Source organism: Lacticaseibacillus manihotivorans DSM 13343 = JCM 12514 (assembly GCF_001435035.1).
In the GTDB taxonomy this organism is placed as follows: Bacteria; Bacillota; Bacilli; order Lactobacillales; family Lactobacillaceae; genus Lacticaseibacillus; species Lacticaseibacillus manihotivorans.
In genome coordinates this window covers 1-41,685 of sequence record NZ_AZEU01000202.1, presented here as the reverse complement: position 1 = coordinate 41,685, position 41,685 = coordinate 1, and the positions used below count along the sequence as shown (strand labels likewise).

The following is a 41,685-nucleotide window of genomic DNA, read 5'->3' as shown; positions in this document are numbered from 1 at the left end:
GTTCATCTCACGGTGTCGTGCCATGGGGTGGCTAACTTGTTCTTGCAATTTGCGTTTACAAGAAAATTGCGGTTGGCTCAAATCACAACAAAAAAGAGGCCAGGACATAATTCCAAGTTTCAGCATAGTCGCGTCCATAAAGCAACGCCCAGAAACACAAACACCTCTACACCGCGATTAAAGAGCGAATCGTGATGTAGAGGCGCTTGTATTATGGGCTAAGACCGCTTTATGTCTCAGCCTCAATTCCTTAAGCTTCCGCCGCATTTTTCCGGCGCAAGGCATCTTTTAATAAGAACGGCGCGATCAACGTGGTCAAAATGATCACAATAATCACAGAAGAATAAAAGTCTTCATGCAATAACTTGGCTTCAAAACCGATTTGGGCGACAATCAGCGCCATCTCACCACGCGATACCATCCCGGCGCCGACCACATTGGCATCATGCCAAGATTGCCCGGCTAACTTTGACCCGAAACCACAGCCAATCCACTTGGCCAACAAAGCCAAAACCGTCATGATCACGATAAACAGCAAATCGCGCCCTAATCCGTCTAAGCGCATGTTCAAGCCGATGGACACGAAGAACACGGGAATAAAAATGCCGTAGCCAATCGAGGTCAGACTCGCATCGACTTCATGCCGATAAGGGGTGGTGGATACCGCAACGCCAGCAAAAAACGCCCCGATTACTGCCGACATGCCGATCACATCAGCGAGATATGCCATCCCCAAGCACAGCAACAACGACATGATCATCACAGCAGAACTTGGATACAGGCGCTCAGCCAAGTGCATCAAATACGGTGCCACAAATTTGACCACCAAGTAGATCACGCCAAAGTACAACACTTGTCCGATCAAACTCAACCACAACGGCAAGCTGGTGGTCGATTGGCCTTCACCAAACACCCCGACTGCCACACTTAAAATAATCACCGTCAAGATATCATCAACCACGGCAGCGCCTAAAATCGTGGCGCCACTTTTAGTATCTAAGGCTTTGAGTTCTTTGAGCACTTCCACAGAAATCGAAACCGACGTCGCCGCATACGTAATGCCTAAGAAACTGGCGGCGACAAAGTTAAAGCCCCAAGCTCGCGCAAAGATGAAGATGGTGATGACCGGCACAATGACACCGATCACTGCGACGAGTACCCCTGGGCGGAAATATTTTTTCAGCATGGTTAAATCAGATTCAAGCCCGGCGATAAACATCAGAAAAATCACGCCGATTTCCGCAAAATCTGATACCAAGTTCGTTGGCTGCACCCAATTTAAAATCGCAGGTCCCAACAAGACCCCAGCCAATAACTCCCCGATGACGGCGGGGATGCCCAATTTCAAACTGAAATGGGCAAACATCATGGTCGTGAGCAAAATCAAAGCCAGTGTACCTAAATAACCCATAGTGCCTCCCTCTTTATAACGCGTTAATCTAACAACAATTGATAAGCATTGCGTTCCGGTACGGGTTCGTCGAGATAGACGATACCACGGAATTGATAACCTGCCGCTTTGATCACGTGTTGCATGATCTGGTTTTGCGCGTGGGTGTCGATCCGTAAATCCCGATAGCCCAACGAATAAGCTTCAGTGGTCAAGTTGCTCATGAAGAACTTGCTGAGTTGTTGGCCGCGCACCTTACCATCCAAAGCAAAGCGGTGGATCATCATATACTTGCGATCACCGATCCAACCATCGCCATCGATGCGCTTGTAAAAAGGATCAGGACCATCGATCAAACTACCGGTACCAGCCACTTTGCCATCAACAATCAACACGCGGTTGGTTTCATCATCAATATCTTTTTGCACGGCGGCGCGATCTGGATAAGTGCCTTGCCATTGATCAATGCCTTGTTGCGCGAGAAATTCCCGCGCTGATTGAATGATCGACAAAATTGCGTCGATATCTTTTTGAGTCCCTGGACGAACAAAAATAGCAGCCATGTGGACAACCTCCAAAATGTGATTGCTTCCATTGTCTGCTATTTCAGATGAGAATTCAATTATATCCTTTGTGGCTTTTGGTACAAAGTGGCGGAATGGTTTTGAATTTGGGCCTCCAGCAGGTCGTTGCACCATAGTGAGAGTCCTCAGGAAAGCTAACTTTGTTTATACGCTACGCTCATGAACAAAGTGGATCTTTCCCTGCGGTTTTCTGTAAGCGACCAGTCGCTAACAGGCTTCTCACTATGGCGCAGCGACCTGCTTCCGGCCCAAATTCAAAACGCGACCAAGTGATACCCACCACGACACGACCGATACAGAAAATTGTTAGCTTAACACGCTACTTGAAATTTTCTAACCCAAAACGTCACTTATTCCCCGTCGTCATGTTGGGCTAACATGCGGGGATTGTGGTGATGCATCCCCGGTTTGCCATGATGACCATGGCGGCAGCGTGGATGATGTTTGCCATGAAATTCAAGCATCGCCTTCATGCGGATCTGCTTGGTTTGCTCTTTGGCGATGCGCACTTCTTGATGGCCGCGGATCACTGCGACTGCCCCAGCGATGGACAACGCCACAATGCTCGCATGCAAAGCAGCTAATGGCATGATCAAGTCAGGATTTTCCGAAACTGTTTGATCAAAAGTATTCAAGGGACCAGTTGTGGCATCAACAATTTTATTGGCGATTTGTTTGGCATCTTTAAACATGGTAAGCCCTCCTTAGTTGTCAGCTTAAGCTTGTTGGCCTTGCAACCATTCGCCTAAGTGTTTGAAGTAATCATCTGGATTGTCTAACATTTGGCCATGACCAGCATCAGGTGTAATGTGCAAGGTGCTGTCAGGAATTTCGTCAGCCATTCTCCGCGCCGCATCCAGTGGCATGGTTTCATGCCCGCCAAACGTCAAATAGGCAGGTACTGAAATATCTTTCATCGACCCGCGACGATCCCAATCTTTCAACGCACCGACCATGACAAATTCATTGTCGCCTTGGAAGTAGTTGTAAACTGCCGTCCCCATCGTTGAAATCAAATGGCGTGGTTGCGCGTCGGCTTGATGATGCAAGTAGTGTTCACCAAGCGCTGATACCAAAGCTTCATAGCGTGGTTCGTCAAACGTATGCCGCGCTTCAACGTCGTGCATATAAGCCAAGTCGTCTGCATTGAACATGCTGTCGCGAATCGCGTTGACGTTTTGCAAGTATTCGGCTAAGTTGTCGATCATCGAGGATAAAATGACGCCAGCTAAATGTTCTGGATAGCGCAACGCGTATTCGATGGCGAGCACCCCGCCCCATGATTGGCCGAGCAAGTAGAAGTGATCGAGGCCGAGTTTTTGGCGGACTTCCTCAACTTCTTGGACATAGTAATCGATGTTAAGAAACTTTTTGCGATTTTCAGGATCGGAAAAATCTGGTTGATCTGAGAAGAATGACCCTAATTGATCATAGCGGGTGACGGTGACCCCATATGGCGCCAAGCGTTCGCCGAAGTTTTCAAAGACTTCGTTGGTGCCGCCAGGGCCGCCGTGCAAGGTCATCAAGTGAATGTCACCAGATCCAGTGGTTTGCGTCCACAAGTGATACCCATTGTCTAACGTGATGAAGCGTGTGCCGTTTGCTTTGTATTTTGCCAAAAAATCAACTCCCATCTGCTTCCTATTATATGCGAATGGAAACGGTTTTGCCAAAAATGTCTTAACTTGTGCGTTTGGCTACCCTGTTTTGGCTAGCATTGGTTAAAATAGACCTAGGAGGTGGCTTATGTCTGAAAAATTAACGGGATTAACCTCAGCGCAAGTGGCAAAGCGCAAACCTAACACCGCACAAAAGCCTTTATCTGCGAGCGTTTCAACCATCATCGCCCAAAACACGCTGACGTTATTTAACTTTGTCAACGTGGCCCTTGGTGCGTTGATCTTTACCACTGGCTCGTATAAAAACCTCCTATTCTTAGGTGTGGCGATCATCAACACCGCCATTGGGACCTTCCAAGAATTGCGCGCCAAGAAAAAAATCGACGCCATGCGGATACTTGCCAGCACACCGGTCACCGTCAGACGTAATGGTGAAGACGTGCAGATTCCGCAAGATGAAATCGTTGAAGGCGATTTGTTACTCCTTCATCGCGGCGACCAAGTCCCAGTCGACGGCACCGTTTCGCAAACGGATGGCATTGAAGCCGATGAGTCGCCGTTGACTGGCGAAAGTGATCCGATCACCAAAACTGTCGGCGATCAATTATTATCCGGTAGCTTCATTGTAGCCGGCACTGCTTGTATGACCGTCACTGCGGTTGCCGGGGACACTTTTGCCGCCAAGCTTTCCGCTGAAGCGAAAAAAGGCGAGGATACTAAAAGTCAACTGTTAGCCACAATCAATCGCATCATCAAAGTCTTGACTTATGTGTTGATCCCATTGGGTATCGCTTTGTTCACCGTTTCTTTGGTACGCCGCGGGAACTACAACCGCGCGGTATTATCCACTTCGGCGGCGGTGATTGGCATGATCCCTGAAGGTTTGGTGTTATTGACCAATGTTGCGCTAGCCGTATCCGCCCGCAACTTGGCAGTGAAACGCGTGTTAGTTCGGGCGTTGTCTGCGTTGGAATCTTTAGCGCGGGTTGATACGATTTGCTTGGATAAAACTGGGACCATCACCTCCGGCCGATTAAAAGTGGCCCAAATCCTGCCGTTGGCTGATTTTGTTGAAGCTGACGTGCAACACGCTGCCGCCTCAGTGGTTTATGCATTAAATGATGACAATGAAACCGCCATGGCGATCAAAGAAGTCGCCGATGATCCGCATCCCCAAATCGCCAAAACCATACCTTTTTCCAGTGCGCGGAAGTATTCTGGCGCAACGTTGGCGGATGGTCGCAGCTTGATCATGGGCGCACCTGAATTTGTTTTTCCTGATGGCTTACCTGAAAAAATCTCGCAGCAAATCAATCAAGCCGCCGAAAATGGTCTGCGGGTGCTGGTGGTCGCGCAAACGGATCAGGACTTGACCACACCGTTAAGCGGCATGACCTTGATGGGCCTGATTGAAATCGAAGATGAACTGCGCGAAACAGCCCAAAGCACCTTCGCCTTTTTCAAAAAACAAGACGTCGATCTTAAAGTCATTTCGGGTGATAACCCAGTCACTGTGGCCAACATCGCCAAGCGCGCCGGCATGGCCAAAACCGAGGCTTTCGTGGACATGAGCCAAATCCCTGACGATGATGATTATGAAACCTTAGCCGCCACCCATACCGTGTTTGGCCGGGTGACGCCACCGCAGAAAAAGCATTTGATTCAAGCGTTGCAAAATCAAGATCACACGGTGGCGATGTGTGGGGATGGGGTCAATGATGTGTTGGCTTTGCGCCAATCTGATTGTTCGATCGCGATGGCCAGCGGTGCCGAAGCCGTCAAAAGCATTTCCGACTTTGTCTTGTTAGATTCCAACTTCGATGTCTTGTGCAATGTGTTGAATGAAGGCCGCCGCGTGATCAACAATATCGAGCGGGTCGCGTCGATGTACTTGGTCAAAACGATTTTCTCCGTGATTTTAACTGCGATTTTCGTTTTTCTACCATTAGATTACCCGATCACGCCGATCAACTTAACGCCAGTTTCTGCCATTGCCGTGGCGATTCCATCATTTTTACTGACGTTTGAACCGAATTTCGACCGCGTCGTGGGCCAATTCATGCAAAAAGTCATGACCATCGCAGCCCCAGGCGCCGTGGCGATCGTTTTGTATACGCTCGTGTTAACTTGGGGCGAATATTGGTTCCATTGGTCATTTGCCGCAACGTCAACCATGGTGGTATTGATGATCGGCGTGATCGAATTGCATGTGCTGTTCATCAATGCCCGACCGTTCAATCGCTACAAGTATGCGATGATGATTTTACTGACAATTGCCTTGTTCGGCGTCTTCTTCGTCGCCGGGAAGATTTTCTCGTTAAGCAATTTGTGGCGCTTTGACCGCTTCATCGTGTATGGGCCACTGATCCTCACCAGTTTGCCAGTCTACATGTTCTTGCAAGAATTCTTAGGCAAGCGTGTGTTAGCGAAGATCCACTGGCGGTAAACAAAAAATGCTTCAAACGTCGATGATCTCGGCGCTTGAAGCATTTTTGTTTGGATTTATTTGACTTGTGGATTGGCAACGATCAAGACATCACATGGCGCATTTTCAACCACAAAGCTTGCGACTGAGCCGATGAACATGCGCGACACCAGCTTCTTTGAGGAACGCCCGATCACGATCAAACCAGTGTTGTAGTCTTTAGGTGCGTCGACGGCAACAACTGCTCGCGGCGAACCGAAGCGGATATGTGGTTTGGCATCAATGCCTTGCGCAAGCAGTGGCTTGATCAAGTCCTCAAGTTGCGCTTCAGCAGTTTGTTCGGCGTTGTACAACAATTTGCCATCGACGGTGCCAGTTTGGCCAAAGCCGGCAGTGTATTGGCGCGTGTCGATCACATGCAAGAGATCCAGCCCCCACTCCCGTTCCTTGGCGACTGTGACCGCTTTGGCTAAGGCGCGATCTGAAGCTTCTGAGCCATCGATCGCGACGAGTACGCGTTGTGTCATATGAATCGCTCCCTTCTGGCTTTAATGTAACACAATTCGCCGCGTTAGTGTGAGTGAAAGATGGGGGCGTCGTTTAACAAAAAACTCGATCAGCGAAATGGTTGCACATGCGCGTCACAAATTCATCACAACTCACCGGTAATATAGGAAACAGAGTAGGAGCTACCCCCTTATTTCTACCCCACTTTTTCATTTTCTCTGGTCCACATCGGTCCCCGCCGGTGTGAACCATCACTCCTCCACGTGAAAAAACATACACGCTTGAAATCAGCGCGTCACCCCAACACCTTTGTTGACCGCTAAGCCCATGGCGGTCTTTTTTTATCATCAATTAAATAACGAAATACAAGCTTACTAATTATTAGTGTTTCTCAAGTCAACATGCTATACTAAACACGGCAACTGCCTCGAAAGGGGGTGTTGTCGTGCAACTTGTTGTGGAGGTCTTTATCGGCCTATGCGTGGTGGGTCTAGTCCTAACACTAGTCGAGCGCTGGCTGAATGATCGGCGATAGACCTAGAGACATTGTCAAACAGTCACACCGCTAGTCTTCCCCGGCTATGCGAAAAAAGACCCTCATCTGTGGCAGCAGATGAGGGTTTGTGTTGTCGTGCATTTGTTGTAACTATATAATAACACGCACGTGGATTTGTTGCAACTCATCGAAGGGTTTGAATCCGACGACAAAGAACTCAACAAGAATTCATATTCAGCTTAATAATTTGCACATGCGCGTCACAAATTTATCACAACTCATCAATAATATAGGAAACAGAGTAGGAGCTACCCCCTTATTTCTACCCCACTTTTTCATTTTCTCTGGTCCACATCGGTCCCCGCCGGTGTGAACCATCACTCCTCCACGTGAAAAACATACGCGCTTGAAATCAGCGCGTCACCCCAACTTTTTTTGACCGCCAAGCCCATGGCGGTCTTTTTGTTGCGCAAAATATATATATATTCATCATTTTACAAATAATTAGTGTCCAGTGACGTTACATGTTAAACTGGCAAAAGCAAGAAGTGACATGAGCGGTGGTCTCCCGATGAAAGTAAGTGATGCGATGGCGATTTATGCCGAACATCCTGAGAGAAAGGAGATCTGTATTGTTTACGATTGGTTGCGTTCACGTGATCATCATTGCCTGTATCTATCTGATTGGCTACTACTGCGCTGCATTGAATTTCAGTGTTCGCAAAGCGACCAAGTTGGTTCGATCTTTGAGCCAGCTAGTGCAGGTAGTCAGAACATTCTGGCGAAAGTGAGCATATAAAAAGCCGCTACAACTTTGGACGGTTAATGCGGCTTTAGCTTCATATTAACTTGACCATCGCTCTTTAAGCGACGTTGCGAGAACTCAAATGTTTCGGAAACACCGTGTTGGTCGCACGGTGTTTTTGCATGGTTTGATTATACAATGTCAAAACATTAACTGACAATGCTTCAATCCAAAATCCATGCTTCCAAAAACATCTTCACCTCTTGCACCCCAGCATCCCCTACGCGACTGATCATGTAAAAATGCCGCAAGAACGCCTCGCCCAGATCTTCAAAAGGCAACTCGCCAACTGCACGCTTAGAAATGATCGACTGGCCAAAGCCTGATTTCAATAATTCCACGATCACCGCATTGGACGCTACCGTCATTGTCTTCGGGGCACTATTTTGTTCTGCTAGGTAACGTCTGGTGTAATAGCCGACGCCAGAGTCAGATTCGCGCACCAACCAAGGCTCGCCAGCGCCCACTTTCACCAGTTGGTCCGCTAAATATTCCACGCGATCGATGCCACGCGCCGCTAGAGGCTTTTCGATGAAGCCGAGGTCAGCATCGTGATTCAAAATCGCGGTTTGCACAGCTTGCGAGTTAGCCACATTGACACTGAAGGCAATATGGGGAAACTGCTGATTCAGTGCTGGCAAAATCTTCGGCAACAAGTACATCGCAAAACTGTGCGAGGCGTATAGGCGCAACTGTTGATGGGCAGGCCCGTGACTCAAATGCACTTGCACATCATCCCATGTCGCCAAGATCTCACAGGCTTTTTCATACAACGTATCTGCCGCAGGCGTTAGTCCAACCGCCCCGCGGCCATTGCGAATAAACAGCGTCGTGTGCAGTTGGGCTTCGAGTTGTTTGATTTGCGCCGAGACGGTAGGTTGGGCAATAAACAGCATGCCGGCAGCTTTAGAAAAACTCCGCGTCTCATAAACCAGTTTAAAGGTGGCCAGATTATTCATATGAACTCCGATCAGTTTTCTTGATAGCTAGTATTATCGCAATTAATCCCATTAATTGCAAATTCCCGGTATCATTAAACTCATCATTAAACATGAAGGAGTTCATATGGAAACCACAACCACCACTTCAAAAACCCGCGCCATTATACCGGGACTATCACTTTCGATCTTAGTGGCGATCATCGCCAAGCTGCTCGGCTTACTATTGCCGCAAATTGGCGGCGCGACGATTGCCATTTTACTGGGGATCGTCTTAGGTAATGTGTATTTCAAACAACCAGGCTTGGCCGTTGGGACAAAATTTGCTGAAAGTCGCCTGCTGGAATATTCGGTCGTTTTGTTAGGGCTCACCGTCACCTTTCAAACCATCGGCCAAATGGGCTGGCGCGGCTTGATTTATGTCTGGTGCGAAATGACTATTGTAATTTTTGGGGCCTACTTACTCGGCCGCAAATTAGGCTTTTCCGAAACCGGCGCGTTAATGATGGCTGGCGGCAATGCCGTGTGCGGCTCCAGTGCTATCGGGGCCATCGCGCCTGCCATTGGCGCTGACGACGAAGAAAAAGGTCAGATCATCACTTTAGTTAACTTGCTTGGCACCGTGATGATGTTGACACTGCCCTTTTTAGGTGTGGCAGTATTCGGCTCAAACCTACTGGCCAAAAGTGCGCTATTAGGCGGGACCTTGCAATCCGTCGGCCAAGTCGTTGCTGGTGCCAGTTTGTTGAACGCCCAAACCGTGCAATATGCGATGCTATTTAAAATCACGCGCATCATTATGTTGGTCGTGGTGGTCACCGGTTTTGAACGTTTTGCCAAGCGCAACCAAACGCAAACTACCCAAACAGCTAAGAAGCGCCTGCCGATTCCTTGGTACGTACTCGCCTTCTTGATTTTGTGCTTGTTGAATTCTTTCATGAACTTGCCTGACTTGTTCAACAGCTCAGCGCACAATGTTTCTGGCTGGTTTGAAACCACGGCGCTGGCGGCGATCGGGTTGCGTTTAAACTTCGCCAAATTCATGCAACAAGGCAAAAAGTTTCTGTTATATGGCTTAGGCGTCGGGTCGATTCAAATTATCGCGGCCTTAAGCTTGTTGAGTTTGCTTCATTTACACTAAACCAAAATCGCGTCAGACCTTCAAACTGGTCTGGCGCGATTTTTTACCACTATTCAGTTATTTCAAAATTATTGTTGTCTCGTCAAGTTTGAATTTGGGCCGGAAGCTGGCTGCCGGTGCATAGTAGAAACGCAATTGGTGGTTTACCACCTAATGCGTTCCGCAGGTGGAGATTCACTTGAGCCATGAGCATCGCGATGGCTCAAGTTAGCTCCGATTCGGACCTCCACGATGCATCGGCAAGTCAGCTGGAGGCCTAAATCCTTGACGTCGAGCTTTTTTGAAGCAACGTCGACACAGCTAGCGACGTCTGAGGAGTCAAGCCAAAGACCAGCTCAACTCCTCAGACGAGGCTACCCGGTCGACTAAACCCGCTTCAAAACGCTCTGGCACAAAAAAACCAGCCGAGGCTGGTTTCAAAGCTGATTAATAATAACGGCTACGGTTACCAAAGTTGAGTTTGGCGACGATCGTATTAGGATCGGATTCTTGTTCTGGTTGGATCCACAGGCCTAAGCCATCGATTGTTTTCAACATGTAGTTGGTTACAGCGATTTCTTCTTCCGCAGGATCAAGGTTCAACCCGCCAGCTTCCCCTGCCGCCATGGCGTCTTCCAGTTGGAAAACAACCGTGTCAGAAAAAGTCGTTTTCAAATCGTTGTACAAGTCTTCGAGCTGCTTGTTGATGTAGGCATTGACTGCAGCAAAGCCGGCTGAGTTCTCCGCTTGCAAGTCATAGTAACGTGTTACCAAGTGGTTATTGTCAATGACCATTATGTCTTCCTCCTAAGGATACCGGTATCCCGGTTCGTTCACTCTTATTTTACCCTAAGCATATTCTTTTGAGTATATATTTTACCCAAAAAATCACTCTATTTGTAAGAATATGCCAATTTTGAGAACGTGTTATACTGGGGGCAAGCTTATCAAAAGGGAGTGTTGACCATGAGTTTACCGACGCGCGCAGCAGTGCCAACTGCAGACACTTGGGACCTCAGCGCCATTTTTAAAGATGAATTTGAATTTGAACAAACGATCAAAGCTACCAAAGAATTGATCCAAGACTTTCAACGCATCTACCAAGGTCGCCTGACGCAAGTGCCTGTGATTTTAGATGCCTTAGATGATTATGCCCATATCCTCGAAAATGAAAATCACTTGAGCTGTTACGCCAGCTTCCCGGTCAGCACCGACGTGACCGATAGCCAGCTCACTGCCACCATCCATCGCGTCGATAATTTGTTGGCCACTTGGGAAAGTCAGCTCCATTTTGTCCAAGCGGAACTCAGCGCCCTTGACGATGCCGTACTCGATCAAGTCGCAGCCAAATCCGTCGATCACGCCGCCTTTATTCGCCATATTAAACAAAGCCGCAAGCAAGCCTTAGCCCCTGCGGTAGAAGAAGCGTTGGCTAAGCTTGAGCCAGTCTTAGATGCGCCAGAAGCGATCCGCTCTCAATCTGTGTTTGCAGATATGGATTTCGGCGAGTTCGAAGTCGATGGCAAAACTTATCCGTTGTCCTTCACCTTATATGAAGAAGAGTATCAAAAGCATCCTGACGTCACTATCCGTCGTGCGGCTTATTTGAAATTCTGCCAAACGCTGGCCAAGTATCAAAACACAATGGCCGCCGGTTATTTGGCCCAAGTCACCAAAGAAAAAACACTCGCCACCATGCGCGGTTATGATTCTGTGATCGATTACTTGCTGGCTGAACAAGAAGTGCCACGGGCAATGTTTGAACGCCAAGTCAACACCATCATGCACGACTTAGCCCCAGTGATGCGCCGCTACGTCACGCATTTAAAGCAAACATTGCACTTGGATCGCATCACTTATACCGACTTACAAGCCGATCTTGATCCAACTTTTTCACCAAAAGTGACGCGTGCAGATGCCCCGCACATGATCCATGAAGCCTTGAAGCCGTTAGGACCTGATTATCAAGCGCGGATCGCACCAGCTTTCACGGATCGTTGGGTTGATTTTCCTGGCAACGTTGGCAAAGAATCCGGCGCGTTTGCTGAATGTCCTTATGGCACACATCCTTATGTCTTAATGAGTTGGGCGGACACCTTGCCGAGCTTATACACGTTGATCCATGAACTCGGTCATTGTGGACAAATGACGCTAGCCGATGAACATCATTCGATTTTAGGCCATGAACCGTCTTGGTACATCGTCGAAGCCCCTTCAACATTCCACGAATTATTGTTGACCAAGAGTTTGTTGGAAAAAGACAGCGACGCGCGCTTTGAACGTTTTGCCTTAAGTCGGTTATTAAATGATACTTACTTCCATAACTGTGTCACCCACTTGCTGGAGGCGGCTTTCCAATCCAAAGTTTATGCGTTGATCGATGATGGCGAGAGCTTTGACGCGGCCAAGCTCAATGAACTGAAACTGGGCGTGCTTAAGGAATTCTGGGGTGACAGTGTGGATCTTGACTTCGGCCAACCCGAACTGACTTGGATGCGGCAAAGCCATTATTACATGGGCTTATATTCTTACACTTATTCGGCCAGCTTGGTGGTTTCCACTGGGGCATTCTTGCGTTTGCAAGCAGGCGACCCTAACGCAGCGAGTGACTGGCTGAAATTCTTGACCCTTGGTGATAGCCTCACGCCGATTCAAGAAGCACAAGTCGCCGGCGTCGATATCACCACCGCCAAGCCTTTACATGAGATGATCAACTTCTTGGATCAAAGCGAACAGCGCATTGAAGCATTGAGTCAACAAATTTAAGCACCAGTCAAATGGACGCCTCGACAAAAGGCGTCCATTTTTTATTGGAAATAATGATCGGTATGTAATTCACAGCGCGGATTAAACGGATACCAGCAATTGGGGCAAGCGCCACTTTGATACTGCGAGTATGTCATCATGCACCGACAAGCACCACACAAGACGAGTGCTTGCGCTTTTGGGAGCGGCACGAATTCATGATCACCCATCGCATCGTGGAATTCATAACAAGCCCAGAATTTTTGACACTGGCCACACCATAGCGCCACCACATCCAAATCAGAATGATAATGCCTGCATCGACTGGCGACATCTAATTGTTGGCCATAGATTTTAGGCTTTAACATCCACTTTCACCACTTCTCCGGCAGTAATGGTTTGCAGGCCTTGATCAGTCAACAGCTCAAGGCCACCATTTTCTGCGATATCCAAAACTTTGCCGATTAAAACCTGTTCCCCAATTTTCACCGTGACTTGTCGGCCGATCACTGTGGAAAGCTTTCGATACGCTGGTAAGAAATCGCCAGCTTGATAATCTTTTGCGCGTTGCATAATGTGATCGATCAAGCTGGCAGCCAAGGCATTGCGATCAATTGGGGTGTCGCTGATCGCGCCGGCGACTTGTTTTAACGCATCAGGAAATTGTGCCGTGTCGAGGTTCAAGCCTACACCGATCACAAACGCTGCGCTCGTTGATGATTCTAATGCAAGCACCGCTTCACACAAAATGCCGGCGACTTTGCGCTCATGGATCATCACATCATTGACCCACTTCAACCCAAAATCAGCCGTGGGGAAGAATTCACGCAACGCAGCCACCACTGCCGTCGCCACACCAGTCGTCAACAATCCCACTTGCGTCAAATCCGCTTGGGGATTGGGAATCACGACCGATAAATACAGGCCACTTTGCGCTGGCGAATAAAATTGCCGACCGCGACGGCCGTAGCCATTGGTTTGCGCATCTGCCACAAAAGCCGCTGGCGTCAATTCAGTTTGTGTGGCCAGCCATTTTTTGGCGACATCTTGCGTAGAGGTCACCGTTTTTTCAACGGTCAATGGCAGTTCATGTTGAAGGTGATAGGCGATCACCATGTCGTCCAAATGCGCACAACTGACGTAGCGGTAACCTTGGCTTTTGCGCGCGGCGATATCATGCCCCGCTTTGCGCAAGGCGTTGATCGCTTTCCACACAGATTCTCGTGACAAGCCTAATTCAGAAGCTAAGCTGTCACCGGAATGCCACGTGTCGCCATCTGCTAATAAGGCTGTCAATACGCGTTGTTTGGTGTTCATGGTGTCGCCCTCCTACCCTAGTAAGCTCTAGTGTAAGACTTTTCGTAGGCGTCTGGCAATCGCAACTGCAAATCCGAGTTTCAATAGATCGCCTGGCACGAACATCACATTGGAAGCTAACGCAGCGCCAAATGGCATGTGCGATTGAACCGATAACCAAATGCTGCCGACCACATCGACAAACACCACCAAAAATAACATGGCCCATAAAAATTCTTGCCAAGCTGGTTTATTCGCGGCGTCAGTCATGTGTATAACCCAAGCATTCAGCGCTGGCGCCAATAGCCACGCCACCAAGTAGCCGCCAGTTGGTCCAGCAATGATCGCCAAGCCCCCGCGCCCGCCGGATAAAAACGGCAAGCCTAATGCCACCAATAATAAAAATACCCCGACCGCTAAGCTCCCGTATCGCGCTGGCAAAATTTCCCCAGCTAGCATCACCCCGAGGTTTTGCAAAACCACTGCCACGGGAATAATACCTAATGGAATTCCTGGAAATAAGCCTAAAATAATTAATAACGCACAAACCATTGCCACTTGCATTAAATATTTCAACGTTGCATTTTGACCCATACACTCACCTGTTTTCTTAGAATGATCTGAGTTTATCCGCTTGTAACCCATTTGTCAATCATTGGGTTACAATTACCAGTTTCTAAATTTGACTGCACGCGGTACACTAACATCAGGAGGTGCCTTATGCCTGAGCTGACTAAATTTAAATTTTCCAAATTCCACCATATCGTGGCTGATCCCTTGCCAGAATCGATCCACAATGCGGTAGCGAATCTTGATTTCGACCAGCGCGCTACCAAACAAACCGATTTGCAGATTGTGGCAGTGATGTCGACAACAGCGGCCAGCCAGCGTCTGCACACCATCGCTAAAGCACAACACTTAGCGTTTGATGGCCATGTGTATATGTTTTACCCCAAAGTTGGCAGCCGGCAATTTTCTGGCATCCAACGGGACTCGATGTTGCACGCCTTGAAATTGGATCGCAACACCGGCTTGCTTGGCGACTCAGGCTTTAAGTACGTTTCGATGCTCAGCTTTGATGACGACTTCACCGTGCTTGACTTGAAATGGGCCCAAACCGTCGCCACTAAAACCCTCTTAGCTGACTATGACGCCCAAGTGCCTAGGTTAACTGAGCGTTTGACCAAGCAAAATGCCAAACTGCTCAAACAATGGCAAACCTTAACCCCGGCGATGCAAAATCAGTGGGCGCGCTATATTTATTCGCCGAAGCGCCCAGTCACTCAGAAAATGCACTTTGAGCAAATGCTGGTGGTGCTAGCATCGGGACATCGCACTTTAGAAGACTATACGGGGGCTCACTGATGCGCGTCTTAGATCTCTTACAACTGTTGTCCGACCACAACAAAAATACCCCAGTGCGCGTGAAAATCGCTGGGGTATTGCAAAACTTAGCCACGTTTGACTTACAAACTGTCGATGAACAGCGGCAATTGTGGTTTCACCCCCAACCAGCTGGCAAGCCGATGAAGGTTTGGGAAGTGATGTTGCTACTGGATAAGCCAGAATGGCGCCAAGCATATGTCTATGTGATCGAACCCGACGACATTCGACCATTGTTTGGCTTTCAAGAAACGCCGAGTGGCTTGGCGTTGAATTAAAGCAAGTGGTCGACGGCTTCAAGCACTGGCCGTACCGCTTCTAGGCCAGAGGTTTCGGCGTCGCTGCCACCTTTGACTTTGAGCTTTAGGCGCCAGCGCCAAGGCAATGCGACTGCCGGGCGCCCTTGTAAGTAGCGAAAGACTGGTTGTTTTTGACAGTTGCTGAAGCTTTTGACTTGAAGTCTTTCCACTTCCGTCAAGCTCATCGGGAAAACACCGGTACCAAATACCAGAAAATGATCTGGCAATAAATCGGCGTATTGACGATAAAAGCGTTTGAAGCCAGTAATATGACAGCCTGAAACATGCCCGCCAAATAACACGACATCGACATGTTCGAAATCTTTTTCAGCGATCAATTTCATATCGACTAACTCGGCGTGAAGCGTCTGTGCGAGTTGTTGGGCGAAGGCTTGCGTGAAGCCAGTTTGTGATTGATACACGATCTTGATCTTGCGCATGGGTCTCACCTCTTATAGACAGCATACCAAATTACCCGCAAGCGCCACAAACATGGTACACTCGACTTAACGAAAAAGGAGGAAATTGCGATGCAAATCACACGACATGGTCTCCCTCAAGATACAGTGGGCACGCCACCGAGCTTAGGTCATCCGTTACCCGACTTCAAAGTCGTCAACGCTGACGGCCAGCAAGTGACGACCGCTGACTTTACCGGACGCTACAATTTGATTTCGGTAGTCCCAGATATCAACACGCGCGTCTGCTCGATTTCAACCAAACAATTCAACCAAGCGATGGATGAATTCGCTGGCGTTGGCTTCTATACCATTTCCACCAACACCACCGTCCAACAAGCCAATTGGTGTGCAGCTGAAGGCGTGCATCACATTCAATTGCTCAGCGACGATGACGCGAATTTTGGTACGGCGATGGGCCTTTATGTGGCTGACAATCATACCGACGCGCGTTCGGTATGGATCATCGCTCCTGATGGCCACATTGCGTATCGCGAATTGATTTTGGAACAAACGCAAGAACCTGATTATGGCAGTGCGCTGGCGTATTTGGAAGCACACCAACAACATTAAAGTTTATCTTTAGCGGCTCAGCTCATGATGATCTGGGTCGCTTTTTTGCTGGCGAGCGCGTTAAAAAAGGACCTGCCAGTGGCAAGTCCTCAAAGTCTCACTGATTTTTTGCATCCGCCATTTTCTGTTGCCACTTGGCCCAACTTTGGTCAATTGAGTGACCATCCAAACGGATCACAGTCAACGGACCGTCGTTTGAAGTGGCGGCATCGCTTTGAAAATCGATCATTTCCGCCTCAGTCACCCACAACACCAGCGGTGTCTGTTGATTCACGTGTTGGCGCAACTTTAACCCAGACTGCATGCTGGTTTGTAATTTTTTCAGTCGTGGTGAATGCGACACGTCATCACTGCCAAGAATTTCAGCAAACGCGAGCATTAAATCGCTAAAATCAAGTTGATCAGCTAAAAAGCGTTTCATGACTTGTTCAAAATCATGACGTTGGTTCGGCTTGCTGTAACGTTTCAACCAATGCTGTAAATTGCCCATCAAACGCTGATCAGCCAACTGCTTTTGGGCAATGATTCGCTGTTGGCCTGTTGTTGGCAGCGTGTGTTGCAGTTGAAATTGACCGGTAATGTTCAGCGCGTCATTGATTTCAATCGGTTGCGCAAAGACATCAACAAAGGGGATCATCGCGATATTTGGATTGTCACGAGGTTCTTGTGTCCAATCAAGGTCTTCTGAATCGATGGCGAGCTTCATCACCCGCACCACGATACTTTTTCCGGCTTTGACCACGCTAACGGCTTCTACGCCTAACACGTGACTCGAAATTTGGCCTTCCATTAGTTTCCTCCTAAATGAAATTCTTTTAATTGATCAAGCTTCCATACTGCCCGATGAAATTCTAGCTGAGTTGCCAGCCAATGTGGATTATAAAATGGCAATCCGAGGGTCACTTGTTGGGCCTTAGAATCCGCCAGTTGTTGATGGATTTGGGTCAAATAATCAGCCTGCTTCATTAAACCAGGATCGTTTGACACCAGCTTCAAGGCTAAATCACGTTCATCACCATACATGAAGTGCGTGACATGACGCACTTCCCGCAATAAATACCCAGTTGGAAAACGCGCCGCCAGTTTCCGATCAAAGGCTGCAATCAAACGCCAATTGTGGGTGATCATCTTTTTCACGCGTTGCTGTTGGCGCTTGCCAGCATGGGCAAAAAGTTTCTCCAAGCGTGCAAAAATTGGTTCTAATCCAATCCCCTTTTGCCTATATGCATCGATTGCTTGTTGCAAGCTCGATACTTGATTCGCCCAATTTGGTATTTTAGGATGATGTTCGCCGTCCAACCATGCCTTTAAATTATCACTCACCAGCTGTTGAACTTTAGCTTGCGACTGTTGGACGAATTCGCGATCACGCCAACCCTCAACCAAATAAGCCCTGACCAAGAAGCCATCCATCGCAATTGGTTTGGCATAACCCATTTGACCTGGTGCCCGCAAAAATTCAGCATTAAATTCTGCAAATACCGTTTGTGGTGGCCACCCTAAAGGAATGTGTGTGCCGACTCGGACAAAATTCAACGCTCCAACGATCATAACGTTTAGTTCCTGAAACCGACCATCAGGTAAAATAAACCCAAGGCGTTGAACATCGATGATCCGCGCTTGTAGCCAATATCGGCCTCGACTTCTGATTGCCATGTGTTGCCCCCTCCTTTTCGCCACGAGTATGGCGGGCTTTGTTTGATCTGGCAAATTTGACGTACAATTTTGGATGATTTTTGAGGTTGCGGCGCTCAGATCACTTTTTAAATTCAATATTAAAAAGTACTTGACAAACATTTTTGAGAGCGTTATCATTTGCTCGTATACTAGGAGGAAGGGGTGGCTTAGCGCACGTCACCCGCATTACTTCGCAACGGGGGGCAGTTCCCCGCAAACCCGAGTGAGATCGATCCACATTGCCAGTCTGTTCGATGGCAGTGGGTCTCAGCATCAGTCGTGCCGGCACATAAGGGTCCCCTTTCGGACTCATACCAGGTGTGAATGGATGATTTGCCTTGTGGTAACACAAGAAGCAAGTGACGCCTGTGGACGAAAAGCGGATGCATCGCTGACTAGTTCTGAAAGCGGCCTAAGCCTAAGAAGCGGCGGTGGCGCAGACACGCACTTGAAATTGTTTGAACTTCATGAGCGTAATTGAATTGGCGTCAAAGCCAAAGGTCCACGAAATAGGCAACTGTTTCGTGGATTTTGTGCGCCATTTTTTACTTTTTCAGTTGAAATTGACACAACCCCAAGCAAATCAGTTGTCACTGACATTGGTTCAGTGTACCCTTAAGATTATGGGTAACGCTCACGATGTTTGATCCCAAGCTGCGCCGATTTAAGCGCTACACACCCACAACTCACTTGCTTGGAGGCAGTATTTTGACCCAAACTCTTGCCATTATTATTCCTTGTCATAATGAAGAAGAAAACGTCCCATTATTTTATCAAGCCGTGCAACGCACTTTTGCGGAATTGCCAGATTACAAGCCGATTTTTTGGTATATCAACGACGGCTCAGTCGATCGCACGTTAGCAGAAATTCAACAATTACAACTCACTGATCCTGATGTGCACTACATCGACTTTTCACGCGGGTTCGGCAAAGAAGCTGGTATGTATGCCGGCTTGCAACATGCCAAAGCTGATCTTTACACTATCATGGACGCCGACTTACAAGATCCGCCAGCGATGCTTAAAGACATGTTGGCTGGCATTCGCGAAGGCTATGAAATGGTTGGTGCCGCACGCATGGACCGTACCGGCGAACCAGCTTTGCGAAGCTTTTTCTCCAATATGTTTTATAAGGTCATCAACAAGATCTCCAAAACTGAAATCGTGCCAGGCGCCCGCGATTTTCGGGTGATGACGCCAAAATACGTCAACGCCGTGTTATCGTTAAGCGAACGCAACCGTTTCTCTAAGGGAATCTTTGGCTGGATCGGTTTCAAGTCTAAATACCTGCCTTATGAAAACGTTGAGCGTGAACACGGCCAAACCAGTTGGAGCTTCAGCAGTTTGTTCCAATATTCATTGGACGGAATCATCGACTTCTCTGATGTGCCGTTGACCGTCGTATCCTGGCTTGGTTTAACCAGCTGTGTTTTATCGATTCTAGCGATGCTGTTCATCGTGGTGCGCGCGTTATTTTGGGGTGGCTCAGTTGCCGGTTGGCCTTCCATGGTATCGATTTTGCTGTTGATTGGCGGTTTGCAACTGTTCGGCACTGGCATTTTAGGCAAATACATCGGGAAAATCTATTTAGAAATCAAGAATCGACCGATTTATATCGTTAACGAAATCAAATAAAAATATGGCTTCGCACCGAATGGAAAGTGCGAAGCCATATTTTTATTGATTTCGTTTGTGGTAGTTTGCCTCAACTGCCGCTTTTTCTGCTTGCCACCAATCACGATGGGTTTGATACCACATAACGGTGGCGATCAAGCCGGCATCGAAGTCGGTGTATTGTGGCTGCCAACCAAGCTCGGCAATTGTTTGGCTGGCGTCGATGGCATAGCGGCGATCATGGCCTGGACGATCGGCGACTGAATCAAAATCATCTGGTGCCTGTCCCATTCGCGACAAGATTTTGGCGAGTACTACGCGATTGGATAACTGCTGATCGGCCCCGATCAAATAAGTTTCACCGACCGTCCCATGCTGTAAAATCTCCCAAATGGCATGGCAGTGATCCAACACATAGATCCAATCACGGACATTTTCGCCACTACCGTATAACTTGGCCCGGCGGCCGGACAACAAGTTCGTCACTTGGCGCGGGATAAACTTTTCGATGTGTTGGTACGGGCCATAATTGTTACTACAATTTGAAATCGTCGCGCGCACGTTAAAACTCCGTGTCCAACCATGCACCAACATATCGCTGGCAGCCTTGGTTGCAGAATATGGGCTCGACGGTTGATAACGGGAATCTGGCTTAAACTTCTCAGTTGAGGTTAATGGTAAGTCCCCGTAGACTTCATCAGTGGAAACGTGATGAAACCGCACATCGTATTTGCGGGCAGCTTCCAGCAAGGTATAAGTCCCGATCACATTACTGTGCAAAAATGGCTCAGGATCATTCAGCGAGTTATCGACATGACTTTCCGCCGCGAAATTAACGCAAACATCAGTCTTTGACATCAATCGATCGACAACGGGCGCATCAGCAATGTCGCCGACGACTAAGTGCACCGGCAAATCAGCCAAGTTATCCGCATTGCCTGCATACGTCAGCTTGTCCAACACCGTGATCTCAATGTCTGGATGCTCGCGAACCATCATGCGGACAAAGTTAGTGCCAATAAAGCCGGCGCCGCCTGTGACTAGTAACCGCATCTCGCCACCTCCTGATCAATCAGTGGGTTTATTTTTGAAAATGATGAATTTAGAAAAAGCATAGTTGGCTACAATAATTACAATTTGGGTGAGGATCTTCGCCACCATGTTCGACCAACCGATTGCATTGATAAATAAGAACATGCAAGCGTAGTCGATGCCTAACGATACCACACGAGCGAACATGAACTTGGCAAACTCCCAAACCAGTGCACTGAAACTTTCCGTATGGGAGTTGAACACCCACAGCTTATTGGTCACGAAGGCAAACAGCACCGACAGTAGCCAAGCTAAGAAATTCGAAACTTGCCAGCTGATGCCAACATGCGTGGCGCCGGCAAATACCACGATATTCACCACCGTCGTTAAGCCGCCAAAGAAAACATAAGTGAACACGTTCCATAAGTGATGCGCTTCAAGTAACGCCTTGCCGCGATTAAATAATGTGATCAAAACTATACCCCTATCTATTGATTACTGGAACTGATTATCCGCTGAAGTGCAGATGGCGTCAACAATTCAAAAAGTGGTGAACCAGGATCGATTCACCACCAAGACACGATTATTCTGATCAGTTATTTCTCAGCTTTCAATTGGGCCGCTAGATTGAGCAGATATGGTCGTAATTGATCTTTGACTTCGGGGTGAGTCAGGCCATACTCAATGGTCGTCTGAACAAACCCAAATTTATTCCCCACATCAAAGCGATCCCCTTTGAATTCATGGGCAAAAACGCGTTGGGTTTGATTCAATTCATCAATCGCATCTGTCAATTGAATTTCGTCACCTTTACCAGGCTTTTGCTTGTCTAAAATATCGAAGATTTCAGGTGTCAACAAGTACCGACCGATGATTGCAAGATCTGAGGGAGCATCTTCAATTGCAGGCTTTTCAACAAACTGCTTCACGTTAAACAAACCAGGTGCCACCTCAGACTCAGGATCGATGACGCCATATGCAGAAACATCCTCATGAGGAACTTTCTTAACCGCTAGAATAGAAGCGTGAGTCTTTTCATATTCATTGATCAACTGCTGGGTCAACGGGACTTTATCTTGCATTAAATCATCGCCAAGCATCACCACAAATGGTTCATCAGCGATAAACGACTTTGCTAACCGAACTGCATCCCCCAATCCTTTGGGATATGGCTGCCGCACAAAGAATAAATTAACCCCGATATCAGTGGTTTGATGAACCAGATCAAGCAGCTTCGTCTTGCCTTTGGTTTCTAAGTTTTGTTCCAATTCAGGCGCAGAATCAAAATGATCTTCAATTGAACGTTTTGATTTACCTTCAACAATCAAGATATCCTCAATTCCTGAAGCCTTCGCCTCTTCCACGATAAATTGAATCGTTGGTTTGTCGACAATTGGCAACATTTCTTTTGCCAAGGCCTTCGTTGCAGGTAAAAACCGAGTTCCTAACCCGGCTGCTGGAATCACCGCTTTGCGTACTTTCAACAGTTTGTGCCTCCTCATCATGATATCCCTATCATACTAGAAAACGGATGCAAATCATAGCAAGGCAAACTTCGTATCCATTAGCGCCTCCACTTAAAAAAGCACTGATCGATATCGAACAGCACTTCTTTTTCAGGGGAGCAAATCAACTACTGGACAACTACCGCCATCTTATTACGAGCATCGTAAATGCGACTAAATTTTTGGACAGAAATCCAATACTTACCATCAATCGGGTCGGACAAATAAAGTTTCTGATTAGCAAGGTCGGCACCAGCAATAGTCACTGCATGATTATTATTTGGGACTCGTCCAAACGACCAATTTCCCCAACGCACTGGAGCAAAATGCTCCGTCACATAAGCGACCACTGAATCTCCACTCAGTACCAGTTGCATCAACTGATTAACTGATCGGCCTGAAACATTCGATACCTTACCGAATCGACTCCCCCATTTTGCTAATGGCGCTGCAAAAATTGCGGTATAAGTATTGTTGTTGGCAACAAACGGGCTACCCACAAAACCTGAAAAAGGGGTATTGGCCTTGGGGATGGTATTCAAGAACGCGCGCAGTGAATATTTGCCCGCATAACCTTTTGCTCGTAACGCCTGATACAACGATACGCCTTCACATCCGACTGGTGCCCCGGCTTTGAACTGATTATAGTTCGGTACATTAATGACCCTCGAAATCGGCGTGGTCAACAACTTAACGCCTGCTGCATCGAGCCAGTAGCTGTTGCCGTTTCCCATTTGAATTTGGACCCATTTGCCCAGCCGTGTGGTCGCCTGCGCGATCACCGTGACATACTGGCCATTATACTGATTGGCAAATTTCGTGGTTGTTGCCGTTGCAGGACTTGTATGATAAGGGCCAGAGGCGAACAAACCGTCATGACGTCCATTTTGAACAATTTGAGCACCACTTGAAATGTCAGCTTTTGTCAACACCATATCATAGTTGGTAGTCGTTAAAGCCCTGCTGTCAACCCAGTATTGCTTGCCATCAGTAACCTTGATTTGACTCCATGAGATTCCGCCTGCCGTGGCCACCTGCCGAACATGCACGACCTGGTGATCAAATTGCCGCAGATTTCCGGCACTTGTGAGCGTCGTATAACTCGACTTGTACGGACCATCAATAAAGAGGCCATCATGACGACCATTCTCAGTTACCAGTGCATTGCGATTGACAGTCTGTCGTTCCGTAACGGGTGTGATGGTAACGACTTGAGTCAATCTGGCATCGACCCAATAAGCTTTTCGATTGGAGAAGGTGATATGTACCCACTTAATCCCGCCAGATGTAGCAGTTTCACTCATGCGCCCACCTTGGCCTTCATATTGCTTGGCAAGGCCGCTGGCAGCAAGCGCATTGACATTGCTCAAATACGGGCCAGACGCAAACAGACCATCATTTTGTTTGGCACCACTCAGCCTAGCATCTTGTGCAACGGTTTGATGCGAAGTGATTGGTTTTAATGTCAAACGATTGACCCCTTTAGCATCGATCCAATAACGTTTGCCATCATTCATTTGCACTTGTAACCATTGCGTATTGCCAGACGTCGCCGATGCCAAAACTAAAACTCCTTGACCAGCATATTGTTTTGCCATTGCATTAGCGCCCAACGTCGTTAAACTCGTCCAAAACGGACCATCTGTAAACAAGCCATCATTTCGCTTCGATTGGGTGATTCGTCCGGCCTGATTCCGAAGGGGTTGTTGATTTCGAATTGTGCCAAGTCTCAACGCTTTGATGCCACGAGCATCAATCCAAAACAATCGGTGATCACTTAACTCAATTTGAGCCCAATGCAAATCATCAACAGTAGCTTCTTGGCGAATCGTCACGCCACGCCCATTGAGTGAACGAGCCATCGCATCGGCATGTAATGATTTGAGTGACGAAAGATATGGTCCAGCACTGAACAAACCATCGTTTCGACTACTTTGATCAACTCGCGCTGGCTGATTAACTTGACGAATTGCTGAAGTCGTTTTAAGTACAAGTACACGCAGACCCCGCGCATCGATCCAATAGATATGACCATCACTTAACTTAATTTGAGCCCACTTGATGCCTCCTGCTTTGGCTGTCGCAAGAAGCTGAACGCCTTGATTATCATAACGCGCCGCCATCAAATTGGTGGACAAGGTCGTTAAACTCGTGTGATATGGACCATCTGTAAACAAGCCATCATGCCGATTAGTTTGGATGATTTGTGCATTCGCGTGTTGCGTAATTTTTTCACTGATTGGATTAAACTTGAAAACCTTGGCGCCTCGTGCATCCATCCAGTAATTGAGCTGATTGAGTTTAAACTCGATCCAATCACCATCGGCTGTTCGAGCATGCGCGATCACGTTCACAAATTGACCATCATATTCTTTTGCCATGGTCGTCGTCGACATTGTTGCTGCCGTGGTCCGATATGGCGCATTAATAAACAAACCATCATTTCGGCCTTGCTGAGTAATCTTGACCGTTTCTTGAACCGAGGATCGCGATATGATTGATGCGTAATGATTGTCACTGGCCTCGACTTGATCAGCATGTCCCTGAACAAACAACGTCCCCATCATGACGAGTATACTCAAAAATACCCTCCGTCCAACCCGAGGATGTTTTGACTGATTCCAACGTTCCACTGTTTTCCTCCCCCTTCACGCCTGAATATAAAAAAAGCGTATTTGGCGTTTTAACCAGGCTACTGTCTAGTTAAAATCTCCCAATACGCTGATTGTCCATTATTTATGATTCAGTTGCAAGCGTGCTCAACACCTTTTCGATAATTTGATCATCCGTGTCTGGATTAAACTTGCGAGCAAATAGTAATGGACTAGTTTTCAATTCTTCAAAGTCGCCCATGACAAGGTCTCTTGGGGCATGATCCACCCATTCGATAAACCGCATGTTACCGAGCTTACTGTCATCAAATTCGGGATGATATAGCCGGTGACGATACTTAGAATTCACCACAATGGTTTGCAAGAATAATTCATCCGCACATTGCGTGTGTTTGAAATAAGGTATGAGTTCATTGGCCTTAGTTAATACCTCACGAGCCAAACTGTCGGTGATTGAAAACCAATTGGAGCCCATTTGAAACTCAAGATTGCTGTGTTTGATTCGATTCACGCCGAGAATCCGCTGCACTTTCGTCAAAATTCGTTGCGCCGTGGAATACAGCTTGTCGTGCCGAACGTCTTTTTCTTGGAAATAAAAATTCGTCTTAACTCGAGACAATTTTTCTGGAGAAATCGTCGGTTGCTGGAATTGAACAAACTCCTTACCTTGATGTTTTTCAAAAAAAGTATGAATCTGATCTTGCGTCTTGATCGGCAAATCAACACCAGAAATCAAATGATAATAGTCATAATGTCCCGTTTCCACTGCAGTTTGTAATACTGACAACTCTGAACGAATCTGAGAAAAGCCTCCCCATTGGACATCCACTCTCGGACTAAAATGAATCCGAGAATACCTTAGATTCTGGTTGATTGCCGCCAAGTACTCATCCGGTGCCTTGGCATCGATATGCAAAAAAATATCATTTCGTGGATCATCCAGCACCGAAAGCAACTGATTTAACAACGCCACATGCTGATGGGCAATAATCAGATATGCATGTTTTCCCATTTCATTCACGCCTTCCTATAATTACAATTAATGATGTGTGACTCGTGCCAGCAAGTCTCGCATCACACGATTCCCGGTTACTTTTAAGCCAACGAGGAAAACAAGGGTCAACATCACCGTTTGAATAACCAAGTCAACAAACAACGAACCGGTATTCACTGGAACAATCAGACCAACTATTAACGTCGCCAAGCCCGAAATCACCGTCGTCCATTCACCAACAACAACCTGCCTCAATGGTAATTCGTTTCGAACCAAAAAGATGCGTAAGAACAATACTGTTCCTTCCGTAAATACAATGACAAAAGTCGCCCCTAAAGAACCGAAATGCGGAATCAATAAAACGTTAAGCGTTACGGAGATAAAGGCCCCGGCATAGTACGGAATCGAATAAATTTTAAACAAGCCTCGAGACAACGTATATTGATTGGCAAAGACACCACCGTAGCTAACAAAGATGATAATCAATGAGCCCCAAAACATATTCCAACCCATCGTTGATCCCTTTGTTGCCCAAAACCAATGCGTAAACTTGTCTGCGTTGATCATAAACGCGACGCACAAGTATGTGGCCAGGACTAAGGTATAATCAAGGCTCGTTTTCAGTAACTTCACCACGCCTTGATGACCATCATCCCGGTCTGATAACATTTTTGCCATTTTCGGCATCAAAACGCTACTGACTGAACCGGCAACAGCAATTACTGCTCGAGCTAAGCTTTGCGGATAGGCATAATAATTTAATTGAATGACGTTGGACAAGCGCCCAACCAATTGTTGATCAAAGCTGATATACAGCTGAGTGGCAATCGTTGGTAAGGTAATGATCAAGGCCTGAACAAAATAATGTTTCACCCAACTATAATCACGCGCCTTAGGCATACGACCTAAGAGATGTGGCAAGTCGATCCAAAAGATGATATTCGCCAGATAGGTCACTGAGTTAATCAACAAGTAAATCCACAAGTCTTTGGGGCTGTGAATCAAAAGAAAGACCGAACTGACAATCAGCAGTTTGATCAGAGTATTTCGAAGAATAACCTTCTTAATATCACCTAAACCAACGAAACACCATGAGATATCGATAGTAAAACCTAAGAGATATGGGATTTCTAATAGGTAATAGAACTTGTAGTCCAAAAAGAAAATGACCGATAACGTATACAACGCAATCACGGTCATCCCCACAACCAATTGTACCGTCCACAATCGCCCAAAAGTTTGAGCACGATCCTCACGTTTGGCTTGAGCCATCGTCCGCACACCAAACTGATTCATCCCAAACAAGATGACAACAGACAGCAATGATGGAATGGAGTTGATCAACACATTGATCCCCATCGCTTCTTCGTGCATCACACGATATAGATAGGGTTGCGTCATAAATGGCAATATTAAGATGACGACTTGGTATAAGCCATTATACAAAATATCACTAGTAGTTTTCTTCATTTTATTCGACACACTCTCTTAATCTCAGGAATGACTTAATCGGGTCCGAATTGCTTGAACCGGGCGCAGCAACCGAGCACGCGCCAACAAGTAGGCAATTTGATAGCGCCGGCTGAGCGAGCTGAAATCCAACTGTGTAAACACAGACTGTAGCTTTTGATACATCTGCTTGGAAAAATCTTGTTGATAGGCTAATAAAGCATAATAAGCCGCAAAATCACCAAAATGTTCAGCGTAAGCCGCACTTCGATGTTGTGAGAAAAAACGCTGGCAATCTGCGAGGTTGGCAAACAAATCATTGGCGTGTTGCCCCGAAACGCGATTAGAAATGGACCCTTCACGATCGCGATACAAATACAACGGTTGATCACTTAACACCACTGTTCGGCTAAAATAAGCAATCTGATAAGTCGTGGCCATATCCTCATAATTTCGACCTTCCGGAAAGCTCACGGATTCGTCCAGATAGATGGCGCGTTTGGTGATAAACGACCAAGCGTAACTTTCTCGCTGCCTTGAAAAAATTGCCGCCAAGAAATCATTGCCTGACTGAGCTTTATTAGGAAGGTTTGGCAACAGAGTAGGCTCTGGGGTATCGACAAACCGTTGATACCCAAATACAACCGTATCCACTGGTTGCGTTTGAATCAGTGCAATCAACCTTTGAACTGCCGATTCAGCCAACATATCATCTGAATCAATGAACCAGACGTAATCCCCATGGGCAAATTTCAGTCCATAATTACGCGCACTACTTAAGCCGCCATTGGGCTTATGCACGATGTGCCAGTTGGCCTGAGGATGATCCTGCAAATACTGTTCAATCACCCGAACTGAATCATCTGTCGAACCATCGTCAACCAACACGACCTCACAGCCTTCTAGCGCTTGGGCTGCAATACTTGACAGGCAGTCCGCAATGTAAGTTGCCACATTATACACTGGAATAATCAGACTTAAGCGCGTTGAATTGTTCATGAGTTACTCCTTATTAATTTCGTCCCGCACTAATTGTCGTAAGGCCAGCCCATCTGACAGGCCACTGATCTTACGAGCAAATAACTTTCCTGACTGCTGCAGGGCCTGAAAATCTTTTGGCCCAAGCGACTTTGGAGAATTGCCTTGGCCCCAACGAATGTATCGCAGATTGCCGCTGGTCTGAGGTGCAAGTTTTGAGGCAAACTTTGAATTCAGCAAAAGCGTCTGGAGAAACACCTCGTCTGGTGCTCGACTGACACGACAAACTCGTGTGACTAGCGCCGAGTTTGAGACAACGTACTTTGCAAAATCATCAGTAATTGAAAACCATTGTGAACCTTTAGCAATGATCGGAAGTTCCTGAACGTGTTTCAACCGATTGACTCTCAGAAGGTGTTCGACGACCAGCAGGCCTTTTTGCATCAACCAGTAAAAGCCATGCCGTTTCCCTAGTCGCTCTTGAAGTGGATAATAATACCGCAATCGATTGCGAGTATTAACATCATTATTTCGTTCGATCTCAACAAATTCTAGATCCTTATCTGTAAAAAAGGCTTGGAATTTCTGATTCGATACCAATGGAAAATCACTTTCAGATAGCAGATGATAATAAGCATACAAAGTCTTCGCACTTGTAGCCTCACGTAACAGCTGCATTTCGGCAGCGACCATCGAATACGCTGCCCATCCAACGGCAACACGCGGCACCAATACAACGTGTGAATATTTCAAGGCCTTGGCGATGGTTGGCAACGCAACGGGACCCGACTTGGCATCCACATGCACATAAAAGTCATGCTGAGGATCATCGAGCATCTTCATCACATCGAGTGTTGCAGCGTCGATTTGCCGAACTAAAAAAAGGAAGGCTTGCTTACGCATCATCAACAGTCTCCCCTTTCATTTTTGCTACGACATGTTTAGCCAGCAATACTGCGCTTTCTCCGGATTCATGGTCCCCAATCAAATTTAAGAAAGCTTGACGTTTATGTGTATATTCATCTGGAGAAAATTGATTGATTGATGAAATCAAGGCTTCTGGCGTCTTCGTCACGGTAAATGGCAATTTATGAATAATATCGTAAACGCCACGTTCGCCATTCACATAGTCGTCGTAATCCTGAGCTAAGATAAATGTGGGGCGATCCGCATACAAACTATCAAACATCACCGATGAAAAATCAGTCACAACCAAATCAGCAGTCATAATCAAAGCTGATAAATCAGGGAAATTGGTCACGCCTACTGCCCCTGGATTAGTTTTCAACACTTCAGCTTCGTGCTCGCGTGCGTTAGGATGTAACCGAATCAATATCGTCCAGGTACCGCCTAATCGTTTGTGCAACTGCTTACGCAATGCTTCAGCGTGCAAGTCAAAATCTGCCACATCAAAATGATTACGAAACGTCGGACAATAAAAAAAGACTTTTTCTGTATCGGCTAGGCCTAACTTTCGTTTAGTTTCGTGAGCGATATCGGCTTGTTTTGCCCCAATAATGTTATCCAAGCTTGGGGTCCCGAAACGTAGAACTTGGCCCTTGAACCAAAAAGCATTTTCGTAGACCTGAGCAGTAAAGTCATTGCCTGCCAACATGTAATCCGTATTTTCACCATCACGCTTAGCTTCAGCCAAATACATCCGGTCTAATTTAGCGGCAGCATCCAGTTCGATTTTTTTAAGCGGTAAGACACCATGCCAAACTTGGTAATAAATTTGATCCACTTTTTTTCGAGGAAAATATTTTTTTCGGAAGTCATCAATCCAGACTTTTGCCGTTGCCAGTTCCCGATAAGATGCCAGCGAATTATATTTGACCACTCGCACACCTTCCGGTACTGGCTCACTAGGATCTAACGCCAACCACACGATATCAAGATCTGGTTCAATCGAATGTAATGCGGTTGCAATCCGTCCCGGATTGCCCGAATATGGTTTTCCTCGAAACGAGGTCACAACGACTTTATTGGCATCAATTCGAAACCAATCGCTAGGATAAATAGTATCTAACGTCTTTAAAACCAAAGACTTCAACTGTGAAACCAATGCACTCATTGTAAAAACCACCTAATTGGATAAAAAATATTAAAGTAATCACTACGAGTCATCACTTCAGAGCCCACGTACTGATAAACTTGCCAAACCACTGACCAAAGAAGCATACCCATCCATGCAGTTTGATTGACCATGACCAATAATCGATTATCTAGGTAATCCTCTTCACCGATGATGACAAATACCATACAGAAATCGGCAACCAAAGCAAATCGAACCCAGGTCGTACCTGGTGTAAAGGTCAAGAACAGCGTCGCTAAGAGCATCAATCCGGAAAACATCAACATTTGATTTTCATGTTGCTTCTCACGGGTATACGTTGCTTTAATGGCTGGCGCCATGAAGAGACATTGACTGAGAATAAAGACGCGTTCGATCAGCTTACCTAGTTTGCGACCAGTACTTGCATCCGCTTGTGCAAACCATTTTTGTACATCCGATCCATCGGCACCACCTTGCAAATAGAAAATTCCCTTATGCACCAAGGCCATAAATGAACTAGTTTGCGAAAAAATCGCAAGGACGATGATAATGACCAGAATCGCGATATTACGATAGCGTTTTTCCTGAGCGGTATCGACTCGTTTGAGCAAGACCAACAAGAAACGTGCCGCCAGTAATGCCACCACCGTTAAGTGCATGGTGCAGGCAAGCAGGTACAGTAACCATACCTTCAATCCTTTTTCACCGCGATAAAGGTCTGAATACGCGGCTAACATGAAGATCGCGACCCCGGTGATATAGCGAATATTGGTGATCACCGTTCCCCAAGGCATCAACATCACAAAAGCAATCAACAAAAAACTAGTAAATTGCCAAGTGAATTGACGTTTGACTGCCAAATCTTTAATGAGATATAACCCGATCCATGCCACAATAATCACAACCAAAAATGGTAATACCCCATTGATTGGCTGACGTGATACTGAGTAAAACATGGCATCTTGGCCAAGCAACATCTTGTCACTAGAACCAAGATGTGAAAAGTACTCGCTGAAACTATTAAAGTTACGAATCCAGTTGAGCTGACTGAAATAGCGGGTTAAATCCGTGTAGATTGACGGAACGTAGAAAAAGCCCAGCAGACCCATAATCAGCGCCATTGGTAGCGTCGAAAGGACTGGGCGCTTGCTAATAATCAGCCAGTGCGCCGCTGGAATGATCACGATCAACGGTGAGATGCAGATCAGCAACATTAACAAAAGTAGCATGGATATTCCCCTAACCTGATACGTTTACTTCAAATCACGCTTGATTTGAGTCGTTGAAATGCCCTCGGTCCGCGGTAAATAAATAACCTGGCAGTAATCCTTCAAGAAATCAAACTGACCCTTCCAATCATCACCCATCACAAAGATATCAATGTTGTATTTCTTCACATCAGAAATTTTCTGTTCCCAATCATTTTCTGGAATTACTTTATCCACATAACGAATCGCTTCTAAAATATATTTGCGGTGGGCATAACTATGATAAGCCTCTTTGTGTTTGATTGCGTTAAACTCATCAGTGGATAAGCCAACAATCAGCTCATCACCCAATGCTGCAGCTCGCTCCAACAAACGCACATGTCCCCAATGCAACAGATCAAACGTACCATATGTGATTACTCGTGTCATAATTGCCTCCAAATCAAACGTTTATGCAAATCGGCCGAACCCACAAATGATGTTCAGCCGATCTTTAGTTGTTACTTCTTAGTCCGCTTTTTGTTGCCTCGATTTTGGACATAATCAATCAACAGCGCGCCTTCAATCCCTACAACCAAGCCAACGGCACCACCAATCACAAGGGCCTTTTTGCCGCTCAAACCACCAGTGGTTTTACCCGTCAAACGCGCAGGAGTCACCACTGAGCTCTTCCAAGTCGGTAGCTGTTTATCAGCCACTCGAATGGTTTGTTTGGCAATTAAATTGACTAACTTTTTCACATCTTTAGTCGAGCCTTCATCTGCCTCGATTGTAATGACTTGCGAATTGCCATTCACTGTCACTTGAAGGCTATCGGAAAGTTCCGCATAGCTTGCTTTATCGGCTTTAGTTTTGATATCTCGATTATATGTTTTAACCGCTTTGCCAAGAACGTCATAAGTCTTGACGAGATCTTGCAACGTCCCATTGCTAACATCGTATCGCTTTTGAGCGGACACCATCACTTGGGCGGTCGCAGAATGTGAAACAGCGCCTTTGGGCCGCAATACGAAAGTTGCGCCAGCACCAATGACTGCTAACACAATGACAATCCAAATATGTTTTACAATGACCCGAAAGGCCACACCAAAATTAAATTTTGATTCTTTCATGAATTCAGTTCCCCTATTCTCCGCCATGCGGTATCCACTTATGCGTGAAGTTTTTTGGCATAAATCATGCCACGCAGTTTATTAGGCAACAGACTGATTACAATATGAATCAGTGCCACTTTGAGAAAATCTAATAAGTTCCCCAAGCCCGCGCGATAAATCCGATAACGGCCTCTTAGTCCAGGTAACAAGTACTGTGCACCACCACGCCGAGCATACATATCAGCGCCAGTGCGCGCATGCACTAAATCCTCTTGAATATTATAGGCCACATCACCTTGTTTGAGCATTCGTACCCACAGATAGTAATCTTCAAATCCAGTTAACGGACGATAATTTCCTGCAGCAAGGACAGCTGAGCGTTTGAACATAATTGCCATATGATTGAATGGATTCCGCTGTTTTGAAAATTGCCGAATCTCAGCATTATGTTCAGGCACGCGACGATGCCCTATAATATTAGTCACGCTTCCCGCAAATTCGACGATATTACTACTACAGATGCTCAACTGTGGATCCTTTTGAAAAGCCGCCGCCTGCTTCTGAAGCCGAGTGGGCTCAGCAATATCGTCAGTATCCATCCGTGCAATCAATTCATTGGCACAAGCCTGCACTCCAATAGCCAATGCCACCCCTAATCCTTGATTCGCTGCTTGGGGCAACACGTTCAACAATGACGATCGTGCTTGAACTTCATCTAGGACCGCTTGCAAATCCCTAGTGATTGGGCCATCAAGAATCACGACAATTTCCTGTGGTTGAAGTGTTTGTGCCAAGATGCTATCTAGACTAGCTTTGAGATTTGCGGGTTCTTCTTTCATGTACAGTGACATCAACACACTGATTGATTGTGCCATCAGCCCCTCCTACTGCAAATGGATGATATCGTTTTCTTCGACGATTTTCTCAAGTTTATCAAAACTTGGTTCTTCATCTTCATCCAAACCTTGCGACGATACTTTATCAAATAAAATCTTAATGGTTTGGAGCAAAATCTTGGCGTCCAGAAAAATGCTGTAGCATTTGATATACAACAAATCGAATTTCAACTTGCTGTGATAGTCAGATGCATATTTGCCATAGACCTGTGCATAACCGGTGATCCCAGCACGAACATTATGACGCAAATAATAGTGTGGCTCTTCAGCATTAAATTGGTCAACGAAAAATGGCCGCTCTGGACGTGGCCCAACAATCGACATATCACCACGAAGGACATTAAAAATTTGTGGTAATTCATCAAGACGCAATTTACGCAAATACTTCCCCACTGATGTAATCCGGGAATCATGTGCTTGAGCAAGCATGGGGCCGGATTTAGACTCAGCATCGGCAGTCATCGTCCGAAATTTGAGAATGTGAAATTCACGTTGATTCATTGTAATTCGAACTTGCTTATAAATAATGGGACCAGGTGAGGTTACCTTCACCAAGATTGCCGTCACCAGCATGAATGGTGAGGCGACCACAAGCATCAATAACGCCACGACAATATCAAATAACCGTTTGAAAAAGGCATTTTCAGGTGTGATTCGAAATCCGCGAATCCCCATCACAGATTCATCCTCAAAATTCATCAAGTTTGGATTCAACATCAATAAATTATCAAACGTGGATGTTAACATGATTTGCTTTTCATGCTTCAAAGCTAAATCAATGATTTGCCGGCGATCATCATCTGACAAACTCTTCGTGAGATAAAAAATATCAACGTCATTGATCACTTTATGCGCATTTTGAACGAAGTTGGCAGTGATGACATGGGTGACCTTGTGTTTATTATTCTTCGCCGAATTAAAATTCTGAACGATTGCAGGTAATTCCGTTTCATTCGCCAAGACAACGACTCTTTGATTGCTCGTGAATCTCAGGTAAACGAAGAAAACCATGACTCGCCAGATACACAATACGATGACGCTGACAATGAACGAATAGACCAGCACCATCCGTGGAAAGGCAAATAATCGGCCAATGAACGTAATCATGATCAAGGCCGCAATTGTAATAATCTGACCTAAAACCGTTGTAAAAATGATGTCGCTCACTCGACGATTATAAAACACGTACACCCCTAGCAAGAAGTTCACAACTAAGAACACAATGCTAATGTAAACGGCCGACTTCTCGTAGGTATAAAAGTTTCGGTCTGGAATGACATGTCCGAATTTTAGGTAAAACGCGATGAGCACGCTAATATTAAATAAGAACACGTCCCCTGCCATGGTCGCAAAGCGTCTCAGCCCACTCCAAGCAGCTTTCTCTTTCATACAACAACCCTCTCAAAGATCAATTAGTTAGCCGTTTATGGCTACTTAGACACATCGGTTAATTATAACATAATACAATGGCGGTCATCCGAATTATACCAGATAGGATGACCGCCGTCGGATACGTAATATAAGTTTAATCAATTTACAAGTCGAACATCGTTGGCTAGGCACCTAATGACTCAACTTCAACCAACCAAGACCGCGAACTCTCTGTAATTTCAAAATGAGTAAGGTCAAAAACCAACTGACAATCACCGTCACCAACCAAAACAGCACTGACTGAGAAATTCGTGTGATTTGTAAACCAGCCAATTGCAAAAGATACTTCACACATAAGACAAACGAACCATGAAAGCAGTATGCAATCGTGCTAAATGCTCGCATTTCACGCGCGTAAGGCACGCTGATATGAGTGGTCAACAACCAACCAAACAGTAAGACCGATACTGGAAGTAACATAAAGTAACAGTCGTTGTAATACACAAAGTGCAATCGATGCACGATGAATTCTTCCGCATACAACAACAACATGGCACCACCCGCCCAATAAATCGCATGAGGCTTCACAAACTTGTCCAAATCGCCGTCGGCAAACATCTTACCAATCACGATCCAAACCAATCCCACCATAAAACTCAATGATGGTGAAATCGAGATCGGCCATGAATGTAACCAATTTAACGCGCTTTGGCCAAGCGGCGACAAGCCATAGTTGGTTAAAATCACCGCGAATGCATTGACTAACCATGCCAGTACCAACAGCACTTTATTGTTCAGAAACCGACTTGCGAAATAAACGATCGGGATGCCGAGAATCACGCCCATGATGTACCACGATGCAAAAAAAGTGGAGCCAAATAAAAAGCCATCAAAGATCAAGCGCTTCAATCCTAATAAGATACCATTGGCAAAATAATGCATCGTTTCATAGGTAACGGGAAACGTCACAATGAACCAAAAAAAATACAACTGCAAATAACGCTTTTCACTGTGCTTCAATAAGCTCAATTGTTTCGACTTTTCTAAGACTCGGGCGCGCTTAAAGAAGAAATAACCACTAAATAGGAAAAAAATTGGCACAGCAAGACGTGTGATTGGAATGCCAATAAATCCAATATAGCGATTCTTTGTCCACAATACAGTATGGATTGAAATCACGGTTAACGCTAATAATGCCTTGACCAAATCAAATCCTGCATTATATGTACTTCGCTGCTTCAAGCGCTGACACGACCTTTCGAGTCAAATTTTTGTTTGTGAATTGTATCCGCAACTTGATGGTTGACCGGACTAAAGAATTTTCCGAGCATCATCACACCAATCGGCACAATGATAATAGCATATCTGGGATTAGCTTCCCAAAGCAAAATAAAAGCAAAGTAGCCGGAAATAAAAATTGAGCCCAGTAACACAACATCATCACGTCGATTGAAGAATTTGATTACCGCTAAGACAATGCCTAAGTATAACACCAACTGTGTTACTGTCATGACAAAATACACTGGCCGTCCCCACTTTTTTCCAGAAAATAATTTGATGCCGCGATTTGCATCCGCCATACCTCTAGCAAGACTAAAGCTTGTTTTTAAATCGCCGGACCCCCAAACAACCGAGACTTTGTTGTTGAGTGCGGCAATGAATTGACTCGGCGACATCCGAGTGACACGTTTGAGGTAACGATGTAACTGCTTTTTTTCAATCGCCTTTTTGGATAGACGTGCTTGATAGAATAATTTCCAAGAATAACTTTGATCTGCTGCAGAAAAGATGCCAACCTGCCAATCGCCTTTTGCATTCCGCCGGTCATCTGGGATTGGGGTATTGCTCATCCCCATCATGATGTAGTGAGTATTTGGTTGGCCATACCCTTGATCAGGATAGATGCCAACCTGATCAACGCCTGCTCGCCAAGCGAGATTGCCTACTAGCAACACGATAATCGGAATGAATGCGAACAATATGCGTTTTCTGGATTGCGTCATCAACAAAAACACCATCAACGCGATGATGACAATCAAACTCGTACCTTTACTCAGATAGGCAATCATCGCCGCCATGCTCATCAAAATCAGCCAGATGATTTGACTGCGAAGTCCCTGAGCATTGAGGTATCGCATCAAGGCATAGCAAGTAATCGTGATAAAAAGCAGTGCCAGCGTGTCCGTGTAGATCAACGGTGCCTGTAACGTAATTTGAATCATAGCCAGATAAAGTTGCATGGTAATAAATGCATACCCACTACTCATCCCCAGACCACGCAAAATCCCCATCGTCAGGGCCAACGTACCGATATGCATTAAGCAATACACGACTACTAGCGCAAAGAAATTGTGCCCGAAAACAATTTCAACGAGCTTATAACTCAACATCAAAAATAAATTCTGAGGGTTTGAATACATATACTGTGTTGCCCACGAGTTGTCACGCCAAGGATCAGCTTGCTTAAAGTGATGTAACCAATTTAAAACCACTTGAGCATCATCGACCGCATGAGTGTAATCAAGCCAACGCACGAATGAAACCAGCGCAATAAAATAAAGCACTAGTTCAATCGCAAAGAGGCAGTTAATCCAATTATCCGATAGCTTCACCGGCACATGCCAGCATTTAACGAGCACAATGATTGCAATTGCCACACCCATTGCCACCCAATCAAGGCCTGGAATTTCGAGCGGATATCTCGGTCGATATAACGAGGATAATGCCCCTAACCGCGGCGTAAACATAAAGGCATATAACATCCAACCCACACAGATAATTGCCAGAATCCCAAAGAACCGCTGTATTCCAAGTGAAAATCGTTGCATGTTAGTTCTCCCCTAATTTGATCACAATCGTACCGAAAGTGCCTCATAAACCTTACCAAATTCCCATTCAGACAGCAAACGTCTCCCAATTCATCACAATGATTAACTGCTAGTTTTCCACATCAAAAAAAGCGATGTATCAATTCGTGCTGATACACCGCTTCTTGAACCATTATAAATTATCCAAAGCACTCATCGCGTAATTCTTAATGCGAGTTTGCAAGGTGGTCACATAATGAGGATCTGTCGCCCACTCGGATAAATCTTGACAAGCGTTGATTGCATTGCTTGAGTTGCCACGCAATGCCTTGACATACAGCACACTGCCTGTCAGTTTCAATGCATAATCAGCCACCGAATCTTTGAGGGTCGCATACTTACGGAACGTGCTGTTACGCATCACGGTTTTACCGTTTTCTACTTCTGGTGAGGCGACGACATAGGTTGCGCCTTGCCAAGTCGAATCCGCTTTAATGCCAAATAAATTATTTGCTGCTGTGGCTAATTTGCTCGTTCCCCAACCGGTTTCCCCAGCCGCTTGGGCCAAGATGATCGACGGGTATACCCCGTATTGTTTACCAACTTTAATGGCGGCTTGAGCAACTGCCAAAGCAAAAGACCGCTGAGTCGCAGAAAGTGCCGTCAGATTCATTCCGAAATTATTCGTTGCGCTCTTAGCTAGTAAACGTTGATCTAACCATCCAGCGGTGCCGTTGGCTAAACAAACCTTGGCCCAATTCACGCCACTGACCGTTTGAAAATCAAGTACTGAAACCCGCTGATTAGCAAGACCACTTAAAGCAACAACCGCTGTACCACCAACTTGATTCAACAAATAGTCTCGACTGTTTCCTTGCTTCAACGCCGTTTGATAAAGTGCCGCAGAGTTATCTGAAAGTGATTGTTGGAGAATCAGCTTGGATTTATCGATCCAACCTTCAACGCCATTGGCAAAATGAACATAAACCCAATGAACTTTATTGGCAACTGCTTCTTTTTTAACTAAAAGCAACTGACCGTTGTAATTTCGAAGTGATCCGATGTTGCGAGCACCAACACAGCCATAAGGTGCGTTAGCAAAGACCGCGTCATTACTGTTGGTCGTGTTCACTTGGCCTTTGTATTGGTTTGTATTCACCACTTGATAGCCAGTATCCACTGTTAATAAACGTTTGTCGATCCAAACAATGGCTTTATTTGCCAAACGAATTTGAGCCCAGGTCGCAGATGGCGTCGTTCCCTCTTTCAAAATGGTTACTGGTTGATTCAGGTATGACTTGGCATACCCGTACAATTTGCTACCATTGATGCCGTAAGGATTGTTGCTAAACAAGCCATCGTTGTTCTTGGCAGTCGTAATTTTTGCGGACTTTTGAGTATTGCTCGTAATCGTCAGATTAGCAACAGAGCGCAAGCACCCAGCATCGATCCAATATTTATGGCCATTACTGAATTGAATTTGAGCCCATTCAACACCAGAAACCGTCCCCGTTTGAATTACAGTAACGCGTTGCCCTTGATATTTTTTGGCCATTGCAAAAAGCTTCGAATTCGCCGTATTGTATGGCCCATTTGCAAACAAACCATCGTTGGCACGAACCGTCGCAATAATGGCTTGGTGTGATTTCGTGCTGGTTATGGTCACATGTGGATATGCGCTGACCAGTTTCTTATCGACCCATATCGTCTGACCACTGGTAAGCTTTGCTTGTAACCAGTGCACACCATTAACCATGACTTCCTTGAGCACGTTAACTTGTTGATTGGCAAATCTTGAAACTGATGCATATTGCTTGGCACCATAAGTTGAATATGGTCCGTTTTGGAACAGCGCATCATTTCGTGCACCTTTTAGCAACTTGGCGGCATATTGAGTAGTATTCACAGCCGTTGCAGCTGGGTAATTCTTCAGGCACTTTGCACTGACCCAAACATTCGCACCATTCTTCAAGGTGATATAGGCCCACTTCTCGCTACCAACTGTTCCAGTCTTCTTCACCGTGACATCTTGGCCATGATACTTCTTGGCCATCGCATATAACTTACTGCCTTTAGTGCCATATGGTGCATTTTGGAACAAGCCATCATTGCGACCTTCGTGGCTCAAAATAGCATGATAATTCGCGCTCACTTGATGACTGATGCGTGGATAAATGTGTAAAGTTGCCTTATTCACCCAAACAGTTTGGCCATTGTGCAAGCGTACCTGAGCCCATGTCGTTGACCCACTGGTTGCTTCAGCAATCACAGAAACATCTTGGTTGCGATACTTGCTTGCCATAGCATACAGTGACGATCCGACAACATTGTATGGCTTTGACTTAAATAAACCATCGTTCTTGCTAATCTTACTCAATGAAGCATCGTACGCGACAGCATGCTGATTGGATAACGTATCATAAGCATGAACTGCCCGTTTATCGACCCAAACCAATGTATTGTTGGCCAACTTCATTTGAATCCAAGTCAAGTTACCGTCGCTTACAACCGCTTCCTTCACTGCTGTCAACATTTGCCCGTTAACCGCCTTAGCGTATTGATACCGTTTGGATCCTAACACGCCATATGGTGAATTGACGAACATCATATCGTTGCGTTTGGTCTGTTGAACTTTCACTGGGTAATTGACATTCTTTTGTGATTTGATACGAGCATATTTACTGATTCCACGCTTATCCATCCAGACATAAGCGCCTGATGGTAGCTTCACTTTTACCCAAGTTCCGCTTTGAGTCTGTGCTTCTGCAACTGCTTGCAAGCCTTGCCCATTATACGATTTGGCATAACCTGCCAGTGAAGCGCCGTGGACGTTGTACGGCGCATTCCTAAACATGCCATCGTTACGCTTAGCTTGATTGATCAAGGCAGTATAATCCACGCTAGTTTGCTTCAAAATGGTATCTTGGAAGTGTTGCGTTGCGGTATAGGCTTTGACAAGATCAAGAAATTGAGGGAGCGAATACCCCCACTTTTTCAGATAAGCATCAGGATCTGTATGATCAGTCCCGCCTAAATAATTCGTGACATCATGGTGAGTCCAAATCCCGCCAATGCCATAGTGCTGACCCGCAAGTGTCAGTGGCAAATTATACATATGACAAATATAAGCGGTATACCAAGCCGCATTGTTGATTGACTGAGCAAATTCAGTCGCGTTGCGAGCCGAAACCAACTCGAACTGAACAAATCGATGGTTGGCCATTGGACCAGCGCCCCAAGAACCATAATTCGTATTATGTATATTTAAAATCGTATTATGATCGATAAAAGTATGTACGAATGCATTCTTCCATCCACCATTAATTTTGTAATTTGCCTCACTACGCGCGCTATAATTTGTTGCATTATCCGTGTAATGGAACACAATCCCATTTGGGCGTCCATTAGCGGTCGAATAGTCAAACATTTCAAATTGATGTAATTCAGTCGTGATTGCCGGGGTATTATAACGACCCGCCGCAATTTTCCGATTGACGTTTGAAGAGACTTTCAGACTACTGGCTGGAATCGTTGCCGCATTTACCGCGACAGAGTTCGTCGTAATAGTTTGCGCCAGGACCGCGGTTGAAAATAATGTAACGGCACCTAGGACAAAACATGTCTTCTTAGTATTCATGACTTCCTCCTCAGTCAGACGTCGCCCACCACGACGTCAGCAAAAAAACTTAAGTTATTGTTAACCTGGATTATTCATAGAATTTCAAAAAAGCAGCGCAATCCCATGATTCACACG

General features: G+C 46.0%; 38 protein-coding genes. 8 read left to right on the top strand and 30 right to left on the bottom strand.

The features are described from left to right. Positions 1–250: 250 nt before the first annotated feature. The 4 genes from FD01_RS11140 to FD01_RS11125 all read right to left on the bottom strand — a co-directional run bounded on the left by FD01_RS11140 (position 251) and on the right by FD01_RS11125 (position 3,593). Positions 251–1,411 (bottom strand): cation:proton antiporter, encoded by a 1,161-nt coding sequence (locus FD01_RS11140; protein ID WP_056964326.1) that lies wholly within the window; start codon positions 1,409–1,411, stop codon positions 251–253. 23 nt (positions 1,412–1,434) lie between these two features. Beyond that, complete coding sequence (locus FD01_RS11135) at positions 1,435–1,953, bottom strand: GNAT family N-acetyltransferase (protein WP_054714898.1); 519 nt, start codon at positions 1,951–1,953, stop codon at positions 1,435–1,437. A 371-nt stretch (positions 1,954–2,324) separates the two neighbouring features. Next, complete coding sequence (locus FD01_RS11130; RefSeq protein ID WP_054714896.1) at positions 2,325–2,666, bottom strand: hypothetical protein; 342 nt, start codon at positions 2,664–2,666, stop codon at positions 2,325–2,327. Positions 2,667–2,690: 24 nt separating this feature from the next. Further along, on the bottom strand, positions 2,691–3,593 hold the full coding sequence (locus tag FD01_RS11125; protein WP_054714905.1) for a proline iminopeptidase-family hydrolase: 903 nt from the start codon (positions 3,591–3,593) through the stop codon (positions 2,691–2,693). Positions 3,594–3,720: 127 nt separating this feature from the next. Between FD01_RS11125 and FD01_RS11120 the strand changes: the two genes are divergently transcribed. Next, complete coding sequence (locus FD01_RS11120) at positions 3,721–6,039, top strand: cation-translocating P-type ATPase (protein ID WP_056964322.1); 2,319 nt, start codon at positions 3,721–3,723, stop codon at positions 6,037–6,039. A 56-nt stretch (positions 6,040–6,095) separates the two neighbouring features. On the opposite strand, the gene FD01_RS11115 is transcribed toward FD01_RS11120, so the two are convergent. Then, complete coding sequence (locus FD01_RS11115; RefSeq protein WP_054714893.1) at positions 6,096–6,545, bottom strand: universal stress protein; 450 nt, start codon at positions 6,543–6,545, stop codon at positions 6,096–6,098. A 1,047-nt stretch (positions 6,546–7,592) separates the two neighbouring features. Between FD01_RS11115 and FD01_RS11110 the strand changes: the two genes are divergently transcribed. Next, on the top strand, positions 7,593–7,820 hold the full coding sequence (locus tag FD01_RS11110) for a hypothetical protein (RefSeq protein WP_054714891.1): 228 nt from the start codon (positions 7,593–7,595) through the stop codon (positions 7,818–7,820). A 170-nt stretch (positions 7,821–7,990) separates the two neighbouring features. Here the strand turns inward: FD01_RS11110 and FD01_RS11105 are convergent, their stop codons facing one another. Further along, a complete protein-coding gene (locus FD01_RS11105; protein WP_082611863.1) occupies positions 7,991–8,785 on the bottom strand; it encodes a LysR family transcriptional regulator in 795 nt (264 codons plus the stop codon). Between the two features lie 106 nt (positions 8,786–8,891). Here FD01_RS11105 and FD01_RS11100 point away from each other — a divergent pair, with 106 nt between their 5' ends. Further along, positions 8,892–9,905 carry a YeiH family protein gene (locus FD01_RS11100; protein WP_054714885.1) on the top strand — a complete coding sequence of 338 codons (1,014 nt, stop codon included), beginning with the start codon at positions 8,892–8,894 and terminating at the stop codon, positions 9,903–9,905. A gap of 426 nt (positions 9,906–10,331) precedes the next feature. Here the strand turns inward: FD01_RS11100 and FD01_RS11095 are convergent, their stop codons facing one another. Further along, the gene (locus FD01_RS11095; protein ID WP_054714881.1) at positions 10,332–10,679 is read right to left on the bottom strand and encodes a hypothetical protein; all 348 of its coding nucleotides are present in this window, start codon (positions 10,677–10,679) and stop codon (positions 10,332–10,334) included. Between the two features lie 162 nt (positions 10,680–10,841). Here FD01_RS11095 and pepF point away from each other — a divergent pair, with 162 nt between their 5' ends. Then, positions 10,842–12,650, top strand: a complete 1,809-nt coding sequence (gene pepF / locus FD01_RS11090) for an oligoendopeptidase F (RefSeq protein WP_404820839.1) — start codon at positions 10,842–10,844, stop codon at positions 12,648–12,650. Between the two features lie 41 nt (positions 12,651–12,691). On the opposite strand, the gene FD01_RS15785 is transcribed toward pepF, so the two are convergent. Genes FD01_RS15785 through FD01_RS11080 form a run of 3 tightly spaced genes read right to left on the bottom strand, consistent with a single transcriptional unit; the run spans position 12,692 to position 14,519 of the window. Next, entirely contained in the window at positions 12,692–12,997 is a 306-nt protein-coding gene (locus FD01_RS15785; protein ID WP_082611861.1) for a CHY zinc finger protein, read from the bottom strand. Beyond that, positions 12,984–13,946: a biotin--[acetyl-CoA-carboxylase] ligase gene (locus FD01_RS11085; protein WP_056964317.1), complete on the bottom strand. Its 963-nt coding sequence runs from the start codon at positions 13,944–13,946 to the stop codon at positions 12,984–12,986. Before FD01_RS11085 ends, FD01_RS15785 begins: the two co-directional genes overlap by 14 nt. 27 nt (positions 13,947–13,973) lie before the next feature. Next, positions 13,974–14,519 (bottom strand): biotin transporter BioY, encoded by a 546-nt coding sequence (locus FD01_RS11080; protein WP_054714878.1) that lies wholly within the window; start codon positions 14,517–14,519, stop codon positions 13,974–13,976. 126 nt (positions 14,520–14,645) lie between these two features. Between FD01_RS11080 and FD01_RS11075 the strand changes: the two genes are divergently transcribed. Further along, positions 14,646–15,290 carry a YdeI/OmpD-associated family protein gene (locus FD01_RS11075; RefSeq protein ID WP_054714875.1) on the top strand — a complete coding sequence of 215 codons (645 nt, stop codon included), beginning with the start codon at positions 14,646–14,648 and terminating at the stop codon, positions 15,288–15,290. Beyond that, complete coding sequence (locus tag FD01_RS11070; RefSeq protein ID WP_054714873.1) at positions 15,290–15,586, top strand: hypothetical protein; 297 nt, start codon at positions 15,290–15,292, stop codon at positions 15,584–15,586. Before FD01_RS11075 ends, FD01_RS11070 begins: the two co-directional genes overlap by 1 nt. Here FD01_RS11070 and FD01_RS11065 read toward each other — a convergent pair. Then, entirely contained in the window at positions 15,583–16,047 is a 465-nt protein-coding gene (locus tag FD01_RS11065; protein WP_054714870.1) for a flavodoxin family protein, read from the bottom strand. The genes FD01_RS11070 and FD01_RS11065 overlap by 4 nt on opposite strands. A gap of 90 nt (positions 16,048–16,137) precedes the next feature. Here FD01_RS11065 and FD01_RS11060 point away from each other — a divergent pair, with 90 nt between their 5' ends. Further along, positions 16,138–16,638, top strand: coding sequence for a thiol peroxidase (locus FD01_RS11060; protein WP_054714867.1), 501 nt, complete (start codon positions 16,138–16,140; stop codon positions 16,636–16,638). Between the two features lie 97 nt (positions 16,639–16,735). Here FD01_RS11060 and FD01_RS11055 read toward each other — a convergent pair whose 3' ends face one another. Together FD01_RS11055 and FD01_RS11050 are read right to left on the bottom strand one after the other, a co-directional pair. Continuing rightward, entirely contained in the window at positions 16,736–17,428 is a 693-nt protein-coding gene (locus tag FD01_RS11055; protein WP_056964314.1) for a hypothetical protein, read from the bottom strand. Continuing rightward, positions 17,428–18,294, bottom strand: coding sequence for a hypothetical protein (locus FD01_RS11050; RefSeq protein WP_056964313.1), 867 nt, complete (start codon positions 18,292–18,294; stop codon positions 17,428–17,430). Before FD01_RS11050 ends, FD01_RS11055 begins: the two co-directional genes overlap by 1 nt. 729 nt (positions 18,295–19,023) lie before the next feature. Between FD01_RS11050 and FD01_RS11045 the strand changes: the two genes are divergently transcribed. Further along, positions 19,024–19,950, top strand: a complete 927-nt coding sequence (locus FD01_RS11045; protein WP_056964311.1) for a glycosyltransferase family 2 protein — start codon at positions 19,024–19,026, stop codon at positions 19,948–19,950. A gap of 42 nt (positions 19,951–19,992) precedes the next feature. On the opposite strand, the gene rfbB is transcribed toward FD01_RS11045, so the two are convergent. The 17 genes from rfbB to FD01_RS10960 form a co-directional block, all read right to left on the bottom strand. Next, a complete protein-coding gene (rfbB, locus tag FD01_RS11040; RefSeq protein WP_054714856.1) occupies positions 19,993–20,982 on the bottom strand; it encodes a dTDP-glucose 4,6-dehydratase in 990 nt (329 codons plus the stop codon). A 15-nt stretch (positions 20,983–20,997) separates the two neighbouring features. After that, complete coding sequence (locus FD01_RS11035; RefSeq protein ID WP_404820731.1) at positions 20,998–21,435, bottom strand: GtrA family protein; 438 nt, start codon at positions 21,433–21,435, stop codon at positions 20,998–21,000. Positions 21,436–21,557: 122 nt separating this feature from the next. After that, the gene (gene galU, locus FD01_RS11030) at positions 21,558–22,445 is read right to left on the bottom strand and encodes a UTP--glucose-1-phosphate uridylyltransferase GalU (protein ID WP_054714853.1); all 888 of its coding nucleotides are present in this window, start codon (positions 22,443–22,445) and stop codon (positions 21,558–21,560) included. A 149-nt stretch (positions 22,446–22,594) separates the two neighbouring features. Continuing rightward, positions 22,595–25,099: a GW dipeptide domain-containing protein gene (locus tag FD01_RS15780; RefSeq protein WP_152164815.1), complete on the bottom strand. Its 2,505-nt coding sequence runs from the start codon at positions 25,097–25,099 to the stop codon at positions 22,595–22,597. 103 nt (positions 25,100–25,202) lie between these two features. Beyond that, positions 25,203–26,090: a beta-1,6-N-acetylglucosaminyltransferase gene (locus tag FD01_RS11020; protein WP_056964309.1), complete on the bottom strand. Its 888-nt coding sequence runs from the start codon at positions 26,088–26,090 to the stop codon at positions 25,203–25,205. A gap of 27 nt (positions 26,091–26,117) precedes the next feature. Next, positions 26,118–27,542, bottom strand: coding sequence for an oligosaccharide flippase family protein (locus FD01_RS11015; protein WP_056964307.1), 1,425 nt, complete (start codon positions 27,540–27,542; stop codon positions 26,118–26,120). 24 nt (positions 27,543–27,566) lie between these two features. Continuing rightward, positions 27,567–28,520, bottom strand: coding sequence for a glycosyltransferase family 2 protein (locus FD01_RS11010; protein WP_056964305.1), 954 nt, complete (start codon positions 28,518–28,520; stop codon positions 27,567–27,569). 3 nt (positions 28,521–28,523) lie between these two features. Continuing rightward, a complete protein-coding gene (locus tag FD01_RS11005) occupies positions 28,524–29,405 on the bottom strand; it encodes a beta-1,6-N-acetylglucosaminyltransferase (RefSeq protein ID WP_056964303.1) in 882 nt (293 codons plus the stop codon). Then, positions 29,395–30,552: a CDP-glycerol glycerophosphotransferase family protein gene (locus tag FD01_RS11000; protein ID WP_162257364.1), complete on the bottom strand. Its 1,158-nt coding sequence runs from the start codon at positions 30,550–30,552 to the stop codon at positions 29,395–29,397. Before FD01_RS11000 ends, FD01_RS11005 begins: the two co-directional genes overlap by 11 nt. A gap of 17 nt (positions 30,553–30,569) precedes the next feature. Then, positions 30,570–31,784 carry a hypothetical protein gene (locus tag FD01_RS10995; protein WP_225436177.1) on the bottom strand — a complete coding sequence of 405 codons (1,215 nt, stop codon included), beginning with the start codon at positions 31,782–31,784 and terminating at the stop codon, positions 30,570–30,572. A 24-nt stretch (positions 31,785–31,808) separates the two neighbouring features. Beyond that, positions 31,809–32,192: a glycerol-3-phosphate cytidylyltransferase gene (tagD, locus tag FD01_RS10990; protein ID WP_054714830.1), complete on the bottom strand. Its 384-nt coding sequence runs from the start codon at positions 32,190–32,192 to the stop codon at positions 31,809–31,811. Between the two features lie 71 nt (positions 32,193–32,263). Then, complete coding sequence (locus FD01_RS10985; protein WP_054714900.1) at positions 32,264–32,875, bottom strand: YveK family protein; 612 nt, start codon at positions 32,873–32,875, stop codon at positions 32,264–32,266. A gap of 38 nt (positions 32,876–32,913) precedes the next feature. Next, on the bottom strand, positions 32,914–33,732 hold the full coding sequence (locus tag FD01_RS10980; protein WP_056964299.1) for a glycosyltransferase: 819 nt from the start codon (positions 33,730–33,732) through the stop codon (positions 32,914–32,916). A 9-nt stretch (positions 33,733–33,741) separates the two neighbouring features. Further along, complete coding sequence (locus FD01_RS10975) at positions 33,742–35,142, bottom strand: sugar transferase (RefSeq protein ID WP_056964297.1); 1,401 nt, start codon at positions 35,140–35,142, stop codon at positions 33,742–33,744. Positions 35,143–35,316: 174 nt separating this feature from the next. Beyond that, complete coding sequence (locus FD01_RS10970; RefSeq protein WP_082611857.1) at positions 35,317–36,366, bottom strand: acyltransferase family protein; 1,050 nt, start codon at positions 36,364–36,366, stop codon at positions 35,317–35,319. Continuing rightward, a complete protein-coding gene (locus FD01_RS10965) occupies positions 36,363–37,952 on the bottom strand; it encodes an ArnT family glycosyltransferase (protein WP_152164816.1) in 1,590 nt (529 codons plus the stop codon). The genes FD01_RS10970 and FD01_RS10965 overlap by 4 nt, the downstream gene beginning before the upstream one ends. A gap of 172 nt (positions 37,953–38,124) precedes the next feature. Beyond that, the gene (locus FD01_RS10960; RefSeq protein WP_225436265.1) at positions 38,125–41,358 is read right to left on the bottom strand and encodes a GW dipeptide domain-containing protein; all 3,234 of its coding nucleotides are present in this window, start codon (positions 41,356–41,358) and stop codon (positions 38,125–38,127) included. Positions 41,359–41,685: the final 327 nt, after the last annotated feature.

Bases quoted from the DNA above. Each gene is read 5' to 3' on its own strand.
- FD01_RS11050 (WP_056964313.1), bottom strand. From the start codon at position 18,294: ATGGCAATCAGAAGTCGAGGCCGATATTGGCTACAAGCGCGGATCATC.
- FD01_RS11010 (WP_056964305.1), bottom strand. From the start codon at position 28,520: ATGAACAATTCAACGCGCTTAAGTCTGATTATTCCAGTGTATAATGTG.
- FD01_RS11060 (WP_054714867.1), top strand. From the start codon at position 16,138: ATGCAAATCACACGACATGGTCTCCCTCAAGATACAGTGGGCACGCCA.
- tagD (WP_054714830.1), bottom strand. From the start codon at position 32,192: ATGACACGAGTAATCACATATGGTACGTTTGATCTGTTGCATTGGGGA.
- FD01_RS10995 (WP_225436177.1), bottom strand. From the start codon at position 31,784: ATGCTACTTTTGTTAATGTTGCTGATCTGCATCTCACCGTTGATCGTG.
- FD01_RS11085 (WP_056964317.1), bottom strand. From the start codon at position 13,946: ATGAACACCAAACAACGCGTATTGACAGCCTTATTAGCAGATGGCGAC.
- FD01_RS11015 (WP_056964307.1), bottom strand. From the start codon at position 27,542: ATGAAGAAAACTACTAGTGATATTTTGTATAATGGCTTATACCAAGTC.
- FD01_RS11075 (WP_054714875.1), top strand. From the start codon at position 14,646: ATGCCTGAGCTGACTAAATTTAAATTTTCCAAATTCCACCATATCGTG.
- FD01_RS15785 (WP_082611861.1), bottom strand. From the start codon at position 12,997: ATGTTAAAGCCTAAAATCTATGGCCAACAATTAGATGTCGCCAGTCGA.
- FD01_RS11055 (WP_056964314.1), bottom strand. From the start codon at position 17,428: ATGGAAGGCCAAATTTCGAGTCACGTGTTAGGCGTAGAAGCCGTTAGC.
- FD01_RS10975 (WP_056964297.1), bottom strand. From the start codon at position 35,142: ATGAAAGAGAAAGCTGCTTGGAGTGGGCTGAGACGCTTTGCGACCATG.
- FD01_RS11005 (WP_056964303.1), bottom strand. From the start codon at position 29,405: ATGATGCGTAAGCAAGCCTTCCTTTTTTTAGTTCGGCAAATCGACGCT.
- FD01_RS11080 (WP_054714878.1), bottom strand. From the start codon at position 14,519: ATGGGTCAAAATGCAACGTTGAAATATTTAATGCAAGTGGCAATGGTT.
- FD01_RS11115 (WP_054714893.1), bottom strand. From the start codon at position 6,545: ATGACACAACGCGTACTCGTCGCGATCGATGGCTCAGAAGCTTCAGAT.
- FD01_RS11095 (WP_054714881.1), bottom strand. From the start codon at position 10,679: ATGGTCATTGACAATAACCACTTGGTAACACGTTACTATGACTTGCAA.
- FD01_RS11070 (WP_054714873.1), top strand. From the start codon at position 15,290: ATGCGCGTCTTAGATCTCTTACAACTGTTGTCCGACCACAACAAAAAT.
- FD01_RS11135 (WP_054714898.1), bottom strand. From the start codon at position 1,953: ATGGCTGCTATTTTTGTTCGTCCAGGGACTCAAAAAGATATCGACGCA.
- FD01_RS11110 (WP_054714891.1), top strand. From the start codon at position 7,593: ATGAAAGTAAGTGATGCGATGGCGATTTATGCCGAACATCCTGAGAGA.
- FD01_RS11020 (WP_056964309.1), bottom strand. From the start codon at position 26,090: ATGGGAAAACATGCATATCTGATTATTGCCCATCAGCATGTGGCGTTG.
- FD01_RS11130 (WP_054714896.1), bottom strand. From the start codon at position 2,666: ATGTTTAAAGATGCCAAACAAATCGCCAATAAAATTGTTGATGCCACA.
- rfbB (WP_054714856.1), bottom strand. From the start codon at position 20,982: ATGCGGTTACTAGTCACAGGCGGCGCCGGCTTTATTGGCACTAACTTT.
- FD01_RS10960 (WP_225436265.1), bottom strand. From the start codon at position 41,358: ATGTTTGACTATTCGACCGCTAATGGACGCCCAAATGGGATTGTGTTC.
- FD01_RS10965 (WP_152164816.1), bottom strand. From the start codon at position 37,952: ATGCAACGATTTTCACTTGGAATACAGCGGTTCTTTGGGATTCTGGCA.
- FD01_RS10985 (WP_054714900.1), bottom strand. From the start codon at position 32,875: ATGAAAGAATCAAAATTTAATTTTGGTGTGGCCTTTCGGGTCATTGTA.
- FD01_RS11140 (WP_056964326.1), bottom strand. From the start codon at position 1,411: ATGGGTTATTTAGGTACACTGGCTTTGATTTTGCTCACGACCATGATG.
- FD01_RS11065 (WP_054714870.1), bottom strand. From the start codon at position 16,047: ATGCGCAAGATCAAGATCGTGTATCAATCACAAACTGGCTTCACGCAA.
- FD01_RS11120 (WP_056964322.1), top strand. From the start codon at position 3,721: ATGTCTGAAAAATTAACGGGATTAACCTCAGCGCAAGTGGCAAAGCGC.
- FD01_RS11100 (WP_054714885.1), top strand. From the start codon at position 8,892: ATGGAAACCACAACCACCACTTCAAAAACCCGCGCCATTATACCGGGA.
- FD01_RS11105 (WP_082611863.1), bottom strand. From the start codon at position 8,785: ATGAATAATCTGGCCACCTTTAAACTGGTTTATGAGACGCGGAGTTTT.
- FD01_RS10980 (WP_056964299.1), bottom strand. From the start codon at position 33,732: ATGGCACAATCAATCAGTGTGTTGATGTCACTGTACATGAAAGAAGAA.